Raw genomic sequence first — 56,121 nt, 5'->3', positions numbered from 1 at the left:
GGGGCAGAAAAGCATTGTGTGCGTCGATCCACCCCCACGTTTATTACCGGCAAGTAAATCACAGGTGTGATCTGCCTCGCAATAACGCCTTTTATCATTTACCGCTAAACTCGCCTCCTACTTTTTCGCTCTTTCTCAAGGCGACCTTGCCGGATCCGAGCACCACGCGGGGGCGCACGAGCCGCCGGGGCCTGAGCATGACCCGCGGCCTGACCGCCGTGGGGAGCCGGTAGGGGCGCGGTCCGCGCTGCCACCAGCGGGTGCCCCTGGCCAGGCGACTCGGCCACCAGACGACGTCGCCGACGTCCAGGGTGAGCGCGGTCACCAGTACGGAACGGACGATCATCGTGTCGAGCAGCACCCCCACGGCCACCGCGAAGGCGATCTGGACCGTCTGCGTCAGTGGAAGCACCACCAGCACCGCGAAGGTGCCGGCGAGCACGACCCCCGCCGAGGTGATCACGCCGCCGGTCGCGCCCAGGCCGAGGATCGCGCTGTGCGCCGTGCTGTAGCGGTGCGCCTCCTCCCGGACCCGGTGCATAAGGAAGATGTTGTAGTCGACGCCCAGCGCCACCAGCAGGACGAAGACCAGCAGGACGAACCCCTGGTCCACCCCGGCGAAGCCGAAGAGGTGCGCGAACGCCAGCGAGCTGATTCCCAGTGTGGCCAGGAACGACAGCACCACGGTGGCCAGCAGCAGCATGGGCGCGATGAGCGAGCGCAGCAGCACCGCGAGCACCGCGAAGACCACGAGCAGCACCAGCGGGATGATCACCACCCGATCCCGCTGCGCACCGCGCTCCAGGTCGGCGATGAGCGCCACGTTGCCGCCCACGTTGACGTCCGGGGCGGCGACCGCCCGCAGCCGGTCGCGCAGGGCGAGCACCTCGTGCTGCTCGGCCTCCTCGCCGTCGCCCCCGCGTACCGTCACGTTGAGCAGGATGTCGCCGTTGCCCGCGGCGCCCAGCGAGATCGCGGTGACCTCGGGTCGCTGCGCGGTGTCCACGATCACGTCCCTGACGTACTGCTCGGTGGTGACCACCTGGACCGGGTCGGCCTCGCCCGAGGGAAAGTGCCGCTCGGCGGCCTCCTGCCCGACCACCGAGTCCGGCCTGGAGAGGAAGACGTCGGCGTTGCCCAGCCCGCCCGCCCGGTAGGAGGCCAGCCCGGACGCGCACAGGCAGAGCCCGAGGACCGTGACGACCCACACCAGACGGGGGTTCGCGTGGATCCTCCTGCCCAGAGCGCCCCATCTGCCGTGGTCGGCGGGGTGCTCCTCGGCGTCCGGGTCGTGGTGCGGGACGAGCGGCCAGAAGATCCAGCGCCCGAAGACGACCATGACCGCGGGAAGCAGGGTCATCATGGCGAGCATCGCGCTGGTCACCCCGACCGCGGAGACCGGCCCGAGGCCCCTGGTGGAGTTGAGTTCGGCCACCACCAGGCAGAGCAGCGCGGCGACCACCGTCGCCGCGCTCGCCACCACCGCGGGCCCGGCCCTGCGCAGCGCGACCGCCATCGCCTCGTGCCGGTCGGCGTGCCTGCGCAGTTCCTCGCGGTAGCGGGCGATGACCAGCAGCGCGTAGTCGGTGCCCGCGCCGATCACCAGGACCATGAGCAGCGAGACCGCCACGCTGCTGACCGTGATCGCGCCCGCGGCGGCGAGCAGGTAGTTCACCCCCATCGCGACGGCCAGCCCGACCAGCACCGTGCCCAGCGGGAAGAGCCAGAGGACCGCGCTGCGGTAGGTGATCAGGAGCACCACCACGGCCACGCCCATCGCGGCCAGCAGCAGGTCGCTGTCCACCGTCGAGAACACGGCCAGCGCGTCGGCCTGGAATCCGACCATGCCGGTGATGTGCGCGGCCAGTCCCGCGGGGCGGCCCTCGTCCACGACACGGCGGATCCGGTCGACGATCTCGGCGGTCTCCCTGCCGCCCTGGTCCCTGACGATCACCACGACCTGGACCGCCTCGCCGTCCCCGGACCGCTGGGTGGCGATCAACTTGATCGTCTTGGTCAGCCTGGGCGCCTGGAACTTCTGCTCGACCCTCCGCAGTTGTTCGGGCAGCCGTCCTCGGGCGTCCCGGTACGGCGCGAGCTCCCTGTCGAACTCCGCACGCCCGAAGGTCCTGCCGCCGGTGGGTGTGGGCATCTCGGCCACCACCCCGGGGACCCCGGCCAGTGCCTTGACGTCCCTGGCGATCTCGGCGTCGTCGGCCTCGCCGAGACCGCCCGGCCGCTCGTAGACGATCGTCGCCGGGGAGAGGTTCTCCCCTTGCATGCCGAGGATGCGCCTGACCGCCTGCGCGGAGTCCGCGCTGGCGGGGAGGTATCCGGCGACGTCGTCCTGCTGCACCGACTCCAGCCGCCCGGCGAGGGAGGCGGCCACGATGACGACGCCCAGCCAGACGAGCAGCACCACCCACTTCGTGCGCCGCCCGCACAGCAGCCCGGCCAGCGACGCCCCGTTCATCGGCCCGTGCTCAGCCGTCCCAACAGGTGGTCGGCCATGGCCGCGACCGTCGGGTGTTCCCAGGCCATGGTCGGCTCGATCTCCAGCCCGTACTCGGCCTCGATGTCACCGCAGAGGCTGAGCGAGTAGACGGAGTCCATGCCGTACTGGGCGACCGGCACCAACGGGTCGATCTCCTCCGGCGAGCGCATGACGTAGGAGGCCACCCGCGCCCCCAGCCAGCCGCGGATGATGTCCAGGTCTGCGGCGATCCCGGCGTCGGCGGACATGTTCACACTCCTTCTGATCGGACGCGCGCGGCGACGGCCGCCGTGAGCTCGGCGTGAACGACGGGCAGCGATCCGTTCAGCAGCAGGTCACGGGTGCGTGAGCGCTGGATCTTGCCGCTGGTGGTCTTGCCCACTCCGCCGCGCCTGACCAGCACGACGCTCATCGACGGCAGCCCGAAGGAACGGGCGAGCTCGCCCTGCACGCCGCGGGCCAGCTCTTCCGCGGGGGCGTCGAGGTCCCGTTCGCGAATCTCCTGGACGAGCACCACGTGCTCGCCCCCGGCACGCACGCCGAAGGCCGCCCCGGCCCCCAGCGACGGGTGCACCTGCCGGGCGGCCTCCTCCAGGTCCTGGGGATAGAGGTTGCGCCCGTTGACGATGACGACGTCCTTGATGCGGCCGGTGACATACAGCTCGCCGTCCAGCAGGAAGCCCAGGTCCCCGGTTCGCAGGAACGGCCCCTCGCCCGCGGCGGTGTGTCCGCGGAAGGCATCGCGGGTCGCCTCCTCGCGCTGCCAGTACCCCCGCGCGACGCTCTCCCCGCGCACCCAGAGCTCTCCGACCCGCCCGTGTGGCAGTTCGGTTCCGGTGCCGGGATCGACGACGTGCACGGACATGCTGATCGGCCGCCCGCAGCCGACCAGTTCCACGCCCTCTCCCGGGTGCTCCACCGGAACCGCCTCGTGCCGCTCCAGCGCCGTGGCGTCGAACCCGCGGACCGTCGGCCCGTGCCCCAGCGGGGTGGCGGTGATCACCAGGGTCGCCTCGGCCATGCCGTACGCCGGGGCCCATGCCCTCTCGCTGAAGCCCGCGGCTCCGAAGCGGCGCACCATCGCGCGCAGCGTGCCGGTACGCACCGGCTCGGCCCCGTTGAGCGCGAAGCGCAGGCTGGACAGGTCGAGCCCTGCCACCTGGGCGTCGGTGACCCGGGCCGCGCACCACTCGTAGGCGAAGTTCGGCGCGACGGTGTATCCGGCCCGGTATCGGCTGATCATCTCCAGCCAGAGCGCGGGGCGCATGACGAAGGCGATCGGCGAGGCGAAGTAGAGGTCGCCGCCCGCGTAGATCGGTTGGAGCAGCATGCCGACCAGGCCCATGTCGTGGTAGTGCGGCAGCCAGCCCACCCCGACGCCCACCTTGGGCGAGCCGATCGCCCGCCAGATCTCCCCCTCGTTGTGGAGCAGGTTGGCGTGGGTGATCATGACGCCTCTGGGCTCGCTGGTGGAACCGGAGGTGTACTGCATGTAGGCGAGGGTGTCGGGCCCCATCCGGGGCATCGTCCAGTCCCCGGGGTCGGGGAGGTCGAGAGCGTCGGTGGCCACGCACTCGACGGTGCCGTCCAGGCCGACATCACGCAGCCAGGCGCCGAGCATGTCCAGGTTGGCCGAGTCGGTGAGCACCAGCCGCACGTCGGCGTCCTTGATGATCCCCTCGGCGCGCTCCAGCGCGCGGGGATCGGTCTGCGGCAGCGGCGAGGGCACCGCGACCACCCGGGAGTACAGGCAACCCAGGAATGCCGCCAGGAACTCCAGACCGGCCGGGTGGAGCAACAGCACCGTCTGGTCCGCCATCCGCCACCCCGCCAGCCAGGCGCCGATCGACCTGGCCCGCGCGTCGAGGTCGGCGAAGGTCAGACGGTCCTGCTCGACGAGCTCGCCCCTGCGGTCCTCCACGAAGGTGTAGGACCGTTCGTGCCCGTGCCGGTCCACCTGCGCGCGCACCCACTGCACAAAGGACATCTGGTCATCTCCCATGATGGCAAGAGACCCCAACATAGGAGGAAAGATCAGCCGGTCCCAGGCCTGGGCCGCACAAGCTCTCACCCGGTTTTACGCCGAAAGTTAGTACTTTCCCCCGCCCCGTTTCCGCCCCGCGAGTCCGTGTACGGGGGCACGCGCGAGGGCATGGACGGAGCTGAATCTTGCCGAGTTAGGCACACTTGCTTAATATGTGAGCAGATGTTCAGGTGTTGACAGAATGGATCTTACGATGGGTCACGGGCATGGCCACGGGCACCGCGCCGACGCCGACCGCCGCTACCTCGCGGCGGCACTCGCCCTGCTGCTCGCCTTCATGGCGGCCGAGGTCGTCATCGGCCTCGCCGCCAACTCCATCGCGCTGATCTCCGACGCCGGGCACATGCTCACCGACGCCGGCGCCATCGCGCTCGCGCTGGTGGCGATGAGGATGGCGGCCCGCCCGGCCCGTGGCGCCTACACCTTCGGCTGGAAGCGGGCCGAGATCCTCTCCGCGGCCGTCAACGGGCTGACGTTCGTGGCGCTCGTCGCCTACTTCGTCTACGAGAGCGTGCGGCGGCTCATCGAGCCGCCCGAGGTCGCCGGAGCCCTGGTTTTCGGCACCGCTCTGGCCGGGATCGCGGTCAACGCCGTCGCCGCGTGGCTCATCGCCAGGGCCGACCGGAGCAGCCTCAACGTGCAGGGCGCGTTCCAGCACATCCTCAACGACCTGTACGCGTTCGTGGCCACCGCGATCGCCGGCGCGGTCGTCTGGCTCACCGGCTGGGGCCGGGCCGACGCGATCGCCGCCCTGGTCGTCGCGGCCCTGATGGCCAAGGCGGCCTACGGCCTGCTGCGCGACGCCGGACGCATCCTGTTCGAGGCCGCCCCCGACGGGGTGAACCCGGCCGAGGTGAGCGCCGCGATCATCGCCCACACGAGCGTGACGGGTGTCGAGGACCTGCACGTGTGGACGGTGACCAGCGGCTTCCCCGCGCTCTCCGCGCACGTGACCGTCATGCCCGGCGGCGACTGCCACCGGGTCCGCCGCGAGCTGGCCGAGCTGCTGCACCAGCGCTTCCACATCGACCACACCACCTTGCAGGTCGACCACGTCCCCGGCACGGCATGCCACATGATCACCGGCTGAGACAGGCCTCGAAGATCGCGGTGAGCCGGGCGATCACCGCCTCACGGTCGGGGACGTCACTCGACTCGGGGCCGTAGAGCTGGCGCATCGTGCCGTTCCCAGTGATGAGCGCGGTGGCGATCCTCGCCCGGAAGGCCGCGTCGGGACCGGAGAGCCTTGCCGACAGGGGCTCCAGGATCGCCGAACTGACCCGGTCCCGGATGAGATCGTGGATCTCCGGGCAGTTGGACGACCGGATGAGCGCGGCCATCACCGGGCTCGCCTGGTCTGAGCGGAGCCGCTCGGCGATGTACTCGGCCAGGCGCCGGGGGAGCTCCTCCTCGGGGCAGTCCAGGACGCCGGGGAAGCGTCCCTGCATCGCGAGCACCTCGGCGAACAGCTCTCGCTTGCTGCCGAAGTAACGGTTGATCAGCGCTATGTTGGCATCCGCCTCGGCGGCGATCAGCCGCATCGTCACCTGGTCGTAGCCAAGGTCGGCGAACAGCCGGCGGGCCGCGTCGAGGATGCGCCGCCTGGTGCCCTCCCTGTCGCGCTGCCGTGTCTCATCCACCTACGCGATCCTTCCAGATTTGACGAGTAAACAAGCGTCTACTAACTTAATATGTACTCTACATGCATTGGGGGACGGTTCATGCCGACCGAACAACAGATCCGGGCCGAGGCCGCACCGAGTTTCACCCACAAACAGGTGCTGGAGATCCTGGCCGGACTGATGCTCGCCATGCTGACGTCGATGATCTCGACGTCCGTGGTGGGAACCGCGTTGCCGACGATCGTCGGCACGCTCGGCGGCCAGGACCAGCTCGCATGGGTGGCCAGCGCGACCCTGCTGACCATGACCGCCTCCACCCCGATCTGGGGCAAGGTCTCCGACCTCTACGGCCGCAAGCTCATGTTCCAGGTCGCCCTGGTCGTCTTCGTGGTGTCCTCCGTCGCCGCCGGGTTCTCCCAGGACATGGGCCAGCTCATCGCCGCCAGAGCGGTGCAGGGCATCGGTGCCGGTGGTCTCGCCGCGCTCCCGCAGATCATCCTCGGCGACGTGGTGGAACCCCGCGAGCGTGGCCGCTACTCCGGCTACATCGGCGCGGTCTTCGGCGTCTCGACGGTGGCCGGCCCGCTGCTCGGCGGGTTCATCGTGGACAACATGTCCTGGCGCTGGACGTTCTGGATCTGCGTGCCGCTGGCCGTGGTCGCGTTCGTCGTCATCCAGAAGGTGCTGAAGCTGCCCTTCACCCGCCGCGACACCAAGGTCGACTGGTGGGGTGCGACCTTCATCACCGGCGGCACCACCGCGCTGATGCTGCTGCTCTCCCTCGGCGGCAAGGAGTTCGACTGGAACTCCGGGTGGACCTACGGCCTGGGCGTGCTCAGCCTGGCGATGTTCGGCCTGGCCGTCGTCGCCGAGCGCAGGGCAGCCGACCCGATCCTGCCCCCGCACCTGTTCCGCAACCGCACCTTCGTGCTCACCTCCGTCGCCTCCCTGCTGGTCGGCGCGGCGATGTTCGGCGCGCTGATGTTCCTGCCCCAGTACCTGCAGATCGTCAAGGACATGAGCCCCACCGGCTCCGGCCTGATGACCCTTCCCCTGGTGCTCGCCCTGCTCGTCTCCTCGATCGCGGTCGGCAGGTTCGTCAGCAGGACCGGCCGGTGGAAGATCTTCCCCGTGGTGGGCATGCTGCTGGTCGGACTCGGCCTGTTCCTCCTGTCGCGCCTGCACGTCGACAGTTCGCTGCTGCTCGTCGGCGTCGACAACGCGGTGCTCGGCGTCGGGCTCGGCGCCACCATGCAGATCCTGATCCTGGCCGCGCAGAACGCGGTGTCCAGGGCGGACCTCGCCTCGACGACCTCCGGCGTGTCGTTCTTCCGCTCCCTGGGCAGCGCGGTGGGTGTCGCCGCCTTCGGCGCGATCCTGGCCAACCGCCTCACCGCGGAGCTGATCTCCCTGGCGAAGGCCGCGAAGCTGCCGCTGAGCGGTGGCGCGACCCCCAACCTCGGCTCCCCCAAGGCCATCCACCAGCTCCCCGCACCGGTCCTGGAGATCATCCTGGAGGCCTTCACCCGGGCGATGAGCGCGGTCTTCCTGGTCGGCGTCCCGATCGCCGTCCTCGCCGCGGTGACCGTCCTGATGATCAAGGAGATCCCGCTGCGCTCGGCCCGGTCCGCCGCCCCGGCCCCCACCGCCGATCCGGCCGCCCCGCCGGTCACCGTCGGCAGGTAGCGAACCTCCCCACGCACCGGAGCCCGGGGCCGGCCCACTCTCCGCCGGCCCCGGGCTCCGGTGCGCGGGAGGGCAGGATGCGATCTCGCCGCCCAAGAGTGACGGCGGTCAGAGTGTCCACTTCTGGTTGGCCCAGCCGTTGCAGTTCCACAGCTGCACCTTGGTCCCGTTCGAACCTATGGTGCCCAGGTCAGCGTCCAGGCAGCGCCCGTTGTACATGCTGTAGATCGTGTGGCTCGTCGCATCGTAGATCCACTTCTGGTTGGCCCAGCCGTTGCAGTCCCAGAGCTGCACCTTGGTGCCGTTCGCGTTGATGGTGCCCAGGTCCGCGTCCAGACAACGCCCGTTCTCCTTGCTGTGGATCGTGTGGCTGGACACGTCATAGCTCCACGACTGGTTGTCCCAGCCGTTGCATCCCCACAGCTGCACCTTGGTGCCGTTCGGGCCGATGGTGCCCAGATCGGCGTCCAGACAACGCCAGTTCTGGTGACTGCGGATGGGGCCCCAGGCGGCGGACGCCGTACTCGATGCGGTCACCGCACCGGGGGCGAACCCCGCGCAACCGAGCGCGACCGCCGCCGCCGACGCCAGCACCCTGAATCTCCGTCGCATCGTCGATGCTCTCCTTCCTGCGGATCACGGGAGTGGAGAGCGACGTGCACCATCGGAAGACCCCCGCCCCCGATGACTACTCTCCGCAGCAGAACGTACACGCAGAGAGATCGGTTTCAGGGCGGCGACACGACGGTCGGCGTTTCGCGGGACGCGGCCACCCACGCGGCCACCCGGTGGCCTCCCCCAGGGGAAGGCCACCGGGGAACTCACCTGGAGGCCGTCGCGCGCTCGGCCGCGGTGATCGCGTTGCGGAACAGCATCGCGACGGTGGTGGGCCCGACCCCGCCGACCCTGGGGGTGATGGCCCCGGCCACCTGGGCGCAGGACTCGTCGACATCGGGCAGCAGGCGCCTGCCCTCGTAGCGCACGCCGCCGCCGATGACGACGGCACCGGGCTTGACGTGCTCGGGCTGGATGATGCCCGGCACACCCGCGGCGGCGACGAGGACGTCGGCGCGGCGAGTGTAGCGGGGCCAGTCGCTCACCCCGGTGTGCACCACGGTGACGGCGGCGTTCGCCGTCGGGCGCTTCTGCGCGAGGAGGATCGACAGGGGCCGCCCGAGCGTGGCCCCGCGCCCGAGGATGACCACCTCCCGGCCGGCGACCGGGATGTCGTAGTAGGCGAGCAGCGCCTCGATCCCCGCGGGCGTGCACGGCAGCGGGCCGGGAAGCTCCAGCGCCAGCCGCCCGATGTTGAGCGGGTGCATGCCGTCGACGTCCTTGTCGGGATCCATGACCTGCAGAGCCCGGTCGTAGTCGAGGTGCCTGGGGACGGGGTGCTGCACGAGCAGCCCGTGCACCGCCGGGTCGTCGTTGAACGCGGTGATGACCGCGTGCAGGTCCGCCTGGGTGGCGCTCGCGGGCAGGTGCTCGTGCGGCGAGGCGAACCCGAGTTCGGCGGCCTGCCGCTGCTTGATCCGGATGTATCCGGCGCTGGCGTCGTCGTCGCCGACGAGAACCGTCGCCAGGCTGGGGGTGACGCCCCCGCGGGTCAGAGCGGCCGCCCGCGCGGCCACGTCGGCGAGGATGCTCTGCGCGACCGGACCGCCGGGAAGCAGCCGGGCGGACGACGCGCTCTCAGGCTCCGAGCCGTCTGAGCCGTTTCGAACGGGCTGGGACATACGTATCCTCTCGGCGTGGGCGCCCAGGCGGTCGACTCCCACGGCGAGCTCCCCGATGGTTGATGCCATCCCCTTGCCGCCAGTCGCGTCATCCCCCAGGATGCCCGATCGGCATCCTCTGGGTCGAACCCGCCCCCACCCGTCAGGAGGGGATGCCGAGCCGGGCCAGGCGGCTCACCGCCTCGTCGATGACCTCGTCCCGCTTACAGAAGGCGAAGCGGACAAAGTGGCTGCCACGCTCGGGGCGGGCGTAGAAGACCTGGGTGGGGACGGCGACCACGCCCGCCAGGGACGGCAGTTCCCGGGCCAGGGCGAGACCGTCGGTGAAGCCGAGGGGACGGATGTCGGTCTGCACGAAATAGGTGCCCGCGGGGCGGTAGACCTCGAAGCCCGCCGCGGCCAGCCCCGCCGCCAGCCGGTCGCGCTTGGACTCCAGGTCGGCCCGGAGCCGGGAGACCCAGTCCAGCTCGTGGCGGAGGCCGTGGGCGACGGCGAGCTGCCAGGGCGCGGCGGCGGTGAAGGTGAGGAACTGCTTGACGGTCTGCACGGCCCTGACCAGCTCGGCCGGGCCGCAGATCCAGCCGGTCTTCCAGCCGGTGACCGAGAAGGTCTTGCCCGCCGAGGAGATCATCACGGTCCGCTCGCGCATGCCGGGCAGGGTGGACAGCGGGATGTGCTCGACGCCGTCGAAGGTGAGGTGCTCGTAGACCTCGTCGGTGACGGCGACCAGATCGCGCTCCTGGCAGAGCAGGGCGATCTCCTCCAGCTCGGCCCGGGTGAGGACCGTGCCGGTGGGATTGTGCGGAGAGTTGACCAGGATGACGCGGGTGCGCGGTCCGGCCGCGGCGCGCAGCTCGGCGGGGTCGAAGGTGAAGCGGCCCTCGACGGGGCGCAGGGTGACCGGGCGGAGCACCGCTCCGGCGAGGGCGACAGAGGCCGCGTAGGAGTCGTAGTACGGTTCGAACGCGATCACCTCGTCCCCCGGCTCGCAAAGCGCCAGGATCGCCGCCGCGACGGCCTCGGTGGCGCCGACGGTGACGAGGATCTCGCCGTCGGGATCATAGGAGAGGCCGTAGTGGTCCTTGTGGTGCTCGCAGACGGCCTGGCGCAGCTCGGGCACGCCCGGCCCCGGCGGGTACTGGTTGGCGCCCTCGCGGATCGCCGACACCGCACGCTCCAGCATCGCCGCGGGCCCGTCGGTGTCGGGAAAGCCCTGCCCCAGGTTGATCGAACCCGTCCGCAGGGCCAGCGCCGACATCTCGGCGAAAATGGTCGTGCCGAATCCGCGCATCCGTGTCACCAGAGGATCGTCCACGCGTCCCAGCGTAATCGGCGCCCCGGATCGCTCGTCCACGATCGTGAGCGGATCGCGTCGCCCCGCATGCCGCCGGAGTCGCCGGTGCACGAGACCATGCCGACCATCCGCCCGTGCCGCAGCTGTTACCTTCTTTCGTGGCGTGAGGAGGGGGCTTGGCGATGCTGGTCGTCCATGGGGCCTGGGTCGGTGACAGGCTGGCGCTGTGGGGGGAGGACCCGGATGGTTCCGCGGGGAGCGTCTCCAGGGCGAGGGCCAAGGTCCGGCCGCATCCGTTCGCGGCCCCGGTGACGGGCATGGCGGGCGGGGTGCCGCTCTGGGGAGAGATCCCGGCGGCGTCCGTGGGCAAGGCCGTCGCCGACGAGCTCGTCCTGCTGCTGCCCGGTTCCGCCCGGAGCCCGCTGCCCTCCGCCGAGTCCGGGATCGAGATCGGCGCGCGGCAGCCGCGGATCGGCTCCTGGCGGGTGCCCGCCCTGCTGATCGAGCCCGGCGCGGCGCTGGGCCTGCTCGACGCCGTGGACGAGATGCCCCGTCTCCCGGCGGGAGCGTACGAACCCGACGAGTTCCCCGACGGAGAGGACCGGGCGCCGGTCCCGGGCGCGTCCCTGCGCTACCTCGCCGTCGTCGCGGCGTACGCCCGTGACCTGATCCGCCGGGGCCGGGTGCTGCCGCAGCTCGTCGCCGAGGACGCGGGCTACGCGGCCCGGTGGCGTCCCGTGCTGACCGGCCCCTACGCGGCCCGCTTCCGTGAGCTGGCCGCCGCGATGCCACCCGTCTGCCGGGCCGTCGCCGAGGAGCGCCCCTCGGCCCACGTGCTGATCGAGGCCGTGGCCTGCCTGACCGACGCCGCGGTACGGCGGGCGCTCCCCGACCGCCTGCTCGGCGGGCACCGGCCGGGACCGCGCGCTCCCCTTCCGGACCGCTGGATGGTCGCCCTCACCGGTGCGGACGCCGCGCTTCCCGGGCTGACCCGGACCTCTGCGGAGAAGCTGGCCGAACCGCTCCGGGAGTGGTTCGGCTCCGCGCACCGGCTCGACGGCCCGGTCAGGGTGTGCTTCCGGCTGACCGAGCCCGAGAACGACCCCGACCCCGAGCCCGCCCGCGACCTCGTCGCGGAGTACGGCGGCCGTCCGGTGCCGCCGCCCGACGGCTCCCGCTGGCGGCTGGAGTTCGCCCTCCAGTCGTCGGACGACCCGAGCCTCTACCTCTCCGCACCGCTCATCTGGGCCGGTGAGACCGCCCCCGGCCTGCCGGGACGTCCCGACGAGGCGCTGCTCGCCGGGCTCGGCCGGGCGGCACGTCTCTACCCCAGGGTGGGAGACGCGCTGCGCGATCGCCGTCCCTCCGAGCTGGTCCTCGACACGGCGGGCGCGTTCGCGTTTCTTCGCCAGGCCGCCCCGCTCCTGCAGGCCGCCGGGTTCGGCGTGCAACTGCCCGCCTGGGCCGGCACCACGAGGCTCGGCCTCAAGCTCACCGCCCGCTCGCAGCCGACCGGTCCTGGCGCGGCGGCCGACCAGGGTTTCGGGCTGCGGCAGCTGGTGGACTTCCGGATGGACCTGGCGATCGGCGACGAGACGATCAGCGAGGAGGAGCTGGCCGAGCTGGCCAGACTCAAGGTGCCGCTGGTCCGGGTGCGGGGCCGTTGGGTCGAGCTGGACGACCGGCAGCTCACCGCCGCGCTCAGAGCCGTCGAGCGGCGCCGATCGGGTGAGATGACCGTCGGCGAGGTGATCCAGGAGGTCATCCACGGCGGCGACGACGAGTTGCCGGTCGTCACGGTGGACGCCGACGGTCTCCTCGGCGACCTGCTGTCCGGCGAGGCCGACCGCCGCCTCGTTCCGATCACGACTCCGGCCGACTTCCACGGCGTGCTCAGGCCGTACCAGGAGCGCGGGCTGTCCTGGCTCAACTTCATGTCCGAGATCGGCCTCGGCGGAATCCTCGCCGACGACATGGGCCTGGGAAAGACCGCGCAGACCCTCTCCCTGCTGCTCAACGAGCGCGCGACGGGTGTGCGGCCGGGGCCGACCCTGCTGGTCTGCCCGATGTCGCTGCTCAGCAACTGGCAGAAGGAGGCCGCCAGGTTCGCCCCCTCGCTGGAGGTCTACCTGCACCACGGCACCGCCCGGTTGCGCGGGGCGGAACTCGCCCTGCGGGTGGAGCGGGCGGACCTGGTCCTCACCACGTACGGCACCGCCCTGCGGGACCGCGAGACGCTGGCCGGTCTCTCCTGGGCCAGGGTCGTCTGCGACGAGGCGCAGGCCATCAAGAACAGCGCCGCCAGGCAGGCACAGGCCGTACGGGCGCTGCCGGCCAGGAGCAGGTTCGCGCTGACCGGCACGCCGGTCGAGAACCACCTGGCCGAGCTCTGGTCCCTGATGGAGTTCTGCAACCCCGGCCTGCTCGGTTCGGCCAAGGCGTTCCGGGAGCGCTACCAGGAGCCGATCGAGCGGAACGGCGACGCCACCGCGACCGCCGCGCTCCGGCGCGCCACCGGGCCGTTCGTGCTCCGCCGCCTCAAGACCGACAGGACCATCATCTCCGACCTGCCGGACAAGATGGAGATGAAGGTCTGGTGCACCCTCACCCCCGAGCAGGCCACCCTCTACCAGGCGGTGGTCACCGACATGATGGACAGGATCGCCGGTAGCGAGGGCATCGAGCGGCGCGGCAACGTGCTCGCGACCATGCTGAAGCTCAAACAGGTCTGCAACCACCCGGCGCACCTGCTCAAGGACAACTCGCGGCTGTCCGGCCGGTCGGGGAAGCTGGCCCGGCTGGAGGAACTGGCGGAGGAGATCGTCGGCGAGGGCGACAAGGCCCTGGTCTTCACCCAGTACGCCGAGTTCGGCACGCTGCTCCAGCCGTACCTCTCGGCGCATCTGGACCGCCCGGTGCTCTGGCTGCACGGCGGGCTGCCGAAGAGACAGCGGGACGCGCTGGTGGAGCGGTTCCAGGACGACGACGAGCCGATGCTCTTCCTGCTCTCGCTCAAGGCGGCGGGTACCGGGCTCAACCTGACCGCGGCCAACCATGTCATCCACGTGGACCGGTGGTGGAATCCCGCCGTGGAGAACCAGGCGACCGACCGGGCGTTCCGGATCGGCCAGACCAGGAACGTGCAGGTCAGGAAGTTCATCTGTGTCGGCACCCTGGAGGAGAGGATCGACGAGATGATCGAGCGCAAGCAGGCGCTCGCCGAGAGCGTCGTCGGCACCGGCGAGGACTGGATCACCGGCCTGTCCACCGACCGGCTGCACGAGCTGTTCCGTCTCGGACCGGAGGCCGTTTCATGAGCAGGAGTGGCTGGTTCGAGCCGTCCGTGCCGATCCGGGTCGAGGGCGGCATCCGGGTCCGCAGCAAGCGGGGTTCGATCGGCGAGCGGTGGTGGTCGCGCCGGTTCATCGACATCCTCGAAGACCTCTGCGACCCGGGCAGGCTCGGCCGGGGCCGCTCGTACGCCCGCTCCGGCCAGGTCCTGGACACAGAGCTCGGGCCGGGGCTGGTCACGGCCCGGGTCCAGGGGTCTCGGCGCACCCCGTACCTGGTCGAGATCCGGATCACCTCCTACCAGGCGGACCAGTGGCGTAAGCTCACCGACGCGCTGGCCGCCCAGGCCCTCCACCGCGCCAAACTTCTCGCCGGTGAAATGCCACCGGAGATCGAGGACGTCTTCCGCGCCTGCCGCCTGCCGCTCTTCCCCGACACCGGCGACCTGGACATGACCTGCTCGTGTCCCGACTGGGGTTTCCCCTGCAAACACCTGTCCGCCGTGCTGTACGTGCTGGCCGAGAGGTTCGACGACGACCCGTTCCTGGTACTGGCCTGGCGGGGCATCGCCAGGGACGCCCTGCTCGACGCCCTGCGCGAGGCGGGCGGCGGCCCGGCGCCCGGCTCCGGCTCCGGCGAGAACGGCCCCGGACTGTTCGATGTGGACGACGCGCCGTTCGCCGACCGGCTGACCGCCTTCTACGAGCCGAGCGTCTCCCCTGCCCGGCTCCGCGACCGTACCGGCCTCCCCGTCCCCCCACCCGATCTACTACTGCGCACCCTCGACCCGCCACAGATCAAGGCCCGGCACATCCCCATCCTGGACCTCCTCCGCCCTGCCTACCGGACCTTCTCCGACACCGACGACACCTGACCCGGCGCCGACCATCGGAGAACGGACGACCTCGACCGGTTCCACCGCCGCTGCCGGACGGGAGGATCCTGCGGCACTTTCCCGAGGCCGGGACGGAGGTTGGGCGCGTCCGGCCCCTCCCCGCCCAACGGGGCGGTGGTGAGCTCGCCTCAACCGGTCACGGCGAAGCTCCGGAGCACGTCGGCGATCTCGTCGACCTCGGCGAGCTTGCCCGAGGCGACGGCGATGACAAAGTCATACGCCTCGTCCTCATCGGCGGGCTCGATCATGGCGCCGTTCTTGGCGCAGAAGACATACATCGTGAGCCAGGCCGCCCGCTTGTTGCCGTCGACGAACGGATGGCTGGAAATGATCGAATGAAACAGCGCCGCGGCCTTGGTGAACAGGTCCGGGTAGGCGTCCTGCCCGAACACCGATGTCCGAGGACGGAGCAGTGCCGCTTCCAGAAGACCCAGGTCACGCACCTGGATCGGCGCGCCAACAGCCCTTCGTGCGATCCGGAGCCCCTGCTCCAAGGTGATGAACAGTGTCACTCGCCGAGCCTTCTCAGGAGATCGGCGAAACGCTCAGCCCCTCGCGCAGCGAGATCATCGGTGAGGTCGTCGTCGGCGACTCTGGCGAGATAGTCGTCGATGGCATGCAACGCGACCTGCTGCATGCTCCGTCCCTCCCGCTCCGCGCGCCGTCGGAGGGCTTCGGTCTGTTCGTCAGAGAGTCGCAGGGTCATAGCCATGCCTCCACTGTACGGCGAATCTGGTATCACGGCGATACCACAACCGAGAGAATGGGAGCCGTTACCCAGAGTGGCAACTCGTTTTACCGGACGGTATCCGGCAAGGATTTCGTCTCCCCGGTCCAGCCGGTCAACGGGCCGGGGTCACCCGGGAAGAGCCGAACCGTCCGAGAACCCCGCGACGGTGTGCTGTCCCGCTCACAGGTTCGCGCGGGCGGCGATCGCCACACCTTCAAGAGGGCTTACGGAGGAGATCATCTATACATAGGTGATTATGGGGTGATACGTCTATCTGCTGTGACCCGACGATTCCACGAGCTCGACGCGCTCCGCGGCTTCGCGGTGTGCGGGATCATGTTGGTCAACACCTGGCAGCACACCCGCGACCACCTGAGGAACCCGGGCCAGAACACGGTCGACTGGGTGATCGACAACCTGCTGCAGAGCAGGTTCTATCCGATCTTCTCGTTCCTGTTCGGGCTGAGCTTCGTCCTCTTCCTCCGGTCGGCGGCCGAGCGGACCGAGAGCCCCCGGGCCGCGCTGCTGCGCAGGCTGGCGGTGCTCGCGGCGCTGGGCGCGCTCCACCAGATCGTCAACCCCGGCGAGGTGCTCCTGCCATACGCGATCTTCGGGGCGCTGGTCCTGCTGCCCGCCTCGTTCTTCCCGCAGCCCGCGGTGGTGCTGCTGGGCGTCGCCCTCACCGCCTGGGCGGTACACCAGGGCGGCGGGGTGATCCTCATCCCCGGGCTGTTCGTGCTGGGCATGGCCATGATGGAGCGACCGCCGCCCGAGTGGCTGCTGCCGTTCGCGTTCGCGGCGAGCGTGGTGCTGGGGGTGGCGCTCACCTGGCTCTGGGTACGCATCGCGGGCGATCCCGTCCTCTTCAACCGGGCCGTCTACCCGGCCGCCGGGCTCGCCGCCGCCACGGCCTACTGCACCGGGCTGCTGCTTCTGCTGCGGACCCGGCTGCGTGACCCGCTGCTGGCGGCCCTGGCACCGCTCGGCCGGATGGCGCTGACCAACTACCTGATGAGCACACCGATCATCCTGCTCTTCCTGCCGTTGCTCACCTCGGATGCGACCCGGCTGGCCGGTGTGGCGCTCTCGGTCGCCGCCCTGGTGCTTCAGGTACTGTTCAGCCGGGCGTGGCTGGCCAGATTCAGGTACGGGCCACTGGAATGGGCGTGGCGGAGCCTCACGTGGATGGAACGAGTGCCGAACCGACGGATAGGGTCACACCCGTGACACGCATCGCCCTCTGCCAGATCCCGGTCTCGGAAGACCCCGCCGCCAACCTCGACCGTGCCCGCACGGCCCTCGACGAGGCCGCCGCGGGCGGCGCCGAGCTGGCGATCCTCCCGGAGGCCACGCTCACCCGGTACGGCAGGAGGATCACCGACCTCGCCCAGCCGCTGGACGGACCGTTCGTCACCGGGCTGGCCGGAGCCGCACGGGAGCACGGCCTTTCGGTGATCGCGGGGGTGTTCGAGCCCGGTGATCACCGGGTCCACAACACCGCGGTCGCCATCGGCCCCACCGGCTCGATCGAGGCGGCCTACCGGAAGATCCACCTGTTCGACTCCTTCGGCGCCCGCGAATCCGAGCTGGTCGCGCCGGGCGACACGCCGGTCGTGGTGGAGCTGGCCGGGCTCCGGGTGGGCCTGGTCACCTGCTACGACATCCGTTTCCCCGAGCTGACCCGGGCCCTGGTGGACGCCGGGGCCGAACTGTTCGCGGTGATCGCCGCGTGGGGTTCCGGGCCGATGAAGGAGGAGCACTGGACCACCCTCGTCAGGGCCAGGGCGATCGAGAACACCACCTGGGTCGCGGCCGTGGGCCAGGCGCCGAATCCGGAGGCCCACGACGACTTCGGGATCGGACGGAGCATGCTGGTCGATCCGATGGGGGCGGTACGCACCGATATGGGCCCCGGACCCGGCGTACAGATATGCGAATTCGACTCCCAGATCACGATTGCCACCCGGAATGCCCTGCCGTGCCTGGAACACCGGCGACTCCGGGCCGGTGGATCGTAAAATGCCGACCGTGAGTGATCCACCTGGGCGTAGAACGCAGATGCAGAAGGTCATACCGCCTCGGCTGCTCGTGCCCTATCTGGCCGGCAGACGCACCGTGATCTCCGGATACGTGTACCGGGTTCAGGACTGCGCGCGGCTGACCACCCCCGCTCAGCTCTTCGCCGGTCTCGACCTGGGGTTCGACGGCTCGGAGCTGACCGCCACCGTCCCGGAGATCTATCTGATGCGCTGGTACGCCCGCGACATGGACGCCTACGTCGTGCCATACGGCCCACACATGGGTGGTGACTGGAACGATTCACCGCCCTTCGCCGGGAACGGTTTCACCACCTCGCGGGATCACGTCGTGCCGCAGTTCCACACCACGCCCATGCCGATCCCCGCCGGAGCCGAGATCATCCACGTGACCGACGGCGAGGAGCGCCTCTTCGGCCGCTACGACGGCCTGAGCTGGCGGCCCGCCTCATGAGCGCCGAGATCGAGCCGGTGGCCTCGGGGTTCGCCGCCCACTACTCCGGCCGGACGTACGCCGCCGCCCTCGGCCCGGGTGCCACCGAGGTGGTGCTGTTCAACGAGGCGGCCCAGAAGGGCTTCGAGGCGGCCTCCGGCTACTGGCGGCTGGTCGTCGCGCGCGAGGACCTCGACTGGCTGGTGCTGGTCCGCACCGTCGGCGCGTTCGGCGGGGAGCCCTGCCTGGTCCTCGACGTCTCCGAGGAGAACGGCGAGGAGAGCCTGCACATCGCCTACACCGGGCACAGTGGGATGAAGGCCGAGGCCCTGGGCTACTGGATGGTCGACCACGGGGCGTACGAGGTGGTCGTCCCCCGCGACGAGGTCTTCTCCGTACGGATCGAGCGCCTGCCGGTCCCGCTCACTCCGGAGGGCTCGGAGCCGTGACCTCCCCGCGCGCTTGACGTCCGTCCGAGGGCTCCCAGGTGACCTGCCAGGACGCGCGGCCGGGGTGGAGACCCGCCGCGTTGTCCCTTCGCAGCCGCCCGCTCAGCCCACGCCGAGCCGGCGGTAGCGGGAGAGTCTGGCGGCGAGGCGGTCCGCGGGGGGCTGCCCCAGCAGGGTCGCGATCTCGTACTCCAGTATCCGCGAGACCCGGCGGCAGAACGCCTCCGGCTCGTAGGCGGCGTCGGGGAACTCCGGGATGATCCGGTCGACGAGGCCGTCCCGGCGCAGGTCCGTGGATCTCACCCCCTGGGCCTCGGCGATCTCCGGGGCGAAGTCGACACTCCGGTACAGCAGCGCCGACGCCCCCTCCGGGGAGAGCGGCGACAGCCAGCCGTGCTGGGCGCAGAGCACCCGGTCGGCGGGGAGCAGCGCGAGGGCGGCGCCGCCCGCGCCCTCCCCCAGCAGCAGGCAGACGGTCGGGGCGTCGAGCATCACCAGGTCGGCCACGGAGCGGGCGATCTCGGCGGCCAGGCCGCCCTCCTCCGCCGCCCTGGAGAGCGCGGCCCCGGCGGTGTCGATCACGGTGACCAGTGGCAGCCCCAGCTCGGAGGCCAGGCGCATCCCCCTCCTGGCGACCCGGAGCCCGGCCGGGCCGAGCGGGGCGTCGATCCGCTGGCCCCGCCGGTCCTGGCCGAGCACGACCGCGGGAACCTCTCCGAACCTGGCCAGGGCGAGGATCAGCCCGGGGTCGTGCTCGCCCACACCGGTGCCGTTGAGCGGGGTGGCCTCGGAGGCTCCGAGCTTGAGCAGCGCCCGCACGCCGGGGCGGTCGTCGCGGCGGGAGCGGCTGATCGCGTCCCATGCCTGGACCACCGGAATCCACTCGTCCGGCTCGGGACCCGGATCCAGCCCCTCACGGGGGGCACACAGCACGGCGAGCACCCGGATGGCGACCCGCCGGGCGTCCTCGGCCGACACCACCGCGTCGACCAGGCCGCGGGCGAAGAGGTTCTCGGCGACCTGGACCCCCTCGGGAAACGGGTAGCCGTGCAGCGCCTCGAAGACCCTCGGCCCCAGAAACCCGATCAGCGCGCCCGGCTCGGCCGCGGTGACGTGCCCCAGCGAGCCCCAGGAGGCGAAGACACCACCGGTGGTGGGATGGCGCAGGTAGACGACGTACGGCAGGCCCGCGGCGCGGTGCGCGGCCACGGCGGCGGTGACCTTCACCATCTGGACGAAGGCCACCGCGCCCTCCTGCATCCGGGTGCCGCCCGAGGCGGGGGCCGCCAGCAGCGGGAGCCGTTCGGCGGTGGCCCGCTCGATCGCGGCGGTGAGCCGCTCGGCGGCGGCCACCCCGATCGAGCCGGCCAGGAAGGAGAACTCACACGCGACGATCGCCACCCGGCGCCCGTCGAGCAGGCCCTCCCCGGAGACCACCGCCTCGTCGTATCCCGTCCTGGCCCGGATCGCGGCCAGCTCCTCGGCGTACCCCGAGCCGGGCAGGGAGGGATCGGCGGGCGGCTCGTCCCACGAGAGCCAGGTCCCGGGGTCGAGGAAGGTGTCGATCAGGGTGCGCGCGTCAGGTCGCGCCGGGGTCATATCCGCGCTCCGCGGGGGTTCCGCCTGCCGGTCATCGTTCGCGTTCCTCCAGCCAGGCGAGGACCTCGTCGTTGTGCTCGCCGAGGGCGGGCGGGGCGGTGTGGCGCATGGGGAGGTCGCCGTCGAAGCGGAGCGGCGGCCCCGGCAGCTTGATGGTGCCGAGCACGGGGTGGTCGACCTCGACGACCAGCCCCTGGGAACGGGTCTGCTCCCAGGCGTAGACCTCGTCGATGGACCTGATCGCCCCGGCGGGCACCCCTGCCTCGCCGAGTGCGGCCAGCCAGTGCACCCGCTCGTGCTTGGTGAGCCTCCGCTCCATGTCCGCGATCAGCTCATCCCGATGCGCGAACCTTTCCCTGTTCGTGGCATATTTCGCGATTTCTGGATCTATCTCCAGCAGGGTGGCGACCTTGCGCCACTGCGCGTCGTTCGCCACCGCGATCTGGATCATGCCATCGGCGCAGTGGAACGCCCCGTACGGGGCGATGGAGGCGTGGTGGTTACCGTTGGCGACGGGTACCCGGCCGCCGACGGTCCAGGTCGTGCCGTGGTAGGAGTGCACCCCGGTCACCGCGGCCAGCAGCGAGGTCCGCACCACCTTGCCCCGCCCGGTCCGTTCCCGCTCGTACAGCGCGGCCAGCACACCGTAGGCGCCGTGGATGCCGCCGAGCAGGTCCGCGATCGAGGCACCCACCCGGTACGGCTCGTCGGCCGACGGACCGGTCAGGCTCATCAGTCCGGCCTCGCCCTGCGCGATCTGGTCGTACCCCGGCCTGCCGCCCTCGGGGCCGTCATGGCCGAAGCCGGTGATCGACAGGATGACCAGGCGGGGGTTGAGCTCGTGCAACCGCTCGACGGGGAAGCCCAGCCGGTCCAGCACGCCGGTGCGGAAGTTCTCCACCAGCACATCGCTCTGCCGCACCAGGCGCTCGATCAGCGCCTTGCCCTCGGCGGACTTGAGGTCGAGGGTGATCGACTGCTTGTTCCGGTTGGCCGCCAGGAAATACGTTGAAATATCACCTTCAGGACCCACGAACGGCGGGCCCCAGCCCCGGGACTCGTCACCTCCCCCGGGATGCTCCACCTTGATCACCCGAGCACCCAGATCACCGAGCATCTGCGTGGCGTGCGGACCCGCGAGCGCACGGGAGAGATCGAGAACGACGATGTCGCCGAGTGCTCCCTGCAAGATCAACCTCCGATGCATAGCGACCGGACCCGGCCGGAGGAGCGCCTCCTCCGTTCCCGGCCCGCTTGCCATGAGACTGGCACGATACCCGGATGAGGGAATCCCATGATCCCCCATACCAGCACACGGCAGAACGGGCGGGGTGAGGTCATCGGGAAAACCCCGGTCCGGAGCGGAGCGCTACCGCGGCCGTTTTCCGGGCAGGTGGCCCATCTCGTTGAAGACCTCGGGCCTGGTTCCGCGCCACACCGAGACCGAGGCGTTGCCGACCGGGCCGAACGCCTCGACGGAGTCGATCGGGACATCCTCGATCACGTGCTTGAACATCAACACCACCGAGTCGTGCGCGACGATCAGAATCCGCAGCCCGGCGTGCCCCGTGCGCAGTTCCTCGACCACCTCGCGCACCCGGTCGGCGACGTCGGGGTAGCTCTCGCCCCCGGGCGGCCGGAATCCGGCGTAAAGACGCGCCGTCAGGTTCTCCTCCTGCCCGGGAAACCTCTCCCGGAGCGCGAGCAGGTTCATCCCCGACCAACGTCCCATGTCATGGTCCCTGAGCCTCGGCTCCAGCCGGACCTCGGGGTCCGCGCCCAGCTCGGCGGCGACCAGCTCCCAGGTCCGCACGGTCCTGCGGTACGGCGAGCACAGGACGAGTTCCGGCGGATCCCCCGCCGCCAGGTGCCGTCCCAGCGCGGTGGCCTGCTCCCTGCCGAGCGGGGTCAGTTCGGCTTCGGAGTCGGGGCGCTCCAGGGCGACCGCCCGCCCCGCACGGAAAGCCTCCTCGAAGGCCACGTTGGACTCGCTCTGACCATGTCGTACCACAGTGATCGTCAGCGGCATTCCCCCATGAAAACGCCTTCTTGCTCAGCGGGCAAGGATCTGCCGACACGGAACGAGCCGGGGCCCGCACCCTCGAAAGGATGCGGGCCCCGGCCCTTGCCGTGCTGGTGCTACATCAGACCGGCATGATGTTCTCGGCCTGCGGGCCCTTCTGGCCCTGCGTGACGTCGAAGGAGACCTTCTGGCCCTCCTGCAGCTCACGGTAGCCCTGGGCGGCGATGTTGGAGTAGTGGGCGAAGACGTCGGCGCCGCCGCCGTCCTGCTCGATGAAGCCGAAGCCCTTTTCCGAGTTGAACCACTTCACGGTTCCCGTAGCCATAACGTTCTCCTTACGATAGGGGGCAGAGCCGGAACTCACACCGTGTGAATCCCGCGTCGCCGCGATGAGCCCATCCGGAGATGACCGGGAAAACAAAATGCACCTGAAGGTTATCCGTCAGGTGCACACAAAGTTTCATGGGTACCACAACCGCAACTGCTTCTAGATTAGCACCTCCACGGCCCGGTACACGAACTCATCTGTCCGCCCACAGCTGAGACCCGGAGTCGCCGGCGTCCCGCCCGCCACCCATGCCGGGCACCGCCTCCTTCACCGTGGCCACAGGAGACCGCGCCGCGGCCTCGATGTTCCCGGTGAGGTTGACGTCCGGCGGCACATCCTCCACTCTTTCACTACTTAATTAGTGAAAGGGTGTGGAAGTTGATCGAATTCCACCTTGACCGGGGGTCGGGGGTGGCGACCTACCTTCAGCTCGTGCACCAGGTCCGGCACGCGCTCCGGCTCGGCGTGCTGCGGCCCGGCGACCGGCTGCCGACGGCCAGGGAGGTCGTGGACCAGCTGGCGATCAACCCCAACACGGTGCTGAAGGCCTACCGCGAGCTGGAGCGCGAGGGTCTGGTCAGCGGGCGACCGGGAGTGGGCACGTTCGTGGAGCGGTCACTGGGCCAGACCTCCATGGGCGACCGCGCGCGGTTGCGCGCCGACCTGGCGCGCTGGGTGCTCGACGGCCGCCGGGCGGGCCTGGACCTGGAGGATCTGGAGGCGCTGATCGCCTCCGTCCTGACCGACTCCTACCGCGAGGAGACGGCATGACCGCTCTGCGAACCGAGGGACTGGGCAGGCGCTACCGGCGGACCTGGGCGCTGCGCGACTGCTCGGTGGCGCTGCCGTCAGGGCGGGTGATCGCGCTGGTGGGTCCCAACGGCGCGGGCAAGTCAACCTTGCTCCACCTGGCCGCCGGTCTCCTCGCCCCGACCACGGGAACCATACGGGCCTTTGGCAGGCCCGTCCGCGAGAGCCTGGAGCGGATCGCCTTCATGGCACAGGGAAAACCGCTGTATTCGGGCTTCAGGGTGGCCGAGATGCTCGCGTTCGGACGCAGGCTCAACCCTCGCTGGGATGACGCTGCGGCCAGGGGGCGGCTGGCTGAACTGGGCATCCCGTTCGACCGCAGGATCGGCAGGCTTTCAGGCGGGCAGCGGACTCAGGTGGCGCTCACCGTCGCGCTGGCCAAGCGTCCCGATCTGCTGGTGATGGACGAGCCACTGGCCGACCTCGACCCGCTGGCCCGCCAGGACATGATGCGCGGCCTGATGGCGGCGGTCGCCGAGACGGGGCTGACCGTGCTGCTCTCCTCGCACATGGTCTCGGAGCTTGACGGAACCTGCGACTGGCTGACGGTGGTCAACAAGGGCCGGGTCCAGGTCAGCGGCGACATCGACGAGCTGGTCGCCGGACATCGCCTGCTGACCGGGCCCGCCGAGAACGCCGACGCGCTCGCCGCCCGGCTGCCGGTGATCTCACGGGGCGGAACCGGACGCCAGGCCACCCTGCTCGTCCGCGACACCGCACCACTCCCCGATCCGCGCTGGACCGGCCGCCCGGTCAGCCTGGAGGAAACCGTGCTCGCCTATCTGCGTGCTCCCGACCTCGCGGCCCTTCCCCGCCCCGCCCTCACCTCCCTCGGCTGAGGGTCTCCCCTCCCCTGCCCTGAGGCACAGCCTCGGGCCCGACGACCGATACCGCAGCCGATGCCGATGCCGTACAGAACGAACCGTCCGGTCCCGGCATGCACGCCTTTGAGAGGATCTCCCTTGCTCTGGTTGACCTGGCGACAGCACCGCGCGCAGATCCTGGTGACCGGCGCTCTGCTGTTCGTGCTGGGCCTGTTACTGCTCGTCTCCGGCCTGCGGGCGAGCAGCTACATCACCGAGCAGGCCCCACCGGGCTGTCCCGGTCCGGCCGCCGCCTGCTCGGCCGTGAACTCGGCGATCTACGACGACTACTACTACCCGGTCTTCATGGTCTTCGGCCTGCTCCCCATCCTCGGGTCCGCGCTGATCGGCGCCTTCTGGGGCGCGCCGCTGCTGGCGGCCGAGTTCGAGCGCGGGACGAACGCGCTGGCCTGGACCCAGTCGGTCTCCACCGGACGATGGCTCGTGACCAAGCTCTGCCTGCTCGGCGGGGTGGTCGTGGTCGCCGCACTGATCCTGTCGGCGATGATCGGCGCATGGCTGCCGGTGTTCCGCGATGTGATCGGCGACAAGTCATTGGAGCCGGGGACGTTCACTCTCATCGGTGTCGTTCCGGCCGCGTGGTGGCTGTACGCGTTCGTGCTGGGCGCCGCCGCCGGAACGCTCTTCCGGCGCACCCTGGCCGCGATGGCGGTGACCGTCGCGCTGGTCGCCCTGACCGTTCCGGCCGTCTTCTTCTCTCGTGACTCCTACGCCGAACCGGTGCGGGCCGTCACCACCGGCTCGACGGCGATCTACCAGAGCGGCGGCGCCCTGGTCAGGGAGGCGTGGCTGACCCCCTCCGGCCAGGAGATCGCGGCTCCGCCCGCCGGTGAGTGTCCTTCGCCCGCCGGAGTGGACGTCCGCTCGGAACGTGCCCAGTTGCTCAAGGACGAGTGTCTGCTCGACGAGGGCTATCGCAAGGCTGTCTACTACCACCCGACCAGCCGGTTCTGGCGCTTCCAGTGGACCGAGAGCGGCATTCTCCTCGCCGCCGCCCTCGTCCTCGGCGGCCTCACGGTCACCCGTACCCTCCACCGCCGAAACTGACGGCGGAGGGTAAGGGAGCACCGGATCATTCCAGTTACTTAAGGTGATTTTTCACTACATAAGGTCCAGCTCCGCGTACGGCAGACCACCGGACAGGGACGGGAAGCCCGGACCTCGATCGAAGAAGGGCGCGTCCGCCGGGATGAGGGCACGGAGCTTCGCCCGGAGGGTCCCGGTGGCCTCGGTGTCCACCCGGAGGTCGTCGAGGGGACCGGAGAGGATGACCCCGTAGTCGTCACGGGCACCGTCGGCCGAGACCTTGCCGTCGCGGACGTCGGCGGCCACCAGGGCGGGATCGCGGTCCAGCGGAGAACCCCAGCCGCCACCGCCGGTGGTGCGGACCCGGATGATCTCGCCCGCGCGGACCGGCGAGTCGTCCACCAGGCCCTCCATCTCCCTCCCGTCGATCTCCACGACGAAGGGTTTTCCGGCCCGGCCGCCGTTCACCCCCCAGCACGACAGGATCGAGCGGTCGGCGATGGACATGAACGAGGCGTCGCGGAGCATCCGCAGATGCTTGTCGTAGCCGAGACCGCCCCGGTAGAGGCCGGGGCCGCCGGAGTCGCGGGCCAGGCCGAGCCGCTCGACCCGGAAGGGCCAGCGGGACTCGGCGAACTCGACCGGGATGTTGCGCGAGTCGGGCACCACGTGGATGGTGTCCTCCCCGTCCGCGTACCACCGGCCGCCCGAGCCGCCGCCGAGGACCTCGCGCATCAGGTAGGGGGTGCCGTCGAGGCCGTCGCCGTAGACGCCGGTGTAGCGGATGGTCTCCTGGTCGGCGGGCATCCGGCCGCCGGTCGCCTTGGCCAGCACCCCGGCCAGCACGCCCAGCAGCCGCAGGATCACGAACGTGCGGGCGTTGGTGGGGGCCGGGAAGATCGGGGTGAGCAGGGTGCCCTTCTGGGGGAACCGCATCTCGATGAGGGGCACGACGCCCTCGTTGACGTCCAGCTCGGCCATCCGCTCGGGGGTGTCGGCCAGGTTGCGCAGGATCGGCGCCAGCCACTTCTTCAGGAACACCCCGTCGGCGTAGTCGCCCGCGTGGTTGATCGGCCCCTTGGCCTGCGGTGAGGTGCCGGTGAAGTCGATCACCAGCGGCACCGGCGCGGAGTGGTCGACGGTGAGGGTCATCCGCTGGGTGTGCAGCCGGGGGGCGTCCACGCCGTCGTGCTCGGCGTAGTCCTCCCACACGTGGGTGCCCTCGGGGATCTTGGCCAGCAGTTCCCTGCGGAACGTCTCGGTGGTGTTGGAGATGATCGCGTCGAAGCACGCCTCGACCGCCTCGCGCCCGTACCGGTCGAACAGCTCGCCCAGCCGCCGCGCGCCCATCAGGCAGGCCGAACACTCGGCGTCCAGGTCCCCGGCCAGCGAGTCGGGCATCCGCGAGTTGCGGGTCATGATGGTGAGCGCCGCCCGGTTGGGCACGCCCTCGTCCCACAGCTTGATCGGCGGGACCATCAGCCCCTCCTCGAACACGCTGCGCGCGTTGCTCGGCATGGAGCCGGGCACGCCCCCGCCGATGTCGTCGTGGTGGCCGAACGCCTGCACGAAGGCGACGACCTCCCCGCCGTGGAAGACCGGGACCGTCACGCACAGGTCGGGCAGGTGCCCGATACCCCCCTCGGACAGGTAGACGTCGTTGTGGAAGAACACGTCGCCGGGCTTCATCTCGGCGATCGGGAAGTCCCTGACGATCGGCTGGACCAGCGCCGAGTAGGACCTGCCGGTCAGCTTGCGCAGCCGTACGTCGTGGATGCCCGCGCGAAAGTCGTGCGCGTCGCGGATCATGGGCGAGCGGGCGGTACGGGCGATGGCCGTCTCGACCTCCATCTCCACGGACGCGAGCGTCCCCTCCACGATCTCCACCAGCACCGGGTCAGCCATTCGCGTTCGCTCCACGGCGCACCTCCAGGTTTCCGAACTCGTCCATGGTCGCGGTGAAGCCGGGGTGGACCGGCAGCGTGGAGCCGTACTCCTCGATGACCGCGGGACCGCTGATCTCCGCTCCGGCCGCCAGGTCGGCGCGGCGGTGGATCGGGGTGCCGCCCCACTCGTCGTAACAGACCTCGCGGAAGGCGACCGGCTCGGGCCGGCTCGTACCGCGCGGCCGACGTTCGATGGCGGGGCGGGTGATCGGGCCGATGCCGGAGACCCGGAGGTTGACCCACTCGACGCCGTGCCGGGGGTCCTCGCGGTAGCCGTACCCGTAGAGCTTGTGGTGCTCGGTGTGGAAACGGTCCAGCACCTCGGCCCGCCACGCCTCGTCCAGCGGGCCGGCCGGGGCCATCACCCTGACCTCGTAGGCCTGGCCAAAGTAGCGCAGGTCGGCGCTGCGCGCGTAGACGTGCGCCTCTGCCGCGAAGCCCTCGCGGTCCAGGGCCGAGGCCGCCTGTCCCTCCAGCTCACCGAAGATCTCCGCGGCGGCCGCGAGCGAGAGGTCGCGGGTGACGAAGGTGCGCACGTAGTCGTTCTTGACGTCCACGGTGAGCAGCCCGAACGCCGAGACGTTGCCGGGCTCGGGCGGGACGATCACCGAGGGCAGGCCGAGGATGTCGATGAGCCGGCAGACCAGTAGCGGTCCCGAGCCGCCGAAGGCGACCATGGGGAAGTCGCGCACGTCCAGGCCGCGCTTGACGGTGATCTGGCGGATGGCGTTCGACTGGTTGAACGCGCTGATCTCCAGGATACCCGCCGCGGTCCGTTCGGGAGTCAGGCCGATCTTGCCCGCGAGCGCCTCGATCCCCTGCCGGGCGGCGTCGGCGTCGAGCGGGATCTCCCCGCCGAGCAGGTGCGCCGGAACCCGGCCGAGGAAGACGTGCGCGTCGGTGACGGTGACCTCGGTGCCGCCCCGGCCGTAGCAGAGCGGTCCCGGGTCGGCCCCCGCGGACTTGGGCCCGACCTTCAGCGTGCCCTCCGGGGAGATCCACGCGATGGAGCCGCCGCCCGCGCCGACGGTCACGATGTCGATCATCGGGATCTTGCAGGGGTAACGGCCGATGCTGCCCTCGGTGGTCAGCGACGGCTCCCCGTCGACGACCACCGCGACGTCGGTCGAGGTGCCGCCGCCGTCCAGGGTGATCACCGAGGGGTGTCCGGCGGTGGCGGCGATCAGCGCGGCGCCGAGCGCGCCCGCGGCCGGTCCGGAGAGCACCGTGGTGATCGGCTGGTGCACCACCTCGGCCGCGGAGAGCACCCCGCCGTTGCTCTTCATGACGGAGAACGGCAGGCCCTCTCCCGTCCCCGAGGCGCCTTCCTCCAGACGTTCGGCCAGGTTGGCGATGTAGCGGCGCATCGTCGGTTTGACCGCGGCGTCGACCAGCGTGGTGACCGAGCGCTCGTACTCGCGGTACTCGCGCAGCACGTCGCACGAGATCGAGACGACGGCATCCGGATGCTCACGTTCCAGCACCTCCCGCATGCGCACCTCGTGGGCGGGATTGGCGTACGAGTGCAGGAAGCAGACGCCGATCGCGGTGATGCCTCGGTCGCGGAACCACCGGGCCGCCTCGACGGCCTGCTCCTCGTCGAACGGCCGCACCTCGGCCCCGGTATGGTCCAGGCGCCCGCCGACGGTCCTGACCCGGTGCACCGGGACGATGCGGGGCGGCTTCACCCAGAAGTAGGAGTTGCCGTAGCCGTCGGGCACGCTCTGGCGGGCGATCTCCAGGATGAACTCGAAGCCCTCGGTGGTGACGAAGCCCAGGTCGGCGATACGGTCCTCAAGGAGCTGGTTGGTGGCGACCGTGGTGCCGTGCACCACCGCCGACACGGCCTCCAGGGTCACCTCCTCGGCCCCGGCCGCCTTTCTGAGGACCTTCCGTACCCCCTCCATGAACCCGTCGGCGGGGTTGGCGGGGGTGGAGGGAGTCTTGGTCGTGATGATCTCACCGGTCTGCTCGTCCACCGCGACCACGTCTGTGAACGTGCCCCCGGTGTCGACCCCGATACGGACGCTGCGCATGCCCCCGTGTCTACCCAGTCCCGGCGAATCCGCAAATCGGCGGACCCTGCCGAAGCTACGCCCGATCCTTGGGCAGTGTTGGCGGGAGCGGAGGGGTGAGCACCGGTGGACGTCCGGGGCCGCAGGAGCCGGACCCGGCCGCGGAGACGGCCACGGAGACGCGAAAGGCCGGCCCTGCCGGAGGATGTCCGGAGGCCGGCCTCGCTGGAGACTAGCGGCGCCGGGGACCCATGGTGGTGTTGATCACCGAGTCGGCGTCGTGCGCGTGGACCTTGGCGGCGAGGCGGATGGCGATCTCGTTCGTGCGGCGCAGCTCGGCCTCGACCCTGTCCTTGCCGGACTGGCCGATCTGCACGCCGAAGTAGGCGCCGATGATCGCGCCCGAGACGCCGACGAGCCCGGCGAACGGCGCGGTCGTGTCGCCCCCGCGCAACGTGATCACCGCGAAGCCGATCAGGATGACCACGAGCCCCACGATGACGACGTAGAACCCGTACCGCCAGCGAGCCGCCTCGGCCTGGGCGGCGACGGCCTCGTCCTCGCTCATCATCGCGGCGAGCGCCACCGGTATCTCCGCGGTCTCCGCGGAGGGGCCGGAGGTCAGGGTGGCCGGGCTCTTGCCGAGGGGTGGAGCGGTCTTGTTGGTGGTCGTCACTGGTTCTCCCACTTTCCGATATGCCAAAGGGAATCTCCCACGCTTTTCACGGTCAAGCCAAGTCAAGCCCAGTCAGGCTACGCCAGCCGGAGACTACCCACTCCTACCAGCACATCTTCTCTCCAAACCCCTCATACCTCCCGTCGTTCACCCTCGCTTGCAGACCACAACCTTTCAGGCGGATGTCCAACGATGGACCGTTACAAAACATGAAGATCACGATCTGCGTTCGGAACGCGGAAACCATGATCGGATGCGGTAGAAGACTTTCATCACCTCCCCCTCTTCTCCTGAGGTATCCGTGACAAAGCTCTTCCGGCTCCTCGTGGCCCCGCTGTCCGCCGCCGCCCTCCTCCTCACCGCCTTCTCGACCCCCGCCCGCGCCGACACCGACCCCCTGCTCGCCGCCCAGTGGCAGATCGCCTGGGACACCTACAGGTTCTACGAGTGCCTGACCGCCCCCCTGCCGATAACGGGAAGGAAGCAGGTCAAGCGTGATGTCTCCATCGAGATCAACGCCCCGGTGGAGCACGTGTTCGACGCCTACTCCAATGTCAACAACCATCTGGGCATGCACTCGTTCCTGAAGCGGGTGGTCACGCACGCGGACTGGAACGAGCCAGGAACGCGCTACGTCAACTTCACCGCGGTCGAGGAGATCCCGGTCGCCGGGCTACCGGTCACCAGCAACACGCACGCGCAGCAGCGCATCCACCGCGACGACCTCTACTACGAGACCGACAGCTGGACGCTGCCGAACGTCGTCACGCACCAGAAGATCGTCTTCACCGACCTGGGCGACGGGCGGACGCGGGTCACCGAACACCTCACCTTCGAGGCGAGCATCCTGCTCATCGACTTCACCGTGACCAACGGTGTCTCCTCTCACCAGGCGACGCAGGCCGGCCTCAAGGCGGCGATCGAGAGCGGTCTGCTCTGACCCCCGGCCGACGGGGCTCACCCGCTGGGCGAGCCCCGTCGACTCCCAGGCACCGCGGGGATCGCACGACCAATGAAAACGACAAACCGGTCATCAGGGGTGGAGATCGCCGACCACGTCAGAAGTACTAAGCTGGCGCCCCGTGACCGAAACGTCTGCCCTCTCCGCTGTTCCCGCCGTCTCCCGGGACGGGGTGCTGCGCTTCTACTTCGGCCCGATGGACTGCGGCAAGTCCACACTGGCCCTGCAGATGAACTACAACCACGGCCGCCAGGGCAGGCGCGGTCTGGTGCTCACCAAACACGACCGCTCGGGCAGCGGGCAGGTCACCAGCCGGATCGGCCTGGGCAGCGAGGCCGTAGAGGTCGACGACGACCTGGATCTGGTGGCCCTGGTCCGCGCACACCAGCCCATCGACTACGTCATCTGCGACGAGGCGTGCTTCTACACGGTCACCCAGATCGAGCAGCTCGCCGACCTCACCGACGACTACGGCATCGACGTCTACGCCTTCGGCCTGGCCTCGGACTTCCGCTCGCGGATGTTCCCCGCCGCCCAGCGGCTCTTCGAACTGGCCGACGAGATCAACCGCCTCCAGGTCGAGGTGCTGTGCTGGTGCGGGCGCCCCGGGCGCCTGAACGCCCGGGTGGTCGGCGGCAACATGACCCGTACCGGCGAGCAGGTGGTCATCGGCGACACCGGCGCCGCTCCGATCCGCTACCAGGTCCTGTGCCGCCGCCACCACCGCTCCGGCGAGCTCGGCCTCCCCGGTCTTCCCGGCTGACCTTCACCTCGCGGGCCCGGCGTCGTCACACGGCGCAGTAACCCTCGTCGTCGCAGGCGTCCTCGCCGGATCGGGCGGCCCTGACCGCCTTGGCGGCCGGTGACTGCCCGGTGCGCTCGGCGACCTCTTCCAGGGCGGCGAGCAGGGTGTCCTCGGGCTGGGCGCCGGAGACGGCGAACTGGCCCTCGAACAGGAAGAGCGGCACCGAGCTGACGCCGATGGCGCGCGCCTGGGCCAGTTCCTCCCGCACCGCCGCCGCGCCGTCCGCGCCGTCGAGGTCCGCCCGTACGCCGAGCTCGCCGGCCAGCCTGGCGAGCACCTCGCGCGAGCCGACGTCGAGACCGTCGGTGAAGTGAGCCCGGAAGAGCGCGTACAGCGCCTCCTCCCCCTTGCCCTGCTCTGCGGCGAGCCGGATGAGGCGGTGCGCGTCGAAGGTGTTGGCCTGGATCGCGTGGTCGAAGTCCAGCACCAGCCCGTCCTCCGCGGCGACCCCGCCCACTCTCCCGAACATCTGCGCGGCCTGCTCGGCCCCGCCGAACTTCTTCGCGGCCCAGGTGAGCGTGAGCTCGCCGTTGGACTTCGCGTCCGGCATGAGCTGGAACGGCCTGAACTCCACCTCCACCTCCCCGCCCTTGGCCCGGTAGCGCTCGACAGCGCGGGCGAAGCGGGCGTGGCCGATGTAGCACCAGGGACAGACGATGTCTGAGTAGATTTCAACCTTCACGTACCGCTGCAACCAGTGTGGAGGGTCGCTCATTCCGCGGTGTCGCCCGCGGCCACGCGGCACCCGGTGAGGGAGCGGTCAGTACGGCAGTCGCCTGCCCGCCGGAGTCCGCAGGTCCAGGGTGAGTCGGGCAGCGGAGCGCGACCGCCTGCGGAAGTGGATCCGGCGCATCGTCAGCCGACCTTCTCGGGCAACCGGTCGCCGGTCGGCCGCCACGCCCTGGGCATCGGGACGGAGAAGAGCCGCCGGGGCGCCGTATCCCGGTGAGAGGACTCCTCGGCGGCCACGGGGGAGGCTGGGGCGGCGAACGCTCTCATGCCGCCCCAACGCAGTGACTGTGATGGGCGGGAATGTCGCGATGAGCAGGAATGCTACGTCCGTCGGGCATAAGTTCCCCGGTGTCCTCGAAGACCACCACGCCATTGCAGAGCAGCCCCCACCCCTGCTCTGGGTGAGACACCATGAGACGCGCCGCCTCATGGTCAAAAGCGTCCGCGGACGGACAGGGGGGTATGTGCTGGCACACTGTCTTGCTCCGATCTTGATTGGCCGTGGGAAGGACTCCCGGCTCAGAGGGAGACGGCGCGGACGACCTTCCCGGCCGGCCTCGCACCGGTTTCACGGAATCTCGCCTTCGCATCCGCGTCGGCACTTCGTTCGTTCCAACGCGACCGGGTTCTGGTGGGTGACCCCGCCGGCGTCACCGCGTCCATCTGTCCGATGCCCCGCACATGACGCGGGATCTCCTACCGGCGTTCCCTGAGCAGACAAGGTTTTAATTTGTCATCTTTTTGGTGTTAATTAATCTTTGTCTACACCCGAGCCCGTCGGCCGTCGATAGAGACGAGGCCTTGTCCTGGTAGAGCATTCTTTGCGATGCCAGGTCCCCTTCGCAGCAGGCAGAACCGGCCGACCGCGACCGCAGGATGGTGGCCGGCTGCGATCAGCGCCGGGAGGACGTCAAGGAGCGTAGACGACGGACCAGGGGCGGGGCTCGGGCGACGGTGCCACCCCGAGGGCCGGCGACGGTGTTCCGGCGGTGCCCTGCTGGGCGAGGATCTCAGCGGCCAGCACGGCGAAGCGGGTGGCCGCCGGGTGGGCCGACCGTTCCGGCCAGGCGACACAGATCCCCCGCTGGAGAGGATCTCCGGCCAGGGGGCGCCAGATCACCCGTGGTTCCCTGCGCGCCATCGCCTCCTGCTCGAACGCCACCCCGTGGCCCGCCAGCACCAGCCCCAGCAGGAACTCCGGGTTGCGCGCGTGCCTGAGCCGCACCGGGGAGAAACCTTTGGTGCGGCAGACGTCGAGCAGGTGGTCGTACCAGGCCGGGGAGGTCTCGCGGGGAAAGACGACGAGATCGTGCCCGGCGAGGTCGGCCAGCTCGATCTCCCACGGCCGCGCCCCTGACCGCCGCCGCGGCTCCGGTTGTGGTTCTGGCCGTGCCGGCGCCGAGGGGGAGGCCAGAGGGGAGTTACGTGGCAGCACCACGCCCAGCGGGATCCTCACGACGGGGCCGTACAGCAGACCGGGGGTGTCGACGGGGTGGTGTACGAGGCCCGCGTCGAGCTGGGCGGAGGCCAGACGGCGGAGCTGTTCCGGGACTGTGAGCTCATGGAGCTCCAGGTGCAGCCCCGGGGTGTCCTCGGTGACGCGCCGCAGCAGGGCGTGGAGCGTCACGGCCGGGATCTCCGGGGGTACCCCGACGCGAAGGGTTCCCAGCTCGCCTTCACCGGCCCGCCGCATCATCGCCCGCAGGCGCTCCTCTCCCGCGAGGAACCGCCTGGCCTCCCCGACGAGAAGCCGGCCCGCCGCCGTGAGCTCGATCTGGCGACGCGAGCGGTCGAACAGCTCGGCGCCGAGCTCGCGCTCCAGTCGCTGGATCGACTGGCTGAGCGGCGGCTGGGCGATGCCGAGCACCTCCGCGGCGTGGCCGAAGTGCAGCTCTTCGGCGACGACGAGGAAATGCCGCAGATGCCGGGAAAGGTCCACGGCGCCACGATAGGCGATCCTCCGCGCGCGCCTTCACGCCCGAGATCTCCCTGGGCGTGCAGAACCGAGCCTCGCAGCCACGGAGGCGGTGGGGCATCCGGCCCGCCACACGTCACGGGCCGCCGGCGGGTCTGGATAGCGTTGCGGGTGTGTCGACAGAGGAACGGATAGCGGAGATCTTCGCGGCGGCCGGCCTGGACGGTCATCTGCACGCGCTGGACATCACCGGGGGGCGTGAGGTCGGAGTACGCGCCGACGAGCAGGTGGTGATCGCCTCGATCTTCAAGGTGCTGCTGGTCCTGGAGTTCGCCCGCCAGGCCGCGGCCGGCCAGCTCGACCCGGCCGAGCGCGTGCTGGTGACGGCCGAGGACAGGCTCGGCGGCTGGGGGACCGCCGGATGCGCGGACGACATGGAGATGTCACTCCGCGACCTGGCCCACTTCGCCATGTCCGTCAGCGACAACACCGCCGCCGATCTGCTGATGCGCAGGGTGGGCCTGGACACCGTCCAGATGCTGGCCGCGGAGCTGGGGCTGGTACGCACCCGGGTGATCGGCGGGCCCAGGCAGGTGCTGGAGTCGATGCTCGCGGATGTGGGCGCGCGGGACGACGCCGAGTTCGCGCGGATCTTCCCGACCCTGCCCGCCGAGCGGGTCTGGGCGCTGCGGGTCTTCGACCCCGGTCACACGACCTCGAGCACCGCGCGTGAGATGACCCGGCTGCTCGGGCTGATCTGGCGCGACGAGGCGGGACCGCCGCAGGCGTGCGCGGCGGTGCGCGACTACATGGCACGGCAGATCTCCTGGACGCGGATCGCCTCGGGCTTCCCCCCGGAGGTGCGGGTGGCCGCCAAGACCGGGACGCTGCCCGGCCTGCACATGGAGGTGGGGGTCGTCGAGTATCCCCGCGGCGGGAGGTACGCGGTGGCGGTGTTCGCCAGGACCGAACAACTGCACGCGACCCGGCGCATCGACGTCGACCTGGCGATCGGCCAGGCCGCCCGGGTCGCCGTCGACGCGCTGCGCACCGGTCCCGGCCACGGGTGAGTCCCGCTCCCCGGGCATGAGAACCCCCGCAGCCGCGAAGTCCTGATCCCCCGGTTTCCGTCTCTGCTGCACCGCCGACCTCGGTGAGCTGCTCTGATACGCGTTCACCTATGGGAGACGGCGACCGCAGATCTTGGACGTGAACGGCCGGGCGATGGTTGGGTCCCATCGAGCCGCCTGGGGGGCGGCCGCCGGTTCACACACCCAGGGAGAGATGTGTCCAGATTCGACAGAAGAGATTTCCTGCGGACCGCGACGGCGGGTGCGGTGCTGGCACCGATGGCCGGGCTCCTGCTGTCCTCGGCCGGCGCCGAGACCGCCCCTGCGACGCCGCTGCCAGGCGGCACGAACCGCGGGGCCAAGGCCACGTTCCGCTGGCTCGGCAACTCGGGCTGGCGGGTGGACGTGGGCTCCTCGACGTTCCTCGTCGACCCGTACGTGACGCGGTTCGACACCGGTCTGTCCTCGGGGGCCTTCAATCCCGTCACCCCGCTGACCGTCGACACCACGACGATCCGCAGGCACGTGGGCACCCCGAAGACGGTCCTGGTGACGCACTCGCACTGGGACCACTTCAACGACGTCCCGCACATCGCCACATCGACCGGGGCCCGGGTGGTCGGCACCACCACGACCTGCAACCTGGCGTTGGCGTTCGGCGTGAAGGACGGCCTGCTCAGCCCGGTGAAGGGCGGGGAGGTGCTGGACTTCGGCGACTACGTCGTCGAGGTGGTGGAGTCGCTGCACAGTCGCAACGCCAACTACTCCATGCTTTTTCCCGGAGAGCTGGCGAGCAGGCCGAAGAGGAGGCCGAGGAACATCTCCGAGTTGCCCGAGGGGGACACCCTGGCGTTCCAGGTGACCGTCAAGGGCGGCCCGTCCGTGTTCTTCATGGGCGGCAGCGACTTCGTCGGGCGCAACCTCGCCGGTCTCGCCCCGGACATCGCGATGATTCCCACCACCTCGTCGTCCTCCACCTACGACTACGTGCCGCGTCTCCTGCGGGCGCTGGACAACCCCCGCGTGGTCGTCCCGGTGCACTGGGACGACTTCGAGGTGGCACTGAGAAACCCGCCGCAGGCCGACGAGAAGTCGAGGAAAAGCCTCGCGGAGTTCGTCGCGACGGTACGCGAGGTCAGCCCCAAGACCAAGGTGGTGATCCCGGACTACCTGACGCCGCACACGTTCGTCTGACGCCCGCACCGGACTGGAACACCGCGCGGAGCCACGGGGGCCACCGCGCGGGCCGCCGGAAGGTCCTCCGCCCGCCGTTCGAGCCGAGGTCCGGACGGCCCGGTTCCTTTTCAGGAAGGGCCGGGTGGTGCGGTGGAGTCGCGGATCACCAGCCGGCAGGGCATGGTGTGGATGCCGGGGGCGACCTTCCCGTCGATGGCGGCGAACAGGTGTTGCGCGGCCGTGTGCCCCAGCCGTTCCAGGTTCGGGTCGACGCTGGTGAGCAGCGGGCGGGTCTCGGCCGACAGCACCTCCCAGTTGTCGTAGCCGATCACCGCGATGTCCGCGGGCAGGCGCCGGCCGCGCGCTCCCTGGCCGTCTCCATGAAGCCCGCGGCGATCTGGTCACTACCGCAGAACACCGCGTCGAGGTCGGGCTGCGCCATGGCAACCGGGGCTCCGCGAGCATGCGCGTGTGGCTGCCGCTGACCTGATCTCCACACCGCCGGCGGTCGCCTAGGAGGCGTCGGCGATCTCCTCCAGCCGGGCGGCCAGTTGCTCCGGCTCGCCGTCGACCAGGGCCGAGACCCCGCGCCACCAGGCGAACCACTCGCCGCTGCGCCACATCCAGTCGATCCGCTCGATGGCGGCGATGACGTCGCCCCTGTTGCGCCAGACCGCACCCGCCTGTTCCGCGGAGGCGCCCTGGCGCAGCGCCCAGGTGTGCAGGATCCCGGCTGCCTCGGTGTCGACCGGCTGCCCGTACGGGTCGGGGTGCTCGTCCAGCCGGTGCGGGCCCAGCCCCGCGGCGACGCCCCAGCTCCACTGGGCCTCGACGGGACGGGAGTAGCGCAGGGAGTCGAAGTCGAGGTTGGAACCGAGCTCGTCGTCCGCCCGGCGCAGGACCAGCGCGTCGAGGCGGCCGCCCGCGTCGAAGGAGACCACGATCCGCTGGCCGGGGCGCGCGTCGGGTGGCAGTTCGACCCGGTCCTCGGCCTGCCAGGAGTTGAGGTCGGTGACGGCGACGGGGCGGCCCCAGGTCTCGTCCGCCGCGTCGTCCGCGATCCAGGCGGCGAGCATCTCCAGAACCGTCAGGTCGGTCCACGGTTCGATCGCGGTGGAACTCCAGAGCACCTCGTCCGGCGCGGGCAGCTTGGCGCCGCGCTCGCGCCGCCACCACCGCTCGCCGAGCTCGCGGGTTCCGACCAGCAGGCCGGCCAGCGCGGCGAGTTCGGTGGATCTGCGGGTGAGGGGGGCGCCTCGGGCGAGTTCGACGGAACGCGCGACACGGTCGGCGCCCAGCGCCGCTTCCGCTTCGCCCAGCAGCAGGGCGGCATCCGGCCGCTCCTCGCCCAGTAGGTCACGGATCAGTCGTCGGGCCTCGGTCCTCGCGTCCTCCGCACGTCCCTCACGCATACCGACACGGTACGCCGGGAGATCCTTAGGCGCGAGCGTCCCCGGGTGCTACCGCCGTGCCGTCGTCCTGCGGTGACGCGGCGAGGTACGCCAATGTGGCCGAGCGGGGCGAAGAAGGGCATCCGTTCGATATCGGTCTGCGCCACCGCCCCGAGCACCCCGGCCAGCATGATCAGGTCGCGCACCGGCCCGCCGGGGAACCACATCGCTCTTCGGCCGCCCACGTGTCACGCGGGCGGCCGAAGACCGCGCGGCGGCCCCCGGCCGGTGTCCGAGCGTCAGCCGAGGGTGTCGATCGCACCGATCATGATGTCCCAGAACCGGTCCCGGTCGAGTACGGTTCCGACGTTCGCGTTGGGCTCCCAGTCCATCCGGCCGTGCAGGTCGGCCACGGTGGCGCCCCGGGTGTGCTCACCGTCCAGCTCGACCCGCAGACCCACCCGGACATGCGTGAGGACCGCGGGATCGATCAGGTAGGCGACGGTGATCGGATCGTGCAGCGGGGGCGCCTCGAATCCCCAGGTCTGGTGGTAACTGGAGCCGAAGAAGGTGAGAAGTTCCACGCAGACACGGGCCAGCGGGGTGCCGAGCGCGGCTATGCGGTCGAGCACGTCCGTGGTGACGAGCGCCTGGTGGCTGACGTTGAGCCCCACCCAGGTGGTCGGGATGCCGCTGCCGAGCACCTCCGCCGCGGCCTCTGGGTCGGCGTAGATGTTGAACTCGGCGTAGGGCGTGTGGTTGCCGCGCTCGGTGGAGCCACCCATGATCACGATCTCGCGGATCCGGTCGCGGTCGCCGGGATGGCGGCGCAGCAGCGTGGCGATGTTGGTCAGCGGCCCGATGGCCACGACCGTCACCGGTTCGTCGGCGGCGGCGAGCGTGTCGTGGATGAGCTCGACACCGTGTCGCGGATCGAGGGGCACGTCGGGCTCGCCGAAGGCCGGGCCGTCCAGCCCGCTCTCCCCGTGCACGTAGTCGCCGATCTCCAGCGGGCCGGCGAGCGGCCGGTCGCAACCGGCCGCGACCGGCACCCCGGTCACCCCCGCCAGGCTGAGCATCCGCCGCGCGTTGAGGGCGGTCTTCGCCACGGTCTGGTTGCCGGCGACGGTGGCGACCGCGCGCAGGTCGATCGCCGGGTCGGCTACCGCCAGCAGGATGGCCAGGGCGTCGTCGTGCCCCGGATCACAGTCGAGAATCACCGGGATCGGCATGTCAGATCTCCTTCGCCAGCCAGCGCACGGCCCGGGTGAAGAGGGTGCGGTAACCGTCCCAGGTGACGAACTCCTCGGGACACCAGTGCGGGGCGATGTCGGAGGCCCAGGCGAGAGTGCGGCCCGCCCCCGCCTGCCGTACGGCGAGCAGCGGGTCGGCGCCGACGGTGGCGAGCAGCCGGGCGTCCTCGGGGACCTCGAAGCGGTTGTAGCCGAGCAGGTCGGGCCAGTCGGAGGGCAGCCCGTCCACGATGGGATGGGCAGGATCGACGACGACGCCCGGAAGACCCTGCGGGGCCTCCACCCGGTCGTCGTAGGGAGAGATCCGGGCGGGGAGCACCCGCTCCACGGGGGTGCCGCGGAAGGCCGCCTTCGCCTCGATGCCCTGGAAGCTGAGATAGCCACCGGCCATCGCCAGGCCGCCGCCCTGCTCCACCCAGCTCGCCAGCAGGTCGAGCCGGTTCGCCGACTTCCTACTGTGCAGCCAGGTATCGGGGTGCAGCAGGATGCTGTTGGCGCCGATGTCGGAGAGCACGACGACGTCGTAGGCCGCCAGCTCCTCGAACGTCCCGGGGAACAGCTTGGGCACGTCGTGCGCGGGTAGATGGTCGACCTCGATGCCGTCTGCCACCAGTACGTCGCGCAGCGGCTCGAAGCCGGTGTGGTAGGTCGTCGTGGTGAACGCGTCGAACCCCTTGTAGTGGGTCGACACACTCATCCACGACTCGCCGGCGACCAGCACGCGGGTCATATTGTCTCCTTCAGGGGATCTTCGGGGTGGTGAAGAGCTCGCGCGGGTTGGCGACGAGCAGCCGGTCGGTCTCCTCGGGGGTCAGCCCGTGGTGGTGCAGGCGCGGCACGAAATGCGTGAGGATGTGCGTGTAGCCGGTTCCGCCGTACCGGACCAGCATGGTCTTGAGGAACACGTCCTGGGAGAGCAGCAGCCGGCCGCCCAGGCCGGCGCGGACCAGCCAGGCGACGGCGGCGGCGTTCTCCTCGTCGCACGGCGACTGGCCCTCGCCGGGGTAGAGGTAGTCCATGCCGCACATGTCGTATCCGAGGTAGGCCCCCCGGGCTGCGAGGGATACCTGGTAGTCGCGCTCACGCAGGCTGGGGTTCAGGTGTGACAGCACGGTGGCCGACAGGAGGCCGCCCTCCTCGGCGACGACGTCGAGCACCCGGTGGCCGTGCCGTACCCACCCGGGCAGGTGCACCGAGAGCGGCGCGCCGGTGCGGGCCTGGGCTCGGGCGGCGCCGCGGAGCACCTTCTCCTCGGCCGGGGTGAAGTCCGGGGAGATCCCGATCTCCCCGATCACCCCGGCACGTACTCCCCCGGCGCCGTCGACCAGATCCCGCTCGATCTCGTCGGCGACGTCGGCGGCGCTCATGCCGCGAACCCGGGCCGGGTGGGTGCGCTCCAGGTAGAAGCCGCAGCCCATCACGATGTTCAGGCCGGTGGCACGGGCGATGCGGACCAGCTCCGCCGGGGCGCGGCCGATACCCTCCGGGGTGACGTCCAGCACGGTGCGGCCCCCACGGGCCGCGAATCGGGCCACCTCCTCGATCGCCACACCGGTGTCGTCCAGGGACACGTTGTCGCGGGAGAGGTAGGGGTCCAGCCTCAGCCGGCCGAGGAACTCCATCCGCAGCGGCGAGCCGGCGATCAGCTCACCCTCGGCGTCGCCCTCGGGGGCGGGGTGCCAGGCGCTGGCGCCGTCGTTGCGCAGGTGCTCGTGGCAGAGAGTGATGCCGAGCTCGGCGACGGGCACCTCGCCGAGCACCGTGGTCGCGGTCGCGCCGGCCCGGCCGGTCATTTCCGCACCGCGCCGAACCTCGCCCACATTTTGTTGTTGGCGAAGATGGCCAGCAGGAGAATGCTGCCCTGCACGATCTGCACGTAGAACGGCGAGACGTGCAGCAGCACCAGGCCGTTGGCGATGACGCCGAGGGTGAGCGCGCCGAAGATGGTGCCGAGCATGCTGGCCCGTCCGCCGAACAGGCTGGTCCCGCCGAGCACGACGGCCGTGATGACCTCCAGCTCGAACCCGGTGCCCGCGTTCGACGACCCGGAGCTGAGCCGGGTGGCGATCAGCACTCCGGCAAGCGCGGCGGCCAGGCCGGCCAGCACGTAGACGGTGAGCCCGACCCTGCGGGTGTTCACACCGGTACGGCGCAGCGACTCACCGTTGGAGCCGAGACCGACCACGTAGCGGCCGAACGGCGTGCGTGTCAGGACCAGCCAGCCGAGCAGCGCGATCACCACGGCGAGGATGGCCGGCACCGGCACTCCGGCGATGCGGCCCTGGCCGAGCTGGACGATCCACAACTCACCGTCGATCGGAGTGGAGTACCCCTCGGTCGCGCGCAGGGCGGTTCCCCGCAGGATCGAGAGCATGGCCAAGGTGACGATGAACGCCGGGATGCCCTGGTAGGAGGAGAACCAGCCGTTGACGAACCCGATCGCCGCGCCGAGCGCGAGGATCGCGATGAGCGCGAGGGTAGGGTCCCAGCCCTGCTGCAGGACGATCGCCAGCAACGATCCGGACAGCGCGACCGTCGAGCCGACCGACAGGTCGATGCCGGCGGTGCTGATCACGAAGGTCATCGCGACCGCGACGATCAGGGTCGGGGAGATCTGCCGGATCAGGTTGAGCAGGTTGCCGACGCTGGCGAAGCGGTCGGCGGAGAACGAGAAGAAGATCAGCAGCAGGACCAGCACGGCCCCGATGGCGATGGTCTGGGCGTGGCTGCCGATGTGGGCGGTGAGGCGGGCCGATCGGGTGGTGACCACCCTCTCACTGGTGACGGTCATGACCGCGCTCCCTCGGGCTGGTCGTGGGCGACGATCTCCGACACGAGCCGCTCCAGGCTGGTGGTGCGGGCGTCGAGGTCGGCGCGGAGCGTCCCCTCGTACATCACGCAGAGCCGGTCGCAGACCCGGAACAGGTCCTGGAGGCGGTGGGTGATCAGAATCACCGAGACCCCCTGGGAGGAGACGGTCTTGATCAGTTCCAGCACGGTCTCGACCTCGGCGACGGCGAGCGCGGCCGTGGGCTCGTCGAGGATGAGCAGCTTGGGGCCGAAGGTGACCGCGCGGGCGATGGCCACCGCCTGCCGCTGGCCGCCGGAGAGCCCTCCCACCGGGATGTCGGTGAGAGGGATCCGGATGTTGAGCGCGTCGAGTTGCCGGCGCGCGTCCTCGTGCATCCGCTTGATGTCCAGCAGCAGGCCACCGGCCCGGCGCGGTTCACGGCCGAGGAACAGATTGCCCGCCACGTCGATGTCGTCGCAGAGCGCGAGGTCCTGGTAGACCATCTCGATCCCCAGCTCGCGAGCGTCGCGGGGGGTGGCGAAGGACACCTGGCGGCCGTCGAAGACGATCTGCCCGGAGTCCGGCACGACGGTGCCCGCGAGCACCTTCATCAGGGTGGACTTGCCGGCGGCGTTGTCGCCGACCAGTCCCACCACCTCGCCCGCACCGACCCGCAAATTGGCCCCGCGCAGTGCGTCGACCATTCCGTAGCGTTTGCGGATGTCGCGCATGACCACACGGTCCGCGCCGGTCGCCTCGTAGTCGGTCATAGGGGTCTCTCCGCCGCTCACTTGAACGTGGAACGGTACTTGTCGACGTTTTCCTGGGTCACGATCGTGACGGGCACATCAATGGTCTTCTTGGCCTGCGCGCCACCGACCAGCGCCTTGACCTCCTTGACCGCCTCGTAGCCCTCGGTCCTGGGGTCCTGCTGCACGACTCCGGCGACGAAGCCGGCGTCGATGCCGCCGATCGCCTCCGCGGTGAGGTCCCAGCCGAAGACCTTGACCCGGTCGCTCGCGTTCTGCGACTTCACCGCGGCCACCGTGCCGAGCAGCGCGGGCTCTCCGGTGGCGTACACGGCCGTGAGGTCCGAGCGCGAGGTGAGCAGGTTCTCGGCGGCGGCCAGGGCGGCCTCCTGCTTGTTCTGCCCGTCCACGGTCTGGACGATCTTGGCGCCGGCCGCCTCGACGGTCGAGTTGAAGCCGTCCTTGCGCACGTTCTGGATGAAGGAGTTGAGCGCGCCGACCACGCCGATGTTCGGCGCGGCCACATTCTGCTTCTTGGCCCACTCGTTGACGAACGTGCCCATCTGCTTGGCCGCGGCCGCGTTGTCCACGCCCACCTGGGTGTCGACCGCCGGGGAGTCCACGATCGCGTCGACGGCCACGACCTTCAGTCCCGCGTCCTTGGCGATCTTGACGGCGGGCTTGATGCCCTCGACGTCGATGGCCACCACGATGACGCCGTCGAACTGCTGCTGGACGAAGTTGTCGATGGCCTCGTTCTGCTTCACCGGGTCGTCGTTGGCGTTGAAGATCGTAAGGTCGACGCCCGCATCCTTCGCGGCCTGCTGGGCGCCGGCGTTCATCTCGTTGAAGAAGATCGCCTGCTGGTTGATCTGCACCAGGCCGATCTTCGGCTTTTCTCCGCCGTCGGCCGAGGGCGCGGTGTCGGAAGCGTCCGTGCCGCCACATGCCGCGGCCAGCAGGCCGGTGGCAAGGATCGCCGTGACGGCGGTCAGGCGGGTGAAGCGAGTCGGTCGTGCCATCGAATCAGCCTTTCGAGACGCTGATACAGCGGGGGGTTGGTAATCGATTACCAATATCCGGGGATGGTAGCTACCAGGGCAAACTCTCGTCAAGGTGACGTAAGGCCGCGGACGCTCTATGGTTCTAACAACCCGCACATGAGCGAGCTCACATGACGGGGAGGCGGCCGGTTATCCTCAGCGCGACCAGGGAAATCGATTACACAACATGGGCGTGACAATCCACGACGTGGCCAGAGCGGCCGGCGTCTCCGTGGCCTCGGCCTCGCGTGCCCTGTCCGGGCGTCGCAAGGTCACCGCCGAGGTGGCCGAGCGGGTCACCCGGGCCGCCACCGAGCTGGGCTACCGGCCGAACGCCATCGCCAAGGCACTGCGCGACCAGACCACCGGAACAATCGGCATGATCGTTCCCGGCATCGGCAACCCGTTCTTCACCACGATCGTCGAGTCGGTGGAGCATCAGCTCCAGGAGACCGGACATGACCTGCTGCTGTGCGCCTCCCTGTACACACCCGAGATCGAGGCCCGGCGGCTGAACACGCTGCTGGCCCGGCGGGTGGACGGCCTGATCATCAGCCCGTGCGACTTTGAGGCCAGCGCGCCGGCCGTGCTGAACGCAGCCCGGCAGGTGCCCCTGGTACAGGTGGACCGCTACATCGAGGGCGGCGGAGCCGACTGGGTCGGTGTGGACGACGACTCGGCGCTGGCCCAGGCGGTCGACCATGTGGTCGCCGGAGGAGCACGCTCCGTCGTCTTCGTCAGCAGCCGCCTGATGAACTCCTCCGCGAGGTTGCGGCTGGCCGGCTTCCAGCTCGCCACAGCCCGTGCCGGGATCGCCTCCCTGCCGCCGCTACTCGGCGAGTTCACCCTCGCCTGGGGCTTCGAGGCCGGGCAGGCGCTGCTCGCCGGCGACGCCCTGCCGGACGCGGTGGTCTGTGGAAACGACGAGATCGCGGTCGGCCTGCTGCGGGCACTGCGGCTCGGCGGTGTACGGGTTCCCGAGGAGATATCGGTGGTGGGGTTCGACGACGTCGGCCACGCGGCGATGTGCGACCCACCGCTCACCACGGTGCGCCAGCCCGTGGAGGAGATGGCAGCCGAGGTGGTACGCCTGCTGAACCAGGTACGGGTGGGCGATCCACGGCCCGCGCAGCGCATCGCGATCGCCCCCCGGCTCGTCGTACGGCAGACCAGCCGCCCCGTGACCAGGGGCGTGGTCACCGCCGGAGCCGGAGGAACCATGACCGGGGACGGTCAGGAAGACAAGGAAACGACATGACCGACGTCGTGGAACTGACCCGCGAGCTGATCAGGATCGACTCGGTGGGCGGTGGCGAGGCCGCGGTCGCCGAGCCGCTCGCCCGCAGGCTGGAGGCCGCCGGTTTCGAGGTGCGGGCGCACGACCACGCGCCCGGCCGTACCGGACTGGTGGCCCGGTGGGGAACGGGCATGCCCGTCACCCTCACCGGCCACCTCGACACGGTTCCGCTGGGCGGCCAGGCATGGACGCACGAGCCGCACGCCGCGGAGGTGGACGGTGACCGGCTCTACGGGCGGGGGTCGAGCGACATGAAGGCCGGAGTGGCCGCGCTGGTCGTCGCCGCCGAGCGGCACGCGCGCGGGCCGGGCCGCCGGGTGGCGCTGGAGATCGTCCTCACCGCGGGAGAGGAGACCGGCTGCGAGGGCGCGATCGACATGATCGCCCGTGGGCTGGTCAGCCGATCCCGGGGGCTGCTGGTGGCCGAGCCCACCGCGAACCGCGCCCTGCTCGGGCACAAGGGCGCGCTCTGGCTGAAGGCGACCACCCAAGGCCGGACCGCTCACGGCTCGATGCCCCACCTGGGTGACAACGCGATCTACAAGCTGGCCCGCGCCATCGGCGCCGTCGAGCGCTTCGATCCCGGCGTTCCCCCCCACCCCTGGCTCGGCGCGCCGACCGCGAACGTGGGGACCGTACACGGCGGGATCAACGTGAACTCCGTCCCCGACCTCGCCGAAGCGACCGTCGACATACGCACGGTCACCGGCCAGGACCACGCGGAGCTACGCGAGCGGCTCCGGGAGAGGCTCGGCGGGGAGACCTCGCTGGAGGTGCTGACCGACCTGCCCTCGGTGTGGACCGACCCGGACGACCCCTTCGTGCGGGCCCTGCTCACCGCGGGGGCCCGCCCCCCAGGCGACCGACCGGCCGCCAGCTACTTCACCGACGCCTCGGTGCTGGTCGCCGCCTGCGGCGGAGTACCCACCGTGATCTGCGGCCCCGGGGAGCCGGAGCAGGCACACGTCACCGACGAGTACTGCGAGACTCCCCGGATCGAGGAGGCCGTCGAGATCTACACCGGCGCCCTGGCGGGGTTGTCGTCGTAACAAAAATCGGGTTAATTTGGCTGACCTGCGGTAACGCAACCGGTCAGGCACGCACCTGGAGCTCGGTGAACTCAGCCTCAGCCCGTGCGACGACGTCCGGATACACCTCGCGCCTGGTGTGTTCGGCCAAGGCCCGGTAGATGCCTGCCGGCTCCGCCTCCGCTGGTGCGATGTCCACCCACGTGCACCGGACGGCCGGGACCGTCCGGCAAACCTGACAGAGCGCTACTGGGCGCGAGCGTCGCCGGGAGACGGTACGGCCGTGCCGTCGTCGCCGTCGTCCTGCGGCTTCGCGGTGAGATAGGCGGCCCTTCCCACCATGTAGGCGGCCACCGCGGCCGTCACCACCTGGTAGACGGCGACCAGGACGATGACGCCGGCGATCTTCCAGCTGGGGTCGCGCAGCCACATGGCGAGCAGGATGAGGTGGAGGCCGAGCACCTGGGGCTTGGTCGCGGCGTGCATGCGCGCCAGGGTGCCGGGAAACCTGACCATGCCCACCCCCGCCGCGAACGCCAGCGTCGCCCCCAGCAGCAGGCAGACGGCCGCGGCCACGTCCATCGCGGTCACCGGGCACGCCCGGAGAAGAACCTGGCCAGCGAGACCGAGCCGACGAACCCCAGCAGGGAGAGCACCAGCAGCACGGGCAGCATCGAGTACTCCCGGTAGGTCGCCGCCCCCGCCCCGATCGCGCAGATGACGACGGCGGTGAGCACGTCCAGCGAGACGGCACGGTCCAGCATCGTCGGACCGCGCACCAGGCGGTAGAGCGTCATCGCCGCCGCGGCGGCGAGCAGTCCCAGAACGATCAGGTAAACCGTCGTCATCGCACCTCCTCCTGATCCACGCGGGTGCCGAAGGCTGCCACGATGCGGCCCTCCAGCCGGGTCACGTCATCCTGGGTGACCTGACTGACCGTCGACGGGTCACCGGGCACGCCGAGCACGTGGAGCAGGAGCGTTCTCTCCCGGACGTTCGCCTCCAGCACCAGGCTGCCCGGCAGCGCCGACAGCGCCACCGTCACCAGCACCGCCATCGGCTCCGACGAGGCGCGCAGCCTCACCTCGACGACCTGGACCGGCGGCGGTTTGCCCAGTCTCAGCGCCCAGAAGGCCACCCGGAAGCTGGAGATCACCATGTCCCGTAAGAAGCGGATGAGGAACAGCAGGATCCCGACAGGGTGCAGCCGGATGCCGGTGTCCTGGATCGGCAGGGGCAGCAGCCACACCAGGACCAACCCGACCAGCAGGCCGCCGAGCACGTTGCCCACGCTCAGGTCTCCCCAGAGCAGCAACCAGATCAGCGTCAGCCAGAGCACCTGCGGCAGTGGCACGGGCCTGCCCAGCAGCCGTAGCACCGTGAACGCCGGGCGGGGCTCGCTCATCGCTCACCGCCGAGCACCGCGGAGATGTACGGTTCGCGGGCCAGCAGTTCCGCCGCGGCCCGCTCCGACAGGGCGGACAGCGGGCCGGCCAGCACGGTGAAGGACAGGGCCAGCGCCACCAGGGCGGCGGTGGAGACGAACATGAGCTTCGGCATGGTGACGGAGGTGACGATCGCCTCGCCTGCGGCCTCGGCGGCGGGCTTCGGGTCCGCTCCGTCCCCGTCCTCCTGGGTCTCCAGTACGGTTCCCCCCTCGGTGACCATTCCCGCGGGCGGCACCCGCCAGAACGCCTTGTTCCAGGTCGTGGCCACCGCGTACAGGGTGAGCAGGCTGGTCACCAGCCCTCCGGCGACCAGGGTCAGGGCCATCGGACCGCCGTCCGCCACTCCCGCCTGGATCAGCCCGAGCTTGCCCAGGAAGCCTGACATCGGCGGGATGCCCGCCAGGTTCATCGCGGGCACGAAGAAGAGCACCGCGATCACGGGGGTCAGTTTCGCCAGACCACCGAGACCGTCCAGGGAGGTGGTGCCGGTGCGGCGCTCGATCATGCCGGTCACCAGGAACAGGCTTGTCTGCACGGTGATGTGGTGGGCCACGTAGAAGATGGCACCCGCCATGCCCTGGACGCTGAACAGGGCGACTCCGAACACCATGTAGCCGATGTGGCTGACCAGGGTGAAGGAGAGCATTCGTTTTATGTCGGTCTGCGCCACCGCTCCGAGCACCCCGACGAGCATGGTCAGCAGCGCCGCCCACATCAGTATGTCGCCCACCGGACCGCCGGGGAACAGCAGCGCCTCCAGCCGGATGATCGAGTAGACGCCGACCTTGGTGAGCAGCCCGGCGAAGAGCGCCGTCGCGGGGGCGGGCGCGGTCGGATACGAGTCGGGCAGCCACGCCGACATCGGGAAGATCGCGGCCTTGACCACGAAGACCAGCAGGAGTGTCAGCTCGACCAGCAGCCTGACGTGCTGGGGCAGCACCGAGAACCGCTCGGCCAGCTGCGCCATCGACACGGTGCCCGTGGCGCCGTAGGCCACCGCGATCGCGACCAGGAACAGCAGTGACGAGGCCAGTCCTATCACCGTGTAGGTGGCGCCCGCCCGGATGCGGGACTCGGTCCCGCCGAAGGTCAGCAGCACGTACGAGCCGCCGAGCAGCATCTCGAACCCGACGAAGAGATTGAACAGGTCCCCGGAGAGGAAGGCGTCCGACACTCCGGCGACCATGATCAAGTAGGCCGGGTGGAAGATCGACAGTGAGGCCTTGTACTCCTGGTCGGCCCAGGACTGGGCCAGCGAGTAGATCATCACGCAGAGCGTCACCGCGGAGGAGACCGCCAGCATCAGCGTGGAGAGCCGATCGGCGACGAGCGCGATGCCGATCGGCGCGCCCCAGCCCCCGGCGTGGGCCACCAGCGGCCCCTGCTGATCCGCCGCGAACAGCAGGACCAGCGACACGAGCAGCACCACCGTGAGCGTGCCCACGCTGATCAGCGCCTGCAACCTGCGCAGTCTCTGGCCGATGGCCAGCTTGAGACCGACGGCCAGTAGCGGCAGCACCACGGGCACCGGGATCAGCGCCTCCATCAGTCCTCCCCCTCCAGCTCGGGATCTTCCGCCCTGGCCTGTCGTGCCCGGTCCTCCCGGATCGCGGCGCGCATCTGCCTGCGGGCGTCGCGCTGGCGGGCGCGGAGCCGTTTGCGGATCTCACGCTCGCGCGCCGCCTGCTCCCGCTGCCTGCGGGCGAACTCGGCGCGCACCTCACGGAGGCGCCTCTCCCGGCCTTCCTTGGAGACGTCCTCCGCCTGCTGGGCCTCGGCGAAACGCTCGGCGAGCCGCTCGGCGGACAGGCCGTCGTTCTTGTGCTCCTGCAACCAGCGGCCCAGGTCGACGTTGACGTCCAGGATCCGCTGCTCCAGTTCCTCGGCCTCCCTGCGCTCCCACTCGTGGTGTTCCTCCTCCAGCCGGGCCAGTTCGGCGCGCTGCTCGCGGACCAGTTGCTGGTACGCCGCCTGCCGGTCGAGCACGGCCTGGCTCAGTTCGCCCTGCCGGGCGCGCAGCCGCACCTGACGGTCCTCGGTGTCGTCCTGCACCTCGTCGGCACCGGTGAGCTGCCAGGATCGATGGATCATGGCGAGCAGGAAGGCGGTGACGCCCAGCGTGATGACGATGGAGGTGAGCACCATGGCCTGCGGCAGCGGGTCGGCCATCCGCTCCGGATCGGAGACGCCCAGGATCGGCGGTTCTCCCGGCGGCCCGCCCACGGTGAGGATCAGCAGGTTCACCCCGTTGCTGAGCAGGATGACGCCGGCCAGCAGCCGGACCAGGCTCCTCTCCAGCAGCAGCGTGACCCCCGCGGCCACGAGCACGGCGACCACCAGGAGCGGCAGCACGGGCGCGGTCACCGGCCCTCCCCCTCGGCGATCTGCCGATCCAGCTCGGCGCCCAGGCTGCGCAGGATGTCCCGCACCATGCCGATCACCGTGATGTAGACCCCGAGGTCGAACAGGAGCACCGTCGACAGGTGCAGCTTGCCGACCAGCGGGACGTACAGATCGGCGGAGAGCATGTCCAGCACTCCGGTGCCGCCCAGCAACCCCACCAGTGCGGTGAGCGCGGACAGCAGGAGCCCCAGCCCGATCATCACCCCGGGAGCGACCGGTGCGGCGGCGGCCAGCTCGTGCCTGCCTCCGGCCAGGTAGCGCAGGACCAGCGCCAGAGCGGCCACGATGCCTCCGGCGAACCCGCCGCCCACCCCGCTGTGCCCGGTGAACAGCAGGAAGACCGAGACCAGCATCACGGTGTGGAAGGTCACCCGGGCCACGAACTCGAGGACCACCGTCCGCTGCCCCCGCGGCAGGGTGGTCACCAGCCAGTACGTCCGGGGCTCCTCCCCGGTTCTCTCCGGCGGGGGTTGCGGCGTGTACGAGCGGCTGCGCAGGAAGATCAGGCCGGTCATGCCGAGGGTGAGCACGACGAGCACGGAGCTCTCCCCCATGGTGTCCCAGGCCCGGATGTCGACCAGAAGCGCGCTGACGATGTTGGCGGCCCCGGCCTCCTTCGCCGCTTCGGCCATCAGCGTGCCGATCGGTGTCGCCTGCCGCGCGTTCATCGCGAACATGCCGGCCCCCGCCACCACGACACCGCTCACGATGCCGAGGGTGAGCCGCGCGCCGAACGACAGCCGCCCCCGCTCCTCCCTCGGCCCAAGGGGAAGCCTCCGCAGCACCAGCACGAACACGACCAGGCTCAGCGTCTCGACGAGGAACTGGGTCAGCGCCAGGTCGGGCGCGCCGTGGACGAGGAAGAGCAGCGCCGTGCCGTACCCGGTCAGGCCGGCCAGCAGCACGAGCACGATGTGCGCGCGCACCCTGAGCGCGATGGCCGTCGCGGCGATGATGAGCACGCCGATGACGGGCTGCTCGATGCGGTCCCAGGCCACCACGTCCAGCCGGAGGTCGAGTCCGGGGCCATACACCAGCGAGAAGACCCCCACCGCCGCCACCAGGGCGAATGCGATCATGAGGTAGTCGGGCAGCGAGCCGCGCTGGACGACGCCGGTCAGCTGCAGGGAGAAACGTTCCAGCCCGCGGACCAGGCCCCAGTAGACCCGGCCGGAGTCGATCACGTGCATGGCCTCCCCGATCCGCGCCAGCGGTCTCCTGGCCAGGAAAAGGAACGCTCCACCCGCCAGCGCGACGGCCGAGAGCAGCAGCGGTACCGGGGCGCCGCTCCACAGCGCGAGGTGGGTGCCATGGCCGGGCCCGGGGAAGGTATCGGTGTAGCTCCGCATCGCCTCGCCGTACCGTGCGGCGAACGGGGCGACGGCGAGGCCGAGCGCGGAGAGCAGCGCGGGCGGCAGGAACAGCGCGGCGCCGAAGGGATGCACGGACACCGGCTCGACACCGGGCTTGACGGCGAAGGCGCCCCACAGGAAACGTGCGCTGTAGCCGGCGGTGAGCGCCGACCCGAGGACGACTCCGGCGAGCACCACGGTGTCGATGCCCCGTCCGGTCAGCAGCGACTCGAAGGCCCCCTCCTTACCGACGAACCCCAGGAACATCGGGATGCCCGCCATCGAGGCGGCGGCCCCGGTGGCGACCGCGGCCAGCCACGGCGCCGAGCGCCGCAGGCCGCTCAGCTCTCGCAGGTCACGGGTACCGGTGGCGTGGTCGATGATGCCGACGGTCAAGAAGAGGGAGGCTTTGAACAGCGCGTGCGCGAGCAGCATTCCGACCCCGGCGATCGCGGTGTCGCGGGTGCCCGCGCCGAACAGCACCGTCAGGAAACCCAGCTGGCTCACCGTGCCGTAGGCGAGCAGCTTCTTGAGGTCGTGCTCGCGCAGCGCCCGCCCGGCGCAGAGCAGCATGGTGAGCAGGCCCAGGGGTACCGCGGTCCACCGCCAGGCGGCGAGCTCCCCGAAAGCCGGGCCGAGGCGGGCGAGCAGGTAGATTCCCGCCTTCACCATCGCCGCGGCGTGCAGGTAGGCCGAGACCGGGGTCGGCGCGGCCATCGCGGCGGGCAGCCACATGCTGAACGGGAAGACCGCCGACTTCGACAGCGCGCCGACCAGGATCAGCACCACCGCCACCGCCACCAGGCCGCCGGACGGCGGGCTCTGCACGATCCGCGAGATGCGGTACGTTCCCGCCGCCTCGCCGAGCACGACCATGCCGCCCAGCATCGCCAGGCCACCGGACGTGGTGACGATCAGCGCCTGCATCGCGGCGCGGCGGCTGGTCCTGCTGGCGGGGTCGTGGCCGATCAACAGGTAGGAGAAGACCGTGGTCAGCTCCCAGAACACGTACAGCAGCAGCAGGTCGTCCGCGACCACCAGCCCGAGCATCGCCCCGGCGAAGGCGACGAGCACCCCGGCGAACCGGCCCAGCCCCTCGGCGTCGGCGGAGAAGTAGCGCGAGCAGTACAGCACGACCAGCGCGCCCACGCCCGTGACCAGGGCCATCATGAGCAGGGCCAGCGCGTCGGCGCGGAAGGACAGTCCCAGGCCGAGGCCGGGCGCCCAGTCGTGGTGTGACTCGACGGGGATGCCGGTCAGGGCGATCCAGATCGTGTAGCCGAACCCGCAGGCCGTTGGCACGGCGAGCATGAGCAGCGCGGCCCTGCCGAAACGACGCACCAGCACCGGAGCGATCACCGCTGCCACGGCGTGCAGGATCAGCAGCGGCTCCATGTTCCCCCGTGACCCGTCGTGACAGACGTACGCCAGGATCCTAAAAGGCGTAAGTTTTCCTGGTCAAACGCGCGGAGCGCTGACCCGAACACCGTAGATCCTTCACCGAGACATGGTCGACTCCCCGGATGTTCCTGCTGGCGGGGACATTGGCACTCCCCGTAACCGCCGCCGACGGGAGCGCTTACCCCTCCCCTTTTGTGAGCGACGTCACCGCTTCCTGCCGGTACGGCCGAGCAGCCAGCCGATCACCGCGCTGCCGAGCGCGATGCCCGCACCCATGCCGAAGGCGGCGAGGAGCGACCAGGCGGGGACCCCGGGTCTGGGCTGTTTCACCGGGCGCTCGAAGACGTGCGCGGGGCCGGATTCGACCGTTGCTCCCGGCGCGGTGGGCGCGGTGGGCTCCGTGGGCACGGTCGCGGCGGGGATCTCGCCGGAGACGCCGGAGACGAGATGGCTCTCCACCGCGGAGAAGAAGTCACCCGCGGTCTTCCTCGCGACGGAGCCGAGCATGCGCTGGCCGACACCACCGATCATGCCGCCGATCACGGCCTCGGCGTCGTAGTCGATCCGGGTGCCGCCCTCGACCTCGCTGAGACGGACCTGCACCGTGGCGTCCACGGTGCCGGGGGCGCCCTGGCCGCGAGCCCTGAGCACGAACCGTTCCGGGGCCTCGGGCTCCGACAGGGCGACCTCGCCCTGGTAGACGCCCTTGATGGAGGCCACGCCCGCGGTGACGGTCATCCGGTAGGTGTCCGGGCCCGTCTCCTCAAGGCGCTCGCACCCCGGAATCGTGCGTACGAGCACGGCCGGGTTCTGGAGCGCTGACCACACACGATCTCTGTCGATGCCGAGCACGGCACTGCCTGCGAGCTTCACACCAGCACCCTAGGCAATCTCGGGGCGGGCGGATAACAGCAACATCTGCCCGCCGGCGCCGCTCTTCGTTGTCAGTGCTGCCGCCCTGACGCACGAGACCGGCCGGGTCAGCCGGGCGCGGGGCTTCCGGCTCGCAGGGACGCGCCCACGTCGTGCAGGTGGCGCAGCGCCTGCGCGTACGAGCTGATGATCCCGGTCTCCAGGTAGTCGACGCCCAACTCCTCGCAGTAGGCCTGGACGATCGGCTGGGCGCGGCGCAGGTTGGGCATCGGCATGCTGGGGAACAGGTGATGCTCGATCTGGTAGTTGAGCCCGCCGAGCACGGTGTCGAGGACCTTGCCGCCGCGCACGTTGCGCGAGGTCAGCACCTGGCGCCGGAGGAAGTCGAGCTTCTCCTCGCCCCTGAGCATCGGCATCCCCTTGTGGTTGGGCGCGAAGGTGCAGCCCAGGTAGACGCCGAAGATCGCCTGGTGCAGCAGGAGGAAGACCACGGCCTTGCCCGGCGACAGCACGGTGAACAGCGCGCCCAGGTACAGGACGGCGTGCACGGCCAGCAGCGCCCCCTCCGCGGCCCGGTTCCTGGTCGTCGGGCGCATCAGGGCCCGGACGCTGGACACGTGGAGGTTGAACCCCTCCAGCGTGAGCAACGGGAAGAACAGGAACGCCTGCCGGCGGCCCAGGAGTCTGGGCAACCCCCTGCTCTCGGCGGCCTGCTCGTGCGACCAGATCAGGAAGTCGGGGGCGACGTCGGGGTCGTGGTCCTCGTGGTTGGGGTTGGCGTGGTGGCGGGTGTGCTTGTCCATCCACCAGCCGTAGCTCATGCCGATGGCGAGGTTTCCCGCCACCAGCCCGGCGAGCTCGCTGGAGCGGCGGGAACGGAAGACCTGGCGGTGGGCCAGGTCGTGGGCGACCAGCCCGATCTGCGCGAACACCACCGCGAGGAAGACGGCGACCAGCAGCTGGTACCACGAGTCGCCGACGGCGAAGAAGACGGCCCAGCCGCCGACGAAGGACGCCGCCACCAGGCCGAGCCGTGCGGCGTAGTGACCGGGGCGCCGGTCCAGCAGCCCCGCCTGGGCGATCCGGCGCGACAGGCGGGCGAAATCACTACCCCGTTCCACGCTTTCAAGGGGGGCGGGGGGATCCGCGTCGTCGATCGCGGTGGAGTTGGTCACGGTTCTCCTCAGATGGGCCGGATCACTCGAATGATTACGTCAGTCGGCGACGCCACATATCTACGCCAACCGGGCATGATGACTTTCCCAGGATCGCGTGCTCGCCGCGCTCGCAAACCCCCGCTCCCACCCCTACTCGTGGTAGTGCTGACCCTACCCCGCCAAATGCCGTGATCAAGGAAGTACAACAACATAGCCATTTGGACCGCCCTCGCGCGGCATGATCGAACAGGCTCCTGGCTGCTGGCAGGATGGTCGCCCATGGCATCGGGGACGTACTGGACGATAATAGCGGTGGCGGCGGCGACGGCCCTGACGGTGAGCGCCGGGTGCGCCACGGGCCCGGACGGCGGGTCAGGCGAGGCCGCCGCCCCCGCGCCGGGTGCCTCCTCCGATGCGGAGAAGACCCCCGCCGGCGGGGACGGCCGGGCCGCGAGGACACCGGCAGGGCCACCGGGTGCGATGCCCAGGCCCGGTGAGGTGGGCGTGATCCCCCGCCCCGGTGACGGCCTGCCACCGGTGATCAGCTCCATTCCCACCAGGCGGAAGGTCGTCTTCCTGACCATCGACGACGGCTGGGAGCAGGATCCCGGATTCGTGGCACAGGTCCGTGACCAGCGGATCCCGGTGGCGGCCTTCGTCACCCGCGACGCCGTGGAGGCCAGGGGCGCGACCGATCCGACCGCCCAGGGCGGCAGGTTCCTGGGCGCGGGCAAGTGGAGGTACGTCCGCGACCTGCGCGACGCGGGGGCGACGATCGAGAACCACACGCTGACGCACCCGAACCTGCCCGCGCTCGGCTACGAGGGACAGAAGGCCGAGATCTGCGGCACCTCCACACTGATCCGCAAACACACCGGCACCGCCCCCACCCTGTTCCGCCCGCCGTTCGGCAACCACAACACCCTGACCCGCAGGGCCGCCAAGGCCTGCGGCATCGACGCGCTCCTGCTCTGGACCGCGACCGTGCAGCCGGGCGGAAAGATCGCCTACCAGGTGCCCGACAAGAAGCTCCGCCCCGGCGACGTGCTGCTGCTGCACTTCCGCCCGAATCTCGCCCGCGACTTCGAGATCCTCGTCGCCAAGATCAAACGTCGGGGCTTCGAGATCGGCAACCTCGACGCGTACCTGAAGGCGGTGACCCGCTAGTGCCGTGACCGCATTGGTTCGCCGGGTTTGTCAGGCTGCGGCCTTGAGAGGGCGTCCGCCCCAGCGGATGCCCTTCTCGCCGCGGATGCGTA

At 70.4% G+C, this 56,121-nt stretch carries 56 protein-coding genes and 1 riboswitch; of the genes, 18 read left to right on the top strand and 38 right to left on the bottom strand.

Annotated elements, in window-relative coordinates; genetic code table 11:
• Positions 1 to 94: 94 nt before the first annotated feature.
• Genes IG98_RS0137365 through IG98_RS0137355 form a run of 3 tightly spaced genes read right to left on the bottom strand, consistent with a single transcriptional unit; the run spans position 95 to position 4,481 of the window.
• A complete protein-coding gene (locus IG98_RS0137365; RefSeq protein WP_051753435.1) occupies positions 95 to 2,473 on the bottom strand; it encodes an MMPL family transporter in 2,379 nt (792 codons plus the stop codon).
• Complete coding sequence (locus tag IG98_RS0137360; RefSeq protein WP_030923661.1) at positions 2,470 to 2,742, bottom strand: acyl carrier protein; 273 nt, start codon at positions 2,740 to 2,742, stop codon at positions 2,470 to 2,472. Before IG98_RS0137360 ends, IG98_RS0137365 begins: the two co-directional genes overlap by 4 nt.
• A 2-nt stretch (positions 2,743 to 2,744) precedes the next feature.
• A complete protein-coding gene (locus tag IG98_RS0137355) occupies positions 2,745 to 4,481 on the bottom strand; it encodes a fatty acyl-AMP ligase (protein ID WP_030923658.1) in 1,737 nt (578 codons plus the stop codon).
• A 250-nt stretch (positions 4,482 to 4,731) separates the two neighbouring features.
• On the opposite strand from IG98_RS0137355, the gene IG98_RS0137350 reads away from it, so the two are divergent.
• The gene (locus IG98_RS0137350; protein ID WP_245651882.1) at positions 4,732 to 5,628 is read left to right on the top strand and encodes a cation diffusion facilitator family transporter; all 897 of its coding nucleotides are present in this window, start codon (positions 4,732 to 4,734) and stop codon (positions 5,626 to 5,628) included.
• Here IG98_RS0137350 and IG98_RS0137345 read toward each other — a convergent pair.
• On the bottom strand, positions 5,618 to 6,178 hold the full coding sequence (locus IG98_RS0137345; RefSeq protein ID WP_030923654.1) for a TetR/AcrR family transcriptional regulator: 561 nt from the start codon (positions 6,176 to 6,178) through the stop codon (positions 5,618 to 5,620). The genes IG98_RS0137350 and IG98_RS0137345 overlap by 11 nt on opposite strands.
• Before the next feature lie 81 nt (positions 6,179 to 6,259).
• Here IG98_RS0137345 and IG98_RS0137340 point away from each other — a divergent pair, with 81 nt between their 5' ends.
• Positions 6,260 to 7,846, top strand: coding sequence for an MDR family MFS transporter (locus IG98_RS0137340; RefSeq protein WP_030923652.1), 1,587 nt, complete (start codon positions 6,260 to 6,262; stop codon positions 7,844 to 7,846).
• Positions 7,847 to 7,954: 108 nt separating this feature from the next.
• On the opposite strand, the gene IG98_RS0137335 is transcribed toward IG98_RS0137340, so the two are convergent.
• The 3 genes from IG98_RS0137335 to IG98_RS0137325 form a co-directional block, all read right to left on the bottom strand.
• Positions 7,955 to 8,458 carry an RICIN domain-containing protein gene (locus IG98_RS0137335; protein WP_084195930.1) on the bottom strand — a complete coding sequence of 168 codons (504 nt, stop codon included), beginning with the start codon at positions 8,456 to 8,458 and terminating at the stop codon, positions 7,955 to 7,957.
• A 209-nt stretch (positions 8,459 to 8,667) separates the two neighbouring features.
• A complete protein-coding gene (locus IG98_RS0137330) occupies positions 8,668 to 9,582 on the bottom strand; it encodes a bifunctional 5,10-methylenetetrahydrofolate dehydrogenase/5,10-methenyltetrahydrofolate cyclohydrolase (RefSeq protein ID WP_051753438.1) in 915 nt (304 codons plus the stop codon).
• A gap of 14 nt (positions 9,583 to 9,596) precedes the next feature.
• Positions 9,597 to 9,679: riboswitch (ZMP/ZTP riboswitch) on the bottom strand.
• Positions 9,680 to 9,724: 45 nt separating this feature from the next.
• Positions 9,725 to 10,897 carry a pyridoxal phosphate-dependent aminotransferase gene (locus IG98_RS0137325; protein WP_030923643.1) on the bottom strand — a complete coding sequence of 391 codons (1,173 nt, stop codon included), beginning with the start codon at positions 10,895 to 10,897 and terminating at the stop codon, positions 9,725 to 9,727.
• 161 nt (positions 10,898 to 11,058) lie between these two features.
• Here IG98_RS0137325 and IG98_RS0137320 point away from each other — a divergent pair, with 161 nt between their 5' ends.
• On the top strand, positions 11,059 to 14,193 hold the full coding sequence (locus IG98_RS0137320) for a DEAD/DEAH box helicase (protein ID WP_030923641.1): 3,135 nt from the start codon (positions 11,059 to 11,061) through the stop codon (positions 14,191 to 14,193).
• Entirely contained in the window at positions 14,190 to 15,041 is an 852-nt protein-coding gene (locus IG98_RS0137315) for an SWIM zinc finger family protein (protein WP_030923639.1), read from the top strand. The genes IG98_RS0137320 and IG98_RS0137315 overlap by 4 nt, the downstream gene beginning before the upstream one ends.
• A 149-nt stretch (positions 15,042 to 15,190) precedes the next feature.
• Here the strand turns inward: IG98_RS0137315 and IG98_RS0137310 are convergent, their stop codons facing one another.
• Together IG98_RS0137310 and IG98_RS0137305 are read right to left on the bottom strand one after the other, a co-directional pair.
• Complete coding sequence (locus IG98_RS0137310) at positions 15,191 to 15,574, bottom strand: type II toxin-antitoxin system death-on-curing family toxin (RefSeq protein WP_030923637.1); 384 nt, start codon at positions 15,572 to 15,574, stop codon at positions 15,191 to 15,193.
• Complete coding sequence (locus tag IG98_RS0137305) at positions 15,571 to 15,774, bottom strand: FitA-like ribbon-helix-helix domain-containing protein (RefSeq protein ID WP_030923635.1); 204 nt, start codon at positions 15,772 to 15,774, stop codon at positions 15,571 to 15,573. The genes IG98_RS0137310 and IG98_RS0137305 overlap by 4 nt, the downstream gene beginning before the upstream one ends.
• Positions 15,775 to 16,071: 297 nt before the next feature.
• Between IG98_RS0137305 and IG98_RS0137300 the strand changes: the two genes are divergently transcribed.
• From IG98_RS0137300 to IG98_RS0137285, 4 genes are read left to right on the top strand one after another with little or no spacing between them, the layout of a single operon-like run.
• Positions 16,072 to 17,019: a DUF418 domain-containing protein gene (locus IG98_RS0137300; RefSeq protein WP_084195929.1), complete on the top strand. Its 948-nt coding sequence runs from the start codon at positions 16,072 to 16,074 to the stop codon at positions 17,017 to 17,019.
• Positions 17,016 to 17,810, top strand: coding sequence for a carbon-nitrogen hydrolase family protein (locus IG98_RS0137295; protein WP_030923625.1), 795 nt, complete (start codon positions 17,016 to 17,018; stop codon positions 17,808 to 17,810). Before IG98_RS0137300 ends, IG98_RS0137295 begins: the two co-directional genes overlap by 4 nt.
• Positions 17,811 to 17,820: 10 nt before the next feature.
• Positions 17,821 to 18,282 carry a hypothetical protein gene (locus tag IG98_RS0137290; protein ID WP_245651881.1) on the top strand — a complete coding sequence of 154 codons (462 nt, stop codon included), beginning with the start codon at positions 17,821 to 17,823 and terminating at the stop codon, positions 18,280 to 18,282.
• Entirely contained in the window at positions 18,279 to 18,710 is a 432-nt protein-coding gene (locus tag IG98_RS0137285) for a hypothetical protein (RefSeq protein WP_030923617.1), read from the top strand. Before IG98_RS0137290 ends, IG98_RS0137285 begins: the two co-directional genes overlap by 4 nt.
• A 102-nt stretch (positions 18,711 to 18,812) precedes the next feature.
• Here the strand turns inward: IG98_RS0137285 and IG98_RS0137280 are convergent, their stop codons facing one another.
• The 5 genes from IG98_RS0137280 to IG98_RS52845 form a co-directional block, all read right to left on the bottom strand.
• Entirely contained in the window at positions 18,813 to 20,309 is a 1,497-nt protein-coding gene (locus IG98_RS0137280; protein WP_030923614.1) for a carboxyl transferase domain-containing protein, read from the bottom strand.
• A 31-nt stretch (positions 20,310 to 20,340) separates the two neighbouring features.
• Positions 20,341 to 21,498: a CaiB/BaiF CoA transferase family protein gene (locus IG98_RS0137275; protein ID WP_084195934.1), complete on the bottom strand. Its 1,158-nt coding sequence runs from the start codon at positions 21,496 to 21,498 to the stop codon at positions 20,341 to 20,343.
• A 180-nt stretch (positions 21,499 to 21,678) separates the two neighbouring features.
• On the bottom strand, positions 21,679 to 22,338 hold the full coding sequence (locus tag IG98_RS0137270) for a histidine phosphatase family protein (protein WP_051753433.1): 660 nt from the start codon (positions 22,336 to 22,338) through the stop codon (positions 21,679 to 21,681).
• A gap of 115 nt (positions 22,339 to 22,453) precedes the next feature.
• Positions 22,454 to 22,657 carry a cold-shock protein gene (locus tag IG98_RS0137265; RefSeq protein WP_030923600.1) on the bottom strand — a complete coding sequence of 68 codons (204 nt, stop codon included), beginning with the start codon at positions 22,655 to 22,657 and terminating at the stop codon, positions 22,454 to 22,456.
• A gap of 196 nt (positions 22,658 to 22,853) precedes the next feature.
• On the bottom strand, positions 22,854 to 23,003 hold the full coding sequence (locus IG98_RS52845; RefSeq protein ID WP_157594738.1) for a hypothetical protein: 150 nt from the start codon (positions 23,001 to 23,003) through the stop codon (positions 22,854 to 22,856).
• A gap of 35 nt (positions 23,004 to 23,038) precedes the next feature.
• On the opposite strand from IG98_RS52845, the gene IG98_RS0137255 reads away from it, so the two are divergent.
• The 3 genes from IG98_RS0137255 to IG98_RS0137245 all read left to right on the top strand — a co-directional run bounded on the left by IG98_RS0137255 (position 23,039) and on the right by IG98_RS0137245 (position 25,401).
• The gene (locus IG98_RS0137255; RefSeq protein WP_030923598.1) at positions 23,039 to 23,431 is read left to right on the top strand and encodes a GntR family transcriptional regulator; all 393 of its coding nucleotides are present in this window, start codon (positions 23,039 to 23,041) and stop codon (positions 23,429 to 23,431) included.
• Complete coding sequence (locus IG98_RS0137250; protein ID WP_030923595.1) at positions 23,428 to 24,309, top strand: ABC transporter ATP-binding protein; 882 nt, start codon at positions 23,428 to 23,430, stop codon at positions 24,307 to 24,309. Before IG98_RS0137255 ends, IG98_RS0137250 begins: the two co-directional genes overlap by 4 nt.
• 123 nt (positions 24,310 to 24,432) lie before the next feature.
• On the top strand, positions 24,433 to 25,401 hold the full coding sequence (locus IG98_RS0137245) for an ABC transporter permease (RefSeq protein WP_030923591.1): 969 nt from the start codon (positions 24,433 to 24,435) through the stop codon (positions 25,399 to 25,401).
• Between the two features lie 54 nt (positions 25,402 to 25,455).
• On the opposite strand, the gene IG98_RS0137240 is transcribed toward IG98_RS0137245, so the two are convergent.
• The 3 genes from IG98_RS0137240 to IG98_RS0137230 all read right to left on the bottom strand — a co-directional run bounded on the left by IG98_RS0137240 (position 25,456) and on the right by IG98_RS0137230 (position 30,017).
• Positions 25,456 to 27,285 (bottom strand): hydantoinase B/oxoprolinase family protein, encoded by a 1,830-nt coding sequence (locus tag IG98_RS0137240; protein WP_030923588.1) that lies wholly within the window; start codon positions 27,283 to 27,285, stop codon positions 25,456 to 25,458.
• Positions 27,278 to 29,362: a hydantoinase/oxoprolinase family protein gene (locus tag IG98_RS0137235; protein ID WP_030923585.1), complete on the bottom strand. Its 2,085-nt coding sequence runs from the start codon at positions 29,360 to 29,362 to the stop codon at positions 27,278 to 27,280. The genes IG98_RS0137240 and IG98_RS0137235 overlap by 8 nt, the downstream gene beginning before the upstream one ends.
• A gap of 211 nt (positions 29,363 to 29,573) precedes the next feature.
• Positions 29,574 to 30,017, bottom strand: a complete 444-nt coding sequence (locus IG98_RS0137230; protein WP_030923581.1) for a hypothetical protein — start codon at positions 30,015 to 30,017, stop codon at positions 29,574 to 29,576.
• A gap of 301 nt (positions 30,018 to 30,318) precedes the next feature.
• Between IG98_RS0137230 and IG98_RS0137225 the strand changes: the two genes are divergently transcribed.
• The gene (locus IG98_RS0137225) at positions 30,319 to 30,957 is read left to right on the top strand and encodes an SRPBCC family protein (RefSeq protein ID WP_030923578.1); all 639 of its coding nucleotides are present in this window, start codon (positions 30,319 to 30,321) and stop codon (positions 30,955 to 30,957) included.
• 142 nt (positions 30,958 to 31,099) lie between these two features.
• Positions 31,100 to 31,741, top strand: a complete 642-nt coding sequence (locus IG98_RS0137220; protein WP_037972317.1) for a thymidine kinase — start codon at positions 31,100 to 31,102, stop codon at positions 31,739 to 31,741.
• A 25-nt stretch (positions 31,742 to 31,766) separates the two neighbouring features.
• Here IG98_RS0137220 and IG98_RS0137215 read toward each other — a convergent pair whose 3' ends face one another.
• From IG98_RS0137215 to IG98_RS0137205, 4 genes are all read right to left on the bottom strand, one after another.
• Positions 31,767 to 32,465 carry a DsbA family oxidoreductase gene (locus IG98_RS0137215; RefSeq protein WP_030923571.1) on the bottom strand — a complete coding sequence of 233 codons (699 nt, stop codon included), beginning with the start codon at positions 32,463 to 32,465 and terminating at the stop codon, positions 31,767 to 31,769.
• A gap of 173 nt (positions 32,466 to 32,638) precedes the next feature.
• The gene (locus IG98_RS51340) at positions 32,639 to 32,782 is read right to left on the bottom strand and encodes a hypothetical protein (RefSeq protein ID WP_157594737.1); all 144 of its coding nucleotides are present in this window, start codon (positions 32,780 to 32,782) and stop codon (positions 32,639 to 32,641) included.
• Positions 32,779 to 32,991 carry a DUF5999 family protein gene (locus tag IG98_RS53855; protein ID WP_084195927.1) on the bottom strand — a complete coding sequence of 71 codons (213 nt, stop codon included), beginning with the start codon at positions 32,989 to 32,991 and terminating at the stop codon, positions 32,779 to 32,781. Before IG98_RS53855 ends, IG98_RS51340 begins: the two co-directional genes overlap by 4 nt.
• 434 nt (positions 32,992 to 33,425) lie before the next feature.
• On the bottom strand, positions 33,426 to 34,454 hold the full coding sequence (locus IG98_RS0137205) for a LysR family transcriptional regulator (RefSeq protein WP_030923568.1): 1,029 nt from the start codon (positions 34,452 to 34,454) through the stop codon (positions 33,426 to 33,428).
• A 149-nt stretch (positions 34,455 to 34,603) separates the two neighbouring features.
• On the opposite strand from IG98_RS0137205, the gene IG98_RS0137200 reads away from it, so the two are divergent.
• Complete coding sequence (locus IG98_RS0137200) at positions 34,604 to 35,500, top strand: serine hydrolase (protein ID WP_030923566.1); 897 nt, start codon at positions 34,604 to 34,606, stop codon at positions 35,498 to 35,500.
• Positions 35,501 to 35,716: 216 nt separating this feature from the next.
• On the top strand, positions 35,717 to 36,694 hold the full coding sequence (locus IG98_RS0137195; RefSeq protein ID WP_030923563.1) for an MBL fold metallo-hydrolase: 978 nt from the start codon (positions 35,717 to 35,719) through the stop codon (positions 36,692 to 36,694).
• Positions 36,695 to 36,804: 110 nt separating this feature from the next.
• Here IG98_RS0137195 and IG98_RS53850 read toward each other — a convergent pair whose 3' ends face one another.
• The 8 genes from IG98_RS53850 to IG98_RS0137150 all read right to left on the bottom strand — a co-directional run bounded on the left by IG98_RS53850 (position 36,805) and on the right by IG98_RS0137150 (position 43,882).
• Complete coding sequence (locus tag IG98_RS53850) at positions 36,805 to 37,008, bottom strand: substrate-binding domain-containing protein (RefSeq protein WP_030923560.1); 204 nt, start codon at positions 37,006 to 37,008, stop codon at positions 36,805 to 36,807.
• A gap of 180 nt (positions 37,009 to 37,188) precedes the next feature.
• Positions 37,189 to 38,088: a hypothetical protein gene (locus tag IG98_RS0137180; RefSeq protein ID WP_030923557.1), complete on the bottom strand. Its 900-nt coding sequence runs from the start codon at positions 38,086 to 38,088 to the stop codon at positions 37,189 to 37,191.
• A gap of 278 nt (positions 38,089 to 38,366) precedes the next feature.
• Positions 38,367 to 39,299, bottom strand: a complete 933-nt coding sequence (locus IG98_RS0137175) for a nucleoside hydrolase (RefSeq protein ID WP_030923555.1) — start codon at positions 39,297 to 39,299, stop codon at positions 38,367 to 38,369.
• Position 39,300: 1 nt separating this feature from the next.
• Positions 39,301 to 40,050: a glutamine amidotransferase gene (locus IG98_RS0137170; RefSeq protein ID WP_030923551.1), complete on the bottom strand. Its 750-nt coding sequence runs from the start codon at positions 40,048 to 40,050 to the stop codon at positions 39,301 to 39,303.
• A gap of 10 nt (positions 40,051 to 40,060) precedes the next feature.
• The gene (locus IG98_RS0137165) at positions 40,061 to 41,113 is read right to left on the bottom strand and encodes a phosphotriesterase family protein (RefSeq protein WP_030923548.1); all 1,053 of its coding nucleotides are present in this window, start codon (positions 41,111 to 41,113) and stop codon (positions 40,061 to 40,063) included.
• A complete protein-coding gene (locus tag IG98_RS0137160; protein ID WP_030923544.1) occupies positions 41,110 to 42,111 on the bottom strand; it encodes an ABC transporter permease in 1,002 nt (333 codons plus the stop codon). The genes IG98_RS0137165 and IG98_RS0137160 overlap by 4 nt, the downstream gene beginning before the upstream one ends.
• The gene (locus IG98_RS0137155) at positions 42,108 to 42,881 is read right to left on the bottom strand and encodes an ATP-binding cassette domain-containing protein (RefSeq protein WP_030923543.1); all 774 of its coding nucleotides are present in this window, start codon (positions 42,879 to 42,881) and stop codon (positions 42,108 to 42,110) included. The genes IG98_RS0137160 and IG98_RS0137155 overlap by 4 nt, the downstream gene beginning before the upstream one ends.
• Before the next feature lie 17 nt (positions 42,882 to 42,898).
• Positions 42,899 to 43,882: a substrate-binding domain-containing protein gene (locus IG98_RS0137150; protein WP_030923542.1), complete on the bottom strand. Its 984-nt coding sequence runs from the start codon at positions 43,880 to 43,882 to the stop codon at positions 42,899 to 42,901.
• Positions 43,883 to 44,090: 208 nt separating this feature from the next.
• Between IG98_RS0137150 and IG98_RS0137145 the strand changes: the two genes are divergently transcribed.
• A complete protein-coding gene (locus IG98_RS0137145; RefSeq protein WP_063766355.1) occupies positions 44,091 to 45,161 on the top strand; it encodes a LacI family DNA-binding transcriptional regulator in 1,071 nt (356 codons plus the stop codon).
• Complete coding sequence (locus tag IG98_RS0137140; protein ID WP_030923540.1) at positions 45,158 to 46,249, top strand: M20 family metallopeptidase; 1,092 nt, start codon at positions 45,158 to 45,160, stop codon at positions 46,247 to 46,249. The genes IG98_RS0137145 and IG98_RS0137140 overlap by 4 nt, the downstream gene beginning before the upstream one ends.
• A gap of 43 nt (positions 46,250 to 46,292) precedes the next feature.
• Here the strand turns inward: IG98_RS0137140 and IG98_RS54480 are convergent, their stop codons facing one another.
• The 9 genes from IG98_RS54480 to IG98_RS0137095 form a co-directional block, all read right to left on the bottom strand.
• Entirely contained in the window at positions 46,293 to 46,427 is a 135-nt protein-coding gene (locus tag IG98_RS54480; protein WP_281178585.1) for a hypothetical protein, read from the bottom strand.
• A 47-nt stretch (positions 46,428 to 46,474) separates the two neighbouring features.
• On the bottom strand, positions 46,475 to 46,810 hold the full coding sequence (gene mnhG, locus IG98_RS0137130; protein WP_037972312.1) for a monovalent cation/H(+) antiporter subunit G: 336 nt from the start codon (positions 46,808 to 46,810) through the stop codon (positions 46,475 to 46,477).
• Positions 46,811 to 46,815: 5 nt separating this feature from the next.
• A complete protein-coding gene (locus IG98_RS0137125; RefSeq protein ID WP_030923538.1) occupies positions 46,816 to 47,076 on the bottom strand; it encodes an MrpF/PhaF family protein in 261 nt (86 codons plus the stop codon).
• Positions 47,073 to 47,633, bottom strand: coding sequence for a Na+/H+ antiporter subunit E (locus IG98_RS0137120; RefSeq protein WP_030923537.1), 561 nt, complete (start codon positions 47,631 to 47,633; stop codon positions 47,073 to 47,075). Before IG98_RS0137120 ends, IG98_RS0137125 begins: the two co-directional genes overlap by 4 nt.
• Positions 47,630 to 49,222 carry a Na+/H+ antiporter subunit D gene (locus IG98_RS0137115; protein ID WP_030923535.1) on the bottom strand — a complete coding sequence of 531 codons (1,593 nt, stop codon included), beginning with the start codon at positions 49,220 to 49,222 and terminating at the stop codon, positions 47,630 to 47,632. The genes IG98_RS0137120 and IG98_RS0137115 overlap by 4 nt, the downstream gene beginning before the upstream one ends.
• Complete coding sequence (locus IG98_RS0137110) at positions 49,222 to 50,040, bottom strand: Na(+)/H(+) antiporter subunit C (RefSeq protein WP_030923533.1); 819 nt, start codon at positions 50,038 to 50,040, stop codon at positions 49,222 to 49,224. The genes IG98_RS0137115 and IG98_RS0137110 overlap by 1 nt, the downstream gene beginning before the upstream one ends.
• Entirely contained in the window at positions 50,037 to 52,826 is a 2,790-nt protein-coding gene (locus IG98_RS0137105) for a Na+/H+ antiporter subunit A (protein ID WP_030923531.1), read from the bottom strand. Before IG98_RS0137105 ends, IG98_RS0137110 begins: the two co-directional genes overlap by 4 nt.
• A gap of 210 nt (positions 52,827 to 53,036) precedes the next feature.
• Complete coding sequence (locus tag IG98_RS0137100; RefSeq protein WP_030923529.1) at positions 53,037 to 53,705, bottom strand: SRPBCC family protein; 669 nt, start codon at positions 53,703 to 53,705, stop codon at positions 53,037 to 53,039.
• 107 nt (positions 53,706 to 53,812) lie between these two features.
• Positions 53,813 to 54,880, bottom strand: a complete 1,068-nt coding sequence (locus IG98_RS0137095; RefSeq protein ID WP_084195926.1) for a fatty acid desaturase family protein — start codon at positions 54,878 to 54,880, stop codon at positions 53,813 to 53,815.
• A 261-nt stretch (positions 54,881 to 55,141) separates the two neighbouring features.
• Between IG98_RS0137095 and IG98_RS0137090 the strand changes: the two genes are divergently transcribed.
• A complete protein-coding gene (locus IG98_RS0137090) occupies positions 55,142 to 56,029 on the top strand; it encodes a polysaccharide deacetylase family protein (protein ID WP_030923524.1) in 888 nt (295 codons plus the stop codon).
• Positions 56,030 to 56,121 lie beyond the last annotated feature (92 nt).

The sequence above is a fragment of the Streptosporangium amethystogenes genome (assembly GCF_000721075.1).
In the GTDB taxonomy this organism is placed as follows: domain Bacteria; phylum Actinomycetota; class Actinomycetes; order Streptosporangiales; family Streptosporangiaceae; genus Streptosporangium; species Streptosporangium amethystogenes.
The sequence above is the reverse complement of the archived record's forward strand: the minus strand, read 5'-3'. Positions and strand labels throughout refer to the sequence as shown.

Coding starts and splice junctions, on each gene's coding strand:
- IG98_RS0137165 (WP_030923548.1), bottom strand. CDS start 41,113: ATGACCGGCCGGGCCGGCGCGACCGCGACCACGGTGCTCGGCGAGGTG.
- IG98_RS0137140 (WP_030923540.1), top strand. CDS start 45,158: ATGACCGACGTCGTGGAACTGACCCGCGAGCTGATCAGGATCGACTCG.
- IG98_RS0137365 (WP_051753435.1), bottom strand. CDS start 2,473: ATGAACGGGGCGTCGCTGGCCGGGCTGCTGTGCGGGCGGCGCACGAAG.
- IG98_RS0137125 (WP_030923538.1), bottom strand. CDS start 47,076: ATGACGACGGTTTACCTGATCGTTCTGGGACTGCTCGCCGCCGCGGCG.
- IG98_RS0137280 (WP_030923614.1), bottom strand. CDS start 20,309: ATGACCCCGGCGCGACCTGACGCGCGCACCCTGATCGACACCTTCCTC.
- IG98_RS0137285 (WP_030923617.1), top strand. CDS start 18,279: ATGAGCGCCGAGATCGAGCCGGTGGCCTCGGGGTTCGCCGCCCACTAC.
- IG98_RS0137340 (WP_030923652.1), top strand. CDS start 6,260: ATGCCGACCGAACAACAGATCCGGGCCGAGGCCGCACCGAGTTTCACC.
- IG98_RS0137360 (WP_030923661.1), bottom strand. CDS start 2,742: ATGTCCGCCGACGCCGGGATCGCCGCAGACCTGGACATCATCCGCGGC.
- IG98_RS0137265 (WP_030923600.1), bottom strand. CDS start 22,657: ATGGCTACGGGAACCGTGAAGTGGTTCAACTCGGAAAAGGGCTTCGGC.
- IG98_RS0137160 (WP_030923544.1), bottom strand. CDS start 42,111: ATGACCGTCACCAGTGAGAGGGTGGTCACCACCCGATCGGCCCGCCTC.
- IG98_RS0137155 (WP_030923543.1), bottom strand. CDS start 42,881: ATGACCGACTACGAGGCGACCGGCGCGGACCGTGTGGTCATGCGCGAC.
- IG98_RS0137330 (WP_051753438.1), bottom strand. CDS start 9,582: ATGTCCCAGCCCGTTCGAAACGGCTCAGACGGCTCGGAGCCTGAGAGC.
- IG98_RS0137170 (WP_030923551.1), bottom strand. CDS start 40,050: ATGACCCGCGTGCTGGTCGCCGGCGAGTCGTGGATGAGTGTGTCGACC.
- IG98_RS0137355 (WP_030923658.1), bottom strand. CDS start 4,481: ATGTCCTTTGTGCAGTGGGTGCGCGCGCAGGTGGACCGGCACGGGCAC.
- IG98_RS0137105 (WP_030923531.1), bottom strand. CDS start 52,826: ATGGAGCCGCTGCTGATCCTGCACGCCGTGGCAGCGGTGATCGCTCCG.
- IG98_RS0137240 (WP_030923588.1), bottom strand. CDS start 27,285: ATGGCTGACCCGGTGCTGGTGGAGATCGTGGAGGGGACGCTCGCGTCC.
- IG98_RS0137115 (WP_030923535.1), bottom strand. CDS start 49,222: ATGGAGGCGCTGATCCCGGTGCCCGTGGTGCTGCCGCTACTGGCCGTC.
- IG98_RS0137175 (WP_030923555.1), bottom strand. CDS start 39,299: ATGCCGATCCCGGTGATTCTCGACTGTGATCCGGGGCACGACGACGCC.
- mnhG (WP_037972312.1), bottom strand. CDS start 46,810: ATGGACGTGGCCGCGGCCGTCTGCCTGCTGCTGGGGGCGACGCTGGCG.
- IG98_RS0137305 (WP_030923635.1), bottom strand. CDS start 15,774: ATGGCTATGACCCTGCGACTCTCTGACGAACAGACCGAAGCCCTCCGA.
- IG98_RS0137235 (WP_030923585.1), bottom strand. CDS start 29,362: ATGCGCAGCGTCCGTATCGGGGTCGACACCGGGGGCACGTTCACAGAC.
- IG98_RS51340 (WP_157594737.1), bottom strand. CDS start 32,782: ATGAGAGCGTTCGCCGCCCCAGCCTCCCCCGTGGCCGCCGAGGAGTCC.
- IG98_RS0137090 (WP_030923524.1), top strand. CDS start 55,142: ATGGCATCGGGGACGTACTGGACGATAATAGCGGTGGCGGCGGCGACG.
- IG98_RS0137150 (WP_030923542.1), bottom strand. CDS start 43,882: ATGGCACGACCGACTCGCTTCACCCGCCTGACCGCCGTCACGGCGATC.
- IG98_RS0137320 (WP_030923641.1), top strand. CDS start 11,059: ATGCTGGTCGTCCATGGGGCCTGGGTCGGTGACAGGCTGGCGCTGTGG.
- IG98_RS0137120 (WP_030923537.1), bottom strand. CDS start 47,633: ATGAGCGAGCCCCGCCCGGCGTTCACGGTGCTACGGCTGCTGGGCAGG.
- IG98_RS0137335 (WP_084195930.1), bottom strand. CDS start 8,458: ATGCGACGGAGATTCAGGGTGCTGGCGTCGGCGGCGGCGGTCGCGCTC.
- IG98_RS0137350 (WP_245651882.1), top strand. CDS start 4,732: ATGGGTCACGGGCATGGCCACGGGCACCGCGCCGACGCCGACCGCCGC.
- IG98_RS0137145 (WP_063766355.1), top strand. CDS start 44,091: ATGGGCGTGACAATCCACGACGTGGCCAGAGCGGCCGGCGTCTCCGTG.
- IG98_RS0137180 (WP_030923557.1), bottom strand. CDS start 38,088: ATGCGTGAGGGACGTGCGGAGGACGCGAGGACCGAGGCCCGACGACTG.
- IG98_RS0137315 (WP_030923639.1), top strand. CDS start 14,190: ATGAGCAGGAGTGGCTGGTTCGAGCCGTCCGTGCCGATCCGGGTCGAG.
- IG98_RS0137250 (WP_030923595.1), top strand. CDS start 23,428: ATGACCGCTCTGCGAACCGAGGGACTGGGCAGGCGCTACCGGCGGACC.
- IG98_RS0137270 (WP_051753433.1), bottom strand. CDS start 22,338: ATGCCGCTGACGATCACTGTGGTACGACATGGTCAGAGCGAGTCCAAC.